We start from the raw sequence: 44,771 nt of genomic DNA, 5'->3' as shown, positions 1-44,771 counted from the left end.
GCCTGTCTAACCGCTTGGATTCACGAAGTGAATCCTTTGCCACCAGAGTTATGCAACAACGCCGAAGCGATATCAAAATGATAGCCGCGAATGACATGGGCATGCCGCCCCCGGCATAGGCCACCCGCCCCATCACGAAACCCGCCAGCGCCCCGAGAAGCGGACCGGCGCAGACCGCAAGGATCGCGCCCCGGAAGCCCGCCTTCTGGAAGACGATGACATAAAGGACGCTCGCCAGTATCGGCCCGAGGAAGGATAGCCCCATCATGCCGCCTGCCCCCCGCAATTGCGGCTGCGCCACAGTTTCGCTTCCTTGAGATATGTCCAGCCGAAGGCATGGTCGCTGTCGCCATGGGCGCGCAGGTGGTCGAGGCGTTCGAGCGCCTCGTCAAGCGTCGGCTTGTGGCCTTCGGGCACCCACCACATGACGAAATGCATGCTTCCCAGGACCTCGAACCACTCCTGCCGCCGTTCGTAGAACTGGCGGTGGACGGTGTTCCAGACGAAATTCTCAAGCGTCTCGACGCTTTCCCAGACCGTCAGGTTCGAGACATACTGCGAATCGCCGCCGATCTTGGTTTCGGTATTGCCCTTGCCCGGCTCACCCGAGCCTTCCATCATCCAGACGAAGCCCGGCATGCGTTTGCCCAGCCCGTTCACCCGGTCAAGCGCCGCCATGAACTCCGCCACGCGCGGGTCGTCGGTCGGGGCGAGAAGACGCCCGACGTTCAGTTCGGCGAGGTGGAGATCAGTTGGCCGCATCATTTCGCACCAACTTCTTTCGAATTGCAGCCGCCTGCCAAAAGTTCACGCCGGCTAACCAACAGAAACAGATTAAGCCCACCAAAGGGGTCTGCTCCACCCCAATTGCCGTAGTGACGAAAAACGATCCGTACAACACAATCAGCGGCGAGGCCGCCCACAGGGTTGCCTTAAGGCGTGATCGTCCGTTGGCTGCGGCAAGAAGCCAAGTGGAGCTCACCACCAGCGCGACGGCGCAAACCGAGAAAAATGCGAACGCCAAATTCATTCCGCCGCCATCGCGCCCATCTTGCCAAGCTTCTTGGCCTTGATCCGGTCCTCGATTTCATCCCGGAACTGGCGGATCAGGCCCTGGATCGGCCAGGCGGCGGCATCGCCGAGGGCGCAGATCGTGTGGCCCTCGACCTGCTTCGTCACCGACAGAAGCATGTCGATCTCCTCGATCTCCGCCTCGCCCCGCACCAGCCGTTCCATCACCCGCATCATCCAGCCGGTACCTTCGCGGCAGGGCGTGCACTGGCCGCAGCTTTCATGCTTGTAGAATTTCGACAGCCGCCAGATCGCCTTGATCACGTCGGTCGACTGGTCCATCACGATGACCGCCGCCGTCCCGAGGCCGGAACGGGCCTCGCGCAGCCAGTCGAAATCCATGATCGCCTCGTCGCACTGCGCCGCGTTCAGCATCGGCACCGACGAGCCGCCGGGGATGACGGCCTTGAGGTTCTTCCATCCGCCCCGGACGCCGCCGCAGTGACGCTCCAGCAGCTCCTTCAGGGTGATCGACATTTCCTCCTCGACCACGCAGGGATTGTTCACATGGCCCGAGATGCCGAAAAGCTTGGTGCCGGTGTTGTTCGGCCGCCCGAAGCCCGCGAACCACGACGCGCCCCGCCGCAGGATCGTCGGCACCACCGCAATCGATTCCACATTGTTCACCGTCGTCGGGCAGCCATAAAGGCCCGAGCCCGCCGGGAAGGGCGGCTTCATCCGCGGCATGCCCTTCTTGCCCTCAAGGCTTTCCAGAAGCGCCGTTTCCTCGCCGCAGATATAGGCCCCTGCCCCGTGATGCAGGTAAAGGTCGAAATCATAGCCCGACTTGCAGGCGTTCTTGCCGATCAGGCCCGCGTCATAGGCCTCGTCGATGGCGGCCTGCAGGCATTCGCGTTCGCGGATATATTCGCCGCGGATGTAGATGTAGCAGGCGTTCGCCCCCATCGCGAACGAGGCGATCAGGCAACCTTCGATCAGCGTGTGCGGATCATGCCGCATGATCTCGCGGTCCTTGCAGGTGCCGGGCTCGGATTCGTCGGCGTTCACCACAAGGTAGGACGGCCGCCCGTCCGATTGCTTGGGCATGAACGACCACTTCAGACCGGTCGGAAAACCCGCGCCACCCCGGCCCCTCAGCCCCGAATCCTTGACCTGCTGGACGATCGCATCCCGCCCCATGGCAAGGATCTTCGCCGTCCCGTCCCAGTGGCCACGCTTCATCGCGCCCTTCAGGCTGCGGTCATGCATCCCGTAGAGGTTGGTGAAAATCCGGTCCTTGTCACTCAGCATTCCCGTATCCCCGGTTGGCGGCGCCTAGCGGCCCGCCCGTTTTTGCCGCTGCCAGAGCCCGTAGAGCACGACAAGCGACCAGAAAAGCGCGGCGAGCGCCGCAAGATCGAAAAGGAAGGCGAAAGACGGGTGCAGCCCGATCCGCGCGCCTGCCCATTGCGCCGCCATCCACAGGATCATGGTCAGGGCGATCACCAGCGCCACGAGGCGCCCGGTCTTCGCGATCCCGTCCTGTTGCGGTGCAGCCATCCTCACGCCTCCCCGCCCTTGCGGGCGAGCGCGCGGGCCTGCTTGACCCATTCGTCGCGGGTGATGCGGCCCTTGAAGGTCTTCAGCTTCGCATCGACGAAGGCGATGTCCTTGGCCTTCCAGCTGGCAATCTGGTCGAAATGCCAGACGCCAACCTCGTTCAGCAGCTTCTCAAGTGCCGGGCCGACGCCGGAGATCAGCTTAAGATCGTCCGCCTTGCCATCGCGCGGCGCCAGAAGCAGAAGCGGTTCGGCCACAGCCACCGCCTCTTCATGGGTGCGGCCCATCGCGGCTTCGATCCCCTTTGCCACAGAGGCCTTCTTCGCGCGTGGCTTTGCCGCTTTCGGCTCCGCCGTCCCGGCGAGAATGCCGCGCTTCGCCTCTGCCTCTTCGGTGCCGAGGACTTGCCAGTCGTATTTATGCGCCTCGGCCTTCGGCGCTTCCGGTGCGGGCGGCGGTTCGGCGGCGAGCGGCGTTGGTAGCGGCGCAACGGTCGGCGCCTTCGGCGGAGCCCCCGCACCCGAACAGAAGGCCCAGGACAGAAGCGCACCGAGCGCAAGCGCGATCAGGCCGCCGATAAGGACGGCGGTGAAGACCGGAAAGAGGGCTACGAGGGTCAGAAGCGCAGCGGCGACCACGCCGGCGCCCGTCGCGACCAGCCAGCAGGTCCGCTGGCATCCGGCTTGGGCGGCACTATCGCTCTGCATCCGTCCCTACTCCCTTGCCTGTCAGCCCTTGGCGGCCAGTGCCCTGGCCTGAGCGATCCAGTCCTCGCGGCTGGCGCGGCCCTTGAAGCCTTCGAGATTGTCGTCGACCCAGGCAAGCTCCGCCTCGGTCCAGGCAGCGACCTGATCGAAATGGAAGAAGCCCAGCGAATGCAGAAGTGCCTCGAGCTTCGGCCCGACGCCCTTGATCAGCTTCAGGTCATCCGCGCCGCCCTTGCGCGGTGCCTTCAGCGCGCGGGGCTTCTTGGCCTTTGCCGGTGCGGCCGCCGCCGTGGCGGGCTTTGCCGCCGGTTTCGGCGTTGCCTTCGGCGCGGGTGCCTCCACCTTCGCCGCTTTCACGGGCTTTTCCGCCTTGGCCTTGCCAAGCCACGGCGTCAGCAGCGGCACCTCGGTCCCGTCGATCCGCTTGACCCCGTCGCCGATATCGACGGCTCGCTGGACGGAGCCGTTGTATTTGGTTTTGCCGCTTTCGAATTCGGTCAGGCTGGTGAGGCCCGACAAGGGCTCGGCGGCATACCGGCCATTATGCGGCCCGGGCACCGGGTTCCGGCCATTGTCGAGGTCGACGAGGATCTGTTCCAGGCTCTGCGCCGTCAGATCCTCGTAATAATCCTTGCCGATCTGGGCCATCGGCGCGTTGGTGCAGGCGCCGAGGCATTCGACCTCTTCCCAAGAGAACTTGCCATCCGCCGACAGCATGTGGGGCTTCGGTGCAATCTTGTCCTTGCAGACCTTGATCAGCTCGTCCGCGCCGCAGATCAGGCAGGATGTCGTGCCGCAGATCTGGATATGGGCAACCGAACCAACGGGTTGCAGCTGGAACATGAAGTAGAAGGTCGCAACCTCCAGCGCGCGGATATAGGCCATGCCCAGCATGTCGGCGATATGTTCGATCGCAGGCCGGGTCAGCCAGCCCTCCTGCTCCTGCGCGCGCCACAGAAGCGGGATGATGGCGCTGGCCTGACGGCCCTCGGGATATTTGCTGATCTGCCCCTTCGCCCAGGCGAGGTTCGCGGGCGTGAAGGCGAAGGAAGCGGGTTGGTCGTGGTGAAGGCGGCGGAGCATGGTTCAGAAATATCCCCTGGCAATAGTCAGGATTGCAGCGGTGACGGCACCGACGATGGCACCCATTAAGAGACGATTGCCCGTCCGGGCACCGAGAACGGCGGCAAGACCCGAAGCCGCGCCAAGGATCAGCGTCCAGAGATTGATCGTCACGTCGGGCATCAGCGGTCCACCTCGCCGAACACAATATCCATCGTCCCGATGATTGCAGCGACGTCGGCCAGCTGGTGGCCCTTGGCCATCCAGTCGATCGACTGCAGATGCGGATAGCCCGGGGCGCGGATCTTTGCGCGGTAGGGTTTGTTGGTGCCGTCGGCCACCAGATAGACGCCGAACTCGCCCTTCGGCGCCTCGACGGCGGCATAGACCTCGCCCGCGGGCACGTGGAAGCCTTCGGTGTAAAGCTTGAAGTGATGGATCAGCGCTTCCATCGAGGTCTTCATGTCACGCCGCGATGGGGGCGTGATCTTGCCGCGCGCGAGGATGTCGCCCCGCTCGACGCGCAGCTTGGTGATCGCCTGGCGGATGATCGACAGGCTTTCGCGCATCTCGGCCATGCGGCAGAGATAACGGTCATAGCAGTCGCCGTTCTTGCCCACCGGGATCTTGAAGTCGAACTCGTCGTAGCACTCATAGGGCTGGGCGCGACGCAGGTCCCAGGCCATGCCCGAGCCGCGCACCATCACGCCCGAATAACCCCAGGTCAGCGCATCCTCTTCGGTCACGATGCCGATGAGCGCGTTCCTTTGCTTGAAGATGCGGTTCTCGGTCAGAAGGCCGTCGAGATCGTCGAGGACCTTCGGGAAGGTCTCGGTCCAGGCCTCGATATCGTTCAAAAGCGCGTCCGGCAGATCCTGATGCACGCCGCCCGGGCGGAAATAGGCGGCATGAAGCCGCGCCCCGCAGGCGCGCTCATAAAAGACCATCAGCTTTTCGCGTTCCTCGAAGCCCCACAATGGCGGGGTCAGGGCGCCGACATCCAGCGCCTGCGTGGTGACGTTCAGAAGATGGTTGAGGATGCGGCCGATTTCGGAATAAAGAACGCGGATGAGGCTCGCGCGGCGGGGGACCTGCACGCCGGTCAGCCTCTCGATCGCCAGGCACCAGGCATGTTCCTGGTTCATCGGCGCCACATAATCCAGCCGGTCGAAATAGGGCAGGTTCTGCAGATAGGTCCGGCTTTCCATCAGCTTTTCGGTGCCGCGATGCAACAAGCCGATATGCGGATCACAGCGCTCGACGATCTCGCCGTCCAGCTCCAGCACCAGCCGCAAGACGCCATGCGCCGCAGGATGTTGCGGCCCGAAGTTGATGTTGAAATTGCGGATGCGCTGCTCGCCCGTCTCGAAGTCGGTCGAGCCGTCGTCATAGGCGTTGGTGCGGATATCGCCGTCCATGGATCAGGCCCCCTTCTTCTCGTCGCCGGGAAGGATATATTGCGCGCCCTCCCAGGGGCTCATGAAGTCGAACTGGCGGTAATCCTGCACCAGTTTTACCGGTTCGTAGACCACGCGCTTTTCGCCTTCGTCGTAGCGCACCTCGGTATAGCCGGTGGTCGGGAAATCCTTGCGCAAGGGATAGCCGCGAAAGCCGTAGTCGGTGAGGATGCGGCGCATGTCGGGGTGGCCCGAAAAGATGATGCCGAACATGTCGAAGACTTCACGCTCGAACCAGTTCGCCGTCGGGTGGATCACCGTCAGCGTCGGCACCATCTGACCTTCGGCCACCGCCGCCTTCACCCGGATGCGGGCGTTCGTGTACATCGACAGGAAGTGATAGACGACGTCGAACCGCTCTGGCCGTTCGGGGTGATCGACGGCCGTGATGTCGATCAGCGTCGAGAATTTGCAGGCCGGATCGAGCCTGAGCCAGTCGATAAAGTTGACCAGCGCTTCCAGCTTCACCGTCACCGTCAGCTCGCCAAAGGCAATGGTGCTGTCCAGCACATCGACGGCACGGGCAGCGGTAATCTTGGCGGAAAGGTCTTCCAAAGTCATCGCGCCCTCCTCAGCGAACGAGCGTGCCGGTGCGGCGGATGCGGCGCTGCAATTGCAGGATGCCGTACATCAGCGCCTCGGCGGTGGGCGGGCAGCCGGGGACATAGATATCCACCGGAACGATCCGGTCGCAGCCGCGCACGACCGAGTAGCTGTAATGGTAATAGCCCCCGCCATTGGCGCAGGAGCCCATCGAGATCACATAGCGCGGCTCGGGCATCTGGTCGTAGACCTTGCGCAGCGCCGGGGCCATCTTGTTCGTCAGCGTCCCCGCGACGATCATCACGTCCGACTGGCGGGGCGAGGCACGGGGGGCGAAGCCGTAGCGTTCCACGTCATAGCGCGGCATCGCGGTGTGCATCATCTCGACCGCGCAGCAGGCAAGCCCGAAGGTCATCCAGTGGAGCGAGCCGGTCCGCGCCCAGTTGATGATGTCCTCGGTCGAGGTCAGGAGAAACCCCTTGTCCTGCAATTCGCGATTCAGGGCCTGGGTCGCGACCTCCGGGTCGTGCCCGGCGGTGTTCGCGCCCGTCTGAACCTTTCCAGCCATCACTGCCATTCCAGCGCGCCTTTCTTCCATTCATAGCAGAAGCCGACGGTGAGGACGGCGAGGAATATCATCATCGACCAGAACCCGAGCATCGAGATGTCCTTGAACGCCACCGCCCACGGGAAAAGGAAGGCGACCTCAAGGTCGAAGATGATGAAGAGGATCGAGACGAGGTAGAAGCGCACGTCGAATTTCATGCGCGCGTCGTCGAAGGCGTTGAAGCCGCATTCATAGGCCGAGACCTTCTCGGGGTCGGGGTTGCGCACCGCGAGCACGGCGGCGGCGAGGATCAGGATCAGACCGAGGCCGACGGCCATGGCAAGGAAGACGAGAATCGGGAAATAGTCGCGCGCGAGGAATTCCACCCGTTGGCTCCTTCTGTGCATGCGGGGACGGACCCGGCCCCGGCCATGCGGTTCGTGGCTTCAGGTTCGTTTACTCTCAGCCCATGGCGGGGTCAACTCGGGGCGGGCCCGCAAGGCGAATTCATCGCGGCCCGGCCTTGAAAATCATGGATTTGCGAGCAGGCGAGGGTTCGCCGCCGCGATCGCTCAGCCTTTGGCCCATGCGGGCGGACGCTTTTCGAAGAAGGCGCCAATCCCCTCGCCGGATTCGGGGTCCTGCCAGCGGTCGACCAGAAGGCCGATGGTGCGGTCGATCAGCGCCTCGTCGGGTCCGGGCGCGACGGTGCGGATCAGCGCCTTGGCGTCGGCGATTGCGCCGGGTGCGCAGGCAAGGAAAGGCTCGACCTCGGCCATCACCGCCTGATCGAGCGTTTCCGGGGTCGCGAGCGACGAAAGAAGGCCGATCCGGTGCGCCTCTTCGGCATCGAAGAGCCGCGAGGCCAGGAAATGGCGCCGGGCGGCGGCCACGCCCATCCGCGCGACCACATAGGGGCTGATCGTGGCGGGTATCAGGCCGAGCTTGGTTTCCGTCAGGCCGAACTTCGGGCCGCTGACGCCCACGGTCAGATCGCAGACCGACATCATGCCGACCCCGCCGCCGAAGGCCTGACCATGAATGCGCCCGATCAGCGGCTTCGGCATCAGGTCGAGCGCGCGCAGCATCATCGCAAGCGCCCTGGCACCCGCCCCACGGCTTCCGGCATCGCCCGCGATCTGCGCCTTCATCCAGTCGAGATCGCCCCCCGCGCAAAAGCTTGTCCCCCGCCCGCCAAGGATCACCACCCGCACCGCCGGGTCGGCGCCCAGCCGGGCCGCCGCCTCGGTCAGTTCCTCGATCATCCGGCCCGAGAGCGTATTGTGCTTGTCCGGCCGGTTCAGCCACAGGCGCGCGATGCCGCGGCCATCCAATTCGATCTCGATCGTCTCGAACATTGCCAGTCCTTTCCGCCAAAATCCTTCGAAGGATTTTGGCAAGAGTTTTCGAAAACTCTTGCCTCACCCGACCCTGAGACCGCGCGCGAACACCGCCGCCGCCGCCAGAAGCGCCGCATCCAGTCCCGTACGATATCCCAGTTCCTCAAGCCGCGCTGCCACCTCTTCGGTCGCCACGTTCCCCGCCGCCCCCGGCGCATAGGGGCAGCCACCGAGCCCCCCGGCCGAGGCGTCGAAGACCCTCAACCCACGCGTGAGCGAAACCTCGATATTCGCAAGCGCCCTGCCCCCGGTATCGTGGTAATGCCCGGCAAGCCGCGCGGGCGGCAGTTCTTGAAGCACCGCGCCCAGCATCCGGTCGATCGTCTCGGGCACGCCCTTGCCCACCGTATCGCCGAGGCTGACCTCGTGACAGCCGAGATCGCGCAGCGCCGCGACGACCCATGCGACCGCGCTTGGCATAACCGGCCCGTCGAACGGGCAGTCGGTGACCATCGAGACATAGCCCCTGACCGGAATGCCATCGGCCCGCGCCGCCTCCGCCACCGGGCGGAAGCGCTCGATGCTTTCGGCGATGGTGCAATTCAGGTTCGCCCGGCTGAAGCCTTCGGAGGCCGAGGCGAAGATCGCCACCTCGTCGGCCTTGGCCGCCCGCGCGCCTTCGTAGCCTTTCAGGTTCGGGGTCAGGGCGGCGTAGCGCACGCCCGGCACGCGCCTGATCCCAGCGAGCACCTCATCGCTGCCCGCCATCTGCGGCACCCATTTCGGCGAGACGAAGCTTGCGACCTCGATCCGGCGGAAGCCGACCTCGCTCAAGAGGTCGATGAGGCGGACCTTGTCGGCAACCGGGATCGGGCGCTTTTCGTTCTGCAGCCCGTCGCGCGGGCTCATCTCGACGATCTCGACGAATTCAGCCATCCGCCACCTCGTAGAAGTCCTGCGCGTAGAACTTCTGCACACCATCGAGCGCCCTCGCCCGCTGCCAGCCGGGCCGGGCGGCGATCCTGTCCCTATAGGCGCGGATCGCCGGGAATGGCGCCAGCCGAACGAAATGCGGCGCGGCGAGAAGGGTGTAGCCAAACATCGTATCTGCGGCGGAAAAGCCCGAGGGCAGGAGATAGTCCTGCCCCGCAAGCGCCCGTTCGACCGCGGAAAGCGTTATCGCCAGCCGCTTCGCCTCCATCTTCAGAAGCGTGGGCGAGCGCATGGCGGGATCGCGCAGGAAGACCCATTGCAGGTTCAGGTTGGCGATCAGATGGGCCTGCGTTTCGGCGAAATGCAGCCATTCCAGGTAGGCTGCGCGCTCGGGGTGGCTGGGCGGACGCCCGAAGCCGTGATCGGGGCGCGTCTCGCACAGATATTCGGTGATCGCCCCGCTTTCGAAGAGCGTCAGCCCGTCGATCTCGAGCGCTGGAACCCGTCCGGCGGGCGATTTCGCCAAATAGTCTGGCGCCCGCAGCGAACCATCGGTGATCGAGTGAACAACGATCTCGGGCTCGATCCCCATCTCGCTCAGAAGCCACAGGACCCGGAAGGACCGCGACAGCGCCACATGGTGAAGGCGGATCACGTCCCGGCCTCCGGCTGCCAGAGCGTGGCCCGCGCACTTTCGCGGGCAGCGAATGCCGCGTGCCAACGCGCAAGCCGGGGCCGCAGAGAAAGAAGGTCCGACCCATCGGGAACGGTCTGAAAAGCATCGATCATGGGAAAAAGATGCCAGTCGGCGGGGTTCGTGTCACTCGCGCTGTCGTGCCCTGCCAGCACCCGGCCCTCCTCCGCGATCGCGTCGAGTGCGTCGAGAACCGGCGAGGCGGCGGCGAGGCCGTGCGCGATCCGGCCCGGGTCTGCGGGCTCCCCCATCGCCGGCCGGAAGAAGCCGTGGGAGTAGACATCGCGGACAAGCGGCCAATAGCCGTGAGAATCGGCGATACCCTGCACCTGCGCGATCCGGGCGGCGCTGAGGGCATCGGTCTGGGTCCGCCCGAAGGTCGCCGAGAGATAGGCCAGGATAGCACGCGTCTCGTAGATGGTCACAGCGCCATTGGTCGCGTCGCCGCACTCAAGGATCGGCACTCGTCCGAACGGGTTGAGGGGAAGGAGCCCGCGTCGGCCCTCCTCCTCGAATGGGTCGCACGCACGCCAGTCGTAAGGGCATAGGAGTTCATGAAGGGCTATCCTGACCGCGCGCGTATAGACGCTCGGGCCGTAGCCGGTCAGACGCATAGGCCTCATTCCTCCTCCAGCCGGATCAGCGCCGCATGCGCCTCGACCTGAGCGCCCGGGGTGACCAGCACCTCGGCTACCCGGCCTGCGCGGGCGGCAGTCAGCGTATGCTCCATCTTCATCGCTTCCAGGATAGCCAGCCGGTCGCCCGCCGCGACCTCCTGCCCCGCGCTCACGAAGACCGCCTTCACCTGCCCCGGCATCGGCGACAGGGTCAGGTCGCTCGCCGCATGGTCGGACGCGCGGTCGAGCGGATCGTGCAGACGCCAGCGGAAGGTGTCAGGGCCGAAGACCGCCACTTCGTCGCCGGTCAGGACGACGCGCGCGGGCCATTTGGCCTCGCCCAGGCGCCAGCCGTCGCCAGCCCAGGTGATCACGCCGCTGTCGCCCGCGATGGCCACCCGGCGGGCGTGCGACGAGAGGACCTCGACCACCGCCGTGAAATCCTCCACCTGCACCGTCCGTCTGAGCGCCTGCCAGAGGGTGAAACCCTGCGCAGTCTCCCCCGGTAAGGCAAGCCCCGCCGCGCCGAGTGCGGCGAGCGCGCGGGCGATGAAGGGCACGGGCGGGGCGGCGGTCAGCGCCTCGATGTCGCGCGCGATGAGGCCGGTGTCGACCGCGCCCGCCCGGAAGCCCTCATGCCGCGCAAGCGCGCCGAGGAACGCGAGGTTCGTCACCGTACCTGCGACCTCGGTCGCGGCAAGTGCGCGTTCCAGCCGATTGAGCGCGGCAAGGCGGGTGGGACCGTGCGTGACGATCTTGGCGATCATCGGATCGTACCAGGGGCTGATCCTGTCGCCCTGCCGCACCCCGGTCTCGGACCGGGCGCCTTGCGGGAACTTGAGATGCGTCAGCGTGCCGGTCGCGGGCAGGAAACCCGCGGGGACATCCTCGGCATAAAGCCGCGCCTCGAACGCATGGCCGGTGATTTCAAGATCTTCCTGCCGGGCGGGCAGGCTTTCGCCCGAGGCCACGCGCAACTGCCATTCCACCAGATCGACGCCGGTGATCGCCTCGGTCACCGGATGTTCGACCTGGAGGCGGGTGTTCATCTCCATGAACCAGAACCGGTCGGGGCGCAGGCCCTCCGATCCGTCGACAATGAATTCGATCGTGCCCGCGCCCGCATAGCCAATCGCCTCGGCCGCCCTTACCGCCGCCTGACCCATGGCGGCCCGCATCTCTTCCGTCATGCCGGGCGCGGGCGCTTCCTCGATAACCTTCTGATGGCGGCGCTGCAGCGAGCAGTCGCGCTCGAAGAGATGGACGGCGCGGGTGCCATCGCCGAAGACCTGTACCTCGATATGACGGGGCTTCTGGACATATTTCTCGATGAGGACGGCGGGGTTGCCGAAGGCGGTCAGGGCTTCTCCTCGGGCGCTTTGCAGCTTCTCGTCGAAGTCGCCTGGCGCCTCGACCAGCCGCATCCCCTTGCCGCCGCCCCCGGCAACCGCCTTGATGAGGACCGGGTAGCCGATGGCGTCGGCCGCCTGGGCCAAATGGCGGTCATCCTGATTGTCGCCGTGACAGCCGGGCACGACCGGCACACCCGCCTTTTCCATCAGCGCCTTGGCGGCATCCTTCAGTCCCATGGCACGGATCGCCGCCGCCGAGGGGCCGATGAAGGTGAGCTCCGCCTGTTCGACCGCATCGACGAAATCGGGGTTTTCCGAGAGGAAGCCGTACCCCGGATGAATGGCCTCGGCGCCGGTCGCCTTGGCCGCCGCGATGATAGCGTCGCCCTTGAGGTAGCTGTCCTTCGGCGCCGGGCCGCCGATATGCGCCGCCTCGTGCGCCATCGCCACATGGCGCGCGTCGCGGTCCGCGTCGGAATAGACGGCGACGGTTGCGACACCCAGGCGGCGGCAGGTATCGATCACGCGGCAGGCGATCTCTCCCCGGTTGGCGATCAGGATCTTGCGAAACATGTTCTGTCCTTCGTCAACGGCGGGGGCTCTGCCCCCGTGCCCCCGGGATATTTGGACCATAGTGAATAGGCATCGCTTTCATTCTGGTCGAAATATCCCCGCGCGGAGCGCATTGAAGTTACATACGGAAGAGCCCGAACCGAGTGGGCTCAATGGGGGCGTTCAGGGCGGCGGAGAGGGAGAGGGCGAGCACAGCCCGCGTCTTCCTCGGGTCGATGATCCCGTCGTCCCAGAGGCGCGCCGAGGCATAGAGCGGGTGGGATTGTTCGTCGAACATCTCGATCGTGGGGCGTTTGAACTCGGCCTCTTCCCCGGCCGACCAGCTGCCGCCTGCCCGCTCGATCCCGTCGCGTTTCACCGTGGCGAGGACCCCCGCCGCCTGTTCGCCGCCCATCACACTGATCCGGCTGTTGGGCCAGGCCCAGAGGAAGCGCGGCCCGAAGGCGCGGCCCGCCATGCCGTAATTGCCCGCGCCGAACGAGCCGCCGACAAGGCAGGTGATCTTCGGGACCGAAGTCGTGGCGACCGCGGTCACCATCTTCGCCCCATGGCGCGCGATGCCTTCGTTTTCATACTTCCGGCCGACCATGAAGCCGGTGATGTTCTGCAGGAAGATCAGGGGTATCGAGCGTTGCGAGCAAAGCTCGATGAAATGCGCGCCCTTGATCGCCGCCTCGCTGAAAAGGACGCCGTTGTTCGCCACGATGCCGACCGGGCAGCCCTCGATATGGGCGAAACCGGTGACCAGCGTCTCGCCGAAGCGGGCCTTGAACTCGTCGAGGCGCGATCCGTCGACCACCCGGGCGATCACCTCGCGGATGTCGTATGGCGTGCGGAGGTCGGCGGGCACGATGCCGAGGATTTCCTCGGGGTCATAGGCGGGCGCTTCCGGGCTTTGCCACTGGACGGTCGCGGGTTTCGCCCGGTTGAGGTTGCCCACCGCCCGGCGGGCGAGCGCCAGGGCATGGGCGTCATCCTCGGCCAGATAGTCGGCCACACCCGAAAGGCGGGTATGGACATCGCCGCCGCCCAGGTCTTCGGCCGTCACGACCTCGCCGGTCGCGGCCTTCACGAGCGGCGGCCCGGCCAGGAAGATCGTGCCCTGATCCCTGACGATGATGGTCACGTCGGACATGGCGGGGACATAGGCGCCGCCCGCCGTGCAGGAGCCCATCACGACCGCGATCTGGGGGATGCCCTTCGCGCTCATATTGGCCTGATTGAAGAAGATGCGGCCGAAATGGTCGCGGTCGGGGAAGACCTCGTCCTGGTTGGGCAGGTTGGCGCCGCCGCTGTCGACGAGGTAGACGCAGGCCAGATGGTTCTGTTCGGCGATCTCCTGCGCGCGCAGGTGTTTCTTGACGGTCAGCGGATAGTAAGTGCCGCCCTTCACGGTCGCGTCATTGGCGACGACCATCACCTCCTGCCCCATCACCCGGCCGATCCCGGCGATCACCCCCGCCCCCGGCGCATCGCCCCCATACATGCCATGGGCCGCCGTGGCGCCCACCTCGAGGAAGGGCGAGCCCGGATCGAGCAAGTTCGCCACCCGGTCTCGCGGCGCCATCTTGCCGCGCGCGGTGTGGCGGGCGAGTGCCTGCGCGCCGCCGCCAAGGGCGGCCAGCGCCGCGGCCTCGCGGGCAGTTTCGAGAAGCGCGAGATGCGCCGCCCGGTTGGCGCGGAAGGCGTCGGAGGTGGGGAGGGCAGAGGAGGTCAGGCGCATGGTTGACGCTAAGCCCCTTTTGGAATGATTGTGATCGTACCGGCATTCACGCCAGCAACAACAGAATTGAACTTTTCCAAGAGAAGATGTGGTCGCGGCGGGTGAAATTCTATTATTCGCAGGAAGAGCTTTCTCGCCTCACGTTCCATTCGTCTAGATTTTTCCCTTAGCCTCCACTTTGCATCAAAATAGTGTCCACGTATATCTGCAAAGCCTTCAGGTAAATCCAACTTTTCGCCCATGCTGCGAAACTCCTGAAACAGTTCAATCATTGAAAATAGATCAATGTCCTCTGTTCTCACATTCCAACTATGAACGGTATTTCCGCGATCGGCGATAGCCTTGCCAAGTTCAATTTCCACAACTCTAAGTTCTGGCTTTAGCCAAGTAGGTTGCTCGACATCCAAGAAGCGAGCTGCATCCTTTTGTGCATTATAACACAACTTCAGCTTTTCCTTGAAAGAATAGCAGAGGTTTTGAAACAAGAACCAATGAAGTTCCAAATGCTTGGTTTTCGTTATTGGCGTTCCATGCCATGGGTATCGACGCAGCATTTTTTCAACGATTTCCATGTCCTCAACGACACCTCCAAGCTGCGTAAGCGCTGACAAAAACGTGCTGGTGCGCGATACTAGATATTCACCTAGCTCACGCGTTTTCTCGTCGACACTCATGTCAAAAACACTTCCAGTTACGCTCTTGACTACAGTACCGCTTACCCGAAAGATGTTTTGATAGGATTGGTTGTCTCGTAGCATGACCAATTTTGAATTACCTACCAGCCCCCATCAGCTCCCGACCGATCAGCATCCGGCGGATCTCGCTCGTTCCCGCTCCGATCTCCATCAGTTTCGCGTCGCGGAAGAGGCGCGACACGGTGCTGTCGTTCAAGAACCCCGCCCCCCCCAGCGCCTGCACGGCCTGATGGGCCTGCACCATCGCCTGTTCGGAGCAGTAAAGCACGCAGGCCGCCGCGTCCTGGCGGGTGACCTCGCCCCGGTCGCAGGCACCTGCGACCGCGTAAAGGTAGGCGCGCGCGGTGCCGAGCGCGGTGTACATGTCGGCCACCTTGCCCTGCATCAGCTGGAAATTCCCGATCGGCTGGCCGAACTGCTTCCTTTCGCGGATATAGGGCATGACCTCGTCCAGACAGGCCGCCATGATCCCGGTGCCGATGCCGGACAGGACCACGCGCTCGAAATCGAGGCCGGACATCAGGACGCGGACGCCGCGGCCCTCCTCGCCCAGCACATTCTCGAACGGCACTTCGCAATTCTCGAAGATAAGTTCGCCGGTGTTCGATCCCCGCATCCCCATCTTGTCGAAATGGGGGCCTTGCGTGAAGCCCTTCCAGCCCTTCTCGACCAGGAAGGCGGTCATGCCCTTCGATCCGGCCTCGGGGTCGGTCTTGGCATAGACGACGAGCGTATCGGCGTCCGGCCCGTTGGTGATCCAGTATTTCGAGCCGTTCAGCAGGTAATAGCCGTTGCGCCTTTCCGCCTTCAGCTTCATGCCGACGACATCCGATCCCGCGCCAGCCTCGGACATGGCGAGCGCGCCGACATGGTCACCCGAGATGAGGCGCGGCAGGTATTTGCGCTTCTGTTCCTCCGATCCGTTCAGCTTGATCTGGTTGACGCAAAGGTTCGAATGCGCGCCGTAGGACAGCGAGACCGAGGCCGAGGCGCGGGCGATCTCCTCGATCGCGACGGCATGGGCGAGGTAGCCCATGCCCGATCCGCCATATTCCTCGGAAACCGTGATCCCCAGAAGGCCAAGCTCCCCAAGCTCGCGCCAGAGCGCGGCAGGAAAGACATTGGTCCGGTCGACCTCTGCCGCCAGCGGTTTCACCCGCTCCTGCGCCCAGCGGTGAACCATCTCGCGCAGCGCGGCAATGTCATCGCCCAGATCAAAGCTCATCGCAGCGGTGAACATCGGCAGCCCCCATAAATGAACATGTGTTCATTTCATGCGCCGAATCCCCCTGTCGCGTCAAGGAAAAGCTTCCGCGTGCCCACGGCGGGCGCACCGACGAGCGGCCGAAGGACGACGAGGAGGATCAGTCGGCGGAGCGGGTGATCACCGGCGCTTCCGCACCGCTCTGGGCGACCGTCAGGACCTCGGCGCGGAGGATGCGCGCGATCAGCGCCACATCCTCGGGCGTGAAGGTCAGGGGCAGGCGCATGTCGATCAGTCCCGCGAGGATGCGGTCGGTCTGCGGCAGGCTTTGGGCAGGCGCATAGCGCCAGCTGTCATGGCGCGAGGTGAAGCCCTGTGGCTCGGCCGCACCGAACCATTTGAGTTCCACGCCACGCGCCGCCGCTCGCGCCAGAAAGGTCTCAACCGCGCAGGCCTGCCAGTCGGGCAACAGGAACTGGAAGGAGGAGCCGACAATCGCCTCTGCCGCCGGCCGGACGGTCAGCTGAAGGCCGGGCGTGTCCTGAAGCCCCGCCTCCATCGTCCGGTAGAGCGCGTTCCAGCGCTCGATCTGCCGGGGCAGCGCTGCAAGCTGTGGGCGCAGGATCGCGGCGCGCAGATTGTCCATCCGCCCGGAAACGTTCGGCGTCTCATAGCGGACCCGCTCGAATGCTTCTGGCGGGGGCGCGGCGCGGTGGCGGGCATAAAGCATGTAGCTGCCCGACAAGAGGATCGCCCTTGCCATCACCTGCGGGTCATCTGAGACAAGAAGCCCGCCCTCGCCGGAATTCATGTGCTTGTAGGTCTGGGTCGAGTAGCACCCCACCAACCCATGCCGCCCCGACGGCACGCCGCGCCAGGCGCCACCCATCGTATGGGCACAATCCTCGATCACCGGGATGCCCGCCGCATCGCAGATCGCCATCAGCCGGTCCATGTCGCAGATATGGCCGCGCATGTGGCTGAGGAGAAGCGCCTTCGCCCCCTGCCCCACCTTCCGTGCCAGATCGTCGAGATCGACGGTCAGGTTGTCCGTCACCTCAACGAAGCCCGGCTCGGCCCCGATGGCGGCGATCGCCCCCGGCACCGGCGCCAGCGTGAAGCCGTTGGTCAATACCCGATCCCCCGGCCCGACGCCCGCCGCGCGCAGCGCGCAGCCGAGCGCGTAACCGCCCGAGGCCACCGCGAGACAATAGCGCGCGCCGGTGAAGGCCGCGAACTCCTCCTCCAGAAGCGCTGTCTCGGCCACCTCGTCGCCAAGCGTATTGTAGCGATGAAGCCGCCCGTGGCGCAGAACCTCAAGGGCCGCCGCGATCCCCTCCTCCGGGATCGGTTCCTGCTGGGTGAAGGGTTTGGTGAAGCGCTCCATCAGGTCTTGCCTCCGTCATGGCCCACAACCCACAGGAACAGGCCGAGCGTCATCACCATTCCGACAGCGGCGATATGATAGGCCATGTTCGGATCGGCGCGCGGCCCTTCCAGGAAATGGCCGAAGACCTGCGCGAAGAAGAGCGTTCCGAACAGCATCGCGATGTTGGTCAGCGCCGAGATGCCGCCCTGCAGCTCGCCTTGCGCATTCTCCGGCACCCGCCCCGACATCAGGGCCGTCAGCATCGGATGGACGAACCCTTCCGGCCCGTGGACAATCATCAGCGCGACAACGACCGCGAGGCCCGGCGCGAACCCGTATCCGGTGGCGGCGAGCGTGGCGGCGACAAGACCGATCAGCACCGTCCGGAACTCGCCGAACATCTTGACCGCCGGGCCGGTCAGCGCGCCCTGAAAGACCGCCATCACGACGCCGAAGGCCGCGAGCGTCAGGCCGACCGTCGCCTCGGACCAGCCAAACTGCGCCTTGCCCCAGAAGGGCCAGACCGCCGGATAGACCGAGGAAAAGAAGAAGAAGGATGTGAGGACGGCGCACATCGGCAGGACGCCCTGATAGGTCCGAAAGACCTTGAAGGCGCCGAACGGGTTCGCGCGGCGGAGTTCGAACGACCGACGCTTTTCGGGCGGCAGGCTTTCGGGAAGGACGAAATAGCCGAAGATGAAATTCAGGCCGGAGATGGCCGCGGCCGCATAGAAGGGCACACGCGGCCCATATTCGCCCAGAAGTCCGCCAATGGCCGGGCCGATGACAAAACCCAGACCAAAGGCCGCCCCCATCAGGCCGAAGGCCTTGCCGCGCCCCTCTGGCGGGGTGATGTCAGCCAGGAAAGCGTTCGCGATCACCCAGGAGGCGCCGCAGAGGCCGGCGAAGACCCGGCCCACGAACAGCCAGCCGACCGTCGGCGCCAGCGCATGCAACAGGAAATCGACCCCAAGCCCGAAGATCGCGATGAGCAGAAGCGGCCGCCGCCCGAACCGGTCGGAGAGGTTGCCCATCAGCGGGCCGGACAGGAACTGTGTCAGCGAATAGGCCGCACCCATCCAGCCGCCGATGATCGCGGCCTGCCCGAGCGTGACATGGCCGACATCGCCGATCAGCGCGGGCAGAACCGGGAAGATGATGCCGAACCCGACCATGTCGAGAAACACGGTCGCGAGGATGAAGAGGATCGCGCGCGACGATACGGCTGGCGCGGCCGGGGAGGCTGTGGCGGTCATGACCTGGTTCCTTGACCGGCTTCTTGTCTCAGGGAAGCAGCCGCTTGGCAAGCGCGGGGAGTTCGTCGAAATGACCCATCAGCGCCTCGGGCTCATAGCGGGACACGCCCGCACCTTCCGGCCCGAAAGTGACAAGCGCCACCGGCACGCCCGCCGCCCGCGCGGTCTTCCTGTCGGTGTCGGTATCGCCCACGAGGAACGAGCGGCTAAGCGTTCCTCCCGCCGTCTCGACCGCAAGACGGTAAGGTGCGGGATCGGGCTTGCGCACCGGCAAGGTGTCGCCCCCCACGAGCGACTGGAACAGATCACGGATCCCCAGCCGGGCCAGCAATATCTCGGCCAACCGCGCGGGCTTGTTGGTACAGATGCCGACCCTGTGACCCGACGCCCTCAGCGCCTCGACCGCCGCAACCGCGCCGGGATAGAGCTTGGTCTCTCGCTCGATCCCGTCTTCATAGGCCTGCAAGAGCACCGGATAATGTGCGTCAACTTCAGCGTCGTCCGCGCGCCCCAGCCGCCCGAACCCGAGGCGAAGCATCGCCCGCCCGCCGTGAAAGGCGGTCAGCGCATCCGCGACCGGATCGAGAAGATCGCCCTCGCCCATCTCGCGGAAGCAATGGTTGGCAGCGGCAATCAGATCGGCGGACGTATCGGCGAGCGTGCCGTCGAGATCGAATATCACCGTGCGCATAGAACCTGCCGCCTGACCCGAATGTTTCGCTGTAACCTGCCGAAAGGCTTCGTGAAGCGCCCCGGACTTGCGCGGCACCGGGGCATCGGTAAAACGGGCGCGATCCGAAGGAAAGGCCATTCATGCCCATCGCCCTCATCATCCTCGCCGCCGGTCAGGGCACGCGGATGAATTCCGACCTGCCCAAGGTCCTGCACAAGGTGGCGGGCGCGCCGCTTCTTCACCATGCGATGCGCACGGGTGCAGCGCTTGATCCCGAATGCACGATCATCGTCACCGGCCATGGCGCCGAGGAGGTCGCGCGCGCGGCGCGCGACTACGACGAGGCTGCCCTCATTGCCCATCAGGCGGAACAGAAAGGCACGGGCCACGCGGTCGCGCAGGCCCTGCCCGGGCTCCAGGGTTTCGACGGCAAGGTCGTGGTCCTCTACGGCGACACGCCCTTCGTCCGGCCCGAGACCCTTCAGGCGATGCTGGAAAGCCCCGCCGATGTGGTGATCCTCGGGTTTCAATCCCGACCCGAAACCCGCTACGGGCGTCTCGTCCTGCGCGAGGGCGACCTCCTCGACCGGATCGTCGAATGGAAGGATGCGAGCGCGGAGGAACGCGCGATCACCCTGATGAACTCGGGCGTCCTCGCCGCTGACGCGATGCTCCTCGCCGATCTCGTCGCGGGCCTGAAGAACGACAACAAGGCCGGTGAATATTACCTGACCGATGTGGTGGGGGCGGCCGTGGCGCGCGGCCTGACCGCCCGCGTCGTCACCTGCCCGGAGGCGGAAACACTGGGCGTCAATTCACGGGCCGATCTTGCCGCCGCCGAAGCCGCCTTCCAATCGACCGCCCGGGCCGAGGCGATGGAGAACGGCGTCACGCTGACCGCGCCCGAAACCGTCTTCTTCGGCTTCGACACGGTGATCGGCCGCGACAGCATCGTCGGCCCGAACGTCATCTTCGGACCCGGCGTCACGGTGGAATCGGAGGCCGAGATCAAGGGTTTCTGCCATCTCGAAGGCTGCCACATCTCGCGCGGCGCCTCGGTCGGCCCCTTCGCCAGGCTCCGCCCCGGCGCGGAACTGGCCGAAGATGTCCACGTGGGCAATTTCGTCGAGATCAAGAACGCCATCCTGGATGAAGGCGTGAAGGTCGGTCACCTGACCTATCTCGGCGACGCCCATGTGGGCGAGCATACCAACATCGGCGCGGGCACCGTCACCTGCAATTACGACGGGGTAATGAAGCATCGCACCGAGATAGGCAAACGCGCCTTCATCGGATCGGACACGATGCTGGTGGCGCCGGTCCGCATCGGCGACGGGGCATTCACTGCCACCGGCTCGGTCATCACCGAGGATGTTCCCGACGGCGCGCTGGCGATCGCCCGCGCCAAGCAGGAAACAAAGGCAGGCCTTGCGGTGCGATTGTTCGAAAAGTTAAAACAGATAAAGGCCGCGAAGGCAAAAGGGGCAGAGTAATGTGCGGAATTGTCGGGGTTCTCGGCAGCCATGAGGTTGCGCCGCTTCTGGTCGAGGCGCTGAAGCGGCTCGAATATCGCGGCTATGACAGTGCGGGGATCGCGACGGTTAACGGCGGACGGCTCGACCGGCGCCGGGCGGTAGGCAAGCTCGTGAACCTCTCCGATCTTCTTGTCCATAAGCCGCTTCCGGGCAAGGCGGGCATCGGCCACACCCGTTGGGCGACGCACGGGCCCGCGACCGAACGCAACGCGCACCCGCACCGCTCGGGCAGCGTCTCGGTCGTCCATAACGGCATCATCGAGAATTTCCGCGAGCTTCGCGAAAAGCTCGCCGCCGAAGGCCTGACACCGGAAACCGACACTGACACCGAAACTGTGGTCATGCTGACGCGCCACCATCTTGACCGGGGCCTTTCGCCGCACGCGGCGGTCCGCGCCACGCTGGCCGAGCTCGACGGCGCCTTCGCGCTTCTGTTCCTCTTCGACGGCGAGGAGGATCTGATGATCGCCGCCCGCAAGGGCTCGCCGCTTGCTGTGGGATACGGCGATGGCGAGATGTTCGTGGGCTCAGACGCCATCGCGCTTGCCCCGATGACCGACCGGATCTGCTATCTGGAGGAGGGCGACCATGCGGTGATAACCCGCGCTGGCGCCGAAATCTATGATGCCGGGGGGCGGCCTGCGAACCGCGAGGTCCAGAAGATCAACCTCGACCAGACGCGGATCGAAAAGGGCGGCTACAAGCATTTCATGGCGAAGGAAATCGCCCAGCAGCCCGCCGTCCTCGGCGATGCGCTCGCCCATTATGTGAAGGGGGCCGCGCTGAACCTGCCCCAGGGCCTCGACTTCGCCGGGCTCGACCGGCTGACGCTTGTGGCCTGCGGCACCGCCTCCTACGCCTGCCTGACCGCGAAATACTGGTTCGAGCAGATCGCGGGCCTCTCTTGCGAGGTCGATATCGCCTCGGAATTCCGCTACCGCGAACCGCCGCTTCCGGCGAAAAGTTTCGCGCTCTTCGTCAGCCAGTCCGGCGAAACCGCCGATACGCTCGCCGCCTTGCGTTACGCGCAGGGCAAGGTCGAGAAGATCGTCGCGGTCATTAACGTTCCCACATCTTCCATCGCGCGCGAAAGCGATGTCGTGCTGCCGATCCTCGCGGGCGTCGAGGTCGGCGTCGCCTCGACCAAGGCCTTCACCTGCCAGCTGCTGGTGCTGTTCCTTCTGGCGCTGAAGGCCGGCCGCGACCGGGGCCGGTTAACCGAGGCAGACCTGAAGGCCCACCTCGCCGACCTTGCCACGTTGCCCGGCCTGATGAACCAGGCACTGGCGCGCGAGGGCGAGATCGCGGCCCTGTCCGAGGCGATCGCCGAGGCGCAGGACGTCCTGTTCCTTGGGCGCGGCGCCATGTTCCCTCTGGCCCTGGAGGGAGCGCTTAAACTGAAAGAAATCAGCTACATACACGCCGAAGGTTATGCATCAGGCGAACTGAAACACGGCCCCATCGCGCTCATTGACAAGGCGGTTCCGGTCATTGTCATGGCACCGCGCGACGCGCTGTTCGAAAAGACCGTGTCGAACATGCAGGAAGTGATGGCGCGGCACGGCAAGGTGCTGTTGATCACCGATGCAAGGGGCGAGAACGAGGCGGGCGACGGCGCCTGGAAGGTGCTGACGCTGCCCACCGTACCGCCGGTCCTCGCGCCGATCCTCTATGCCGTCCCCGCTCAGCTCCTCGCCTATCACACGGCCTGCGCCAAGGGCACCGATGTCGACCAGCCGCGCAACCTGGCGAAATCCGTGACGGTCGAATGACAAAGTCCCGCCGCCTGAGAGAGGATCAGACCCCCGATAGCAAAGGTCGGGACCATCTGGAAACAATTGGTGCCACCATTCAGGAAGATGGAGCCGTCAGGATTTCAGGCGCGTTCATGGGAGCAGCGGTCGAAGAGTTCTTCGGCGATTTCGATCATGAGTTCGGGCTGACCATCCCGGCGGAGAAGGTCGCCGAAGCCTTGGTTGAGATACTTGCGCTTCTGTTTGCCAATCCTGAATTCCACTTCTCCGACTTGGCAAAGCGCCTGGAAGAGGCAGGCTGCGCCAAGGATCGATGGGTTTGGACATGACTCTCGACGAGGCAATTGCCGCCCTGCAGGCCGGGGCGGAACCGGACCGCGCGGAAGGGATGGCGGCCTATCACAAGCAAAGCCGCCCGGTCATCGGCGTGTCGAACCCGGTGCTGAACGATCTCGCCAAGGGCTGGCGGCAGGCACTTTCGGTCGAGGAGCGCGTCACGCTTGCCGATCAGCTGTGGCGAACCGACGTTTTCGAGGCCCGCATTGTCGCCGCGAAACTCCTGACCCAGGCGCGCATCCGGCCCGATGAACAGGTCTGGCGCCTCATCGCCTCATGGGTGCCCGGGTTCGACAGCTGGGCCATCGCCGACCACGCCTGCGACGCGGGCGAGCGGCGGCTCGTCGCAGACCCCTCGCGCATCAACGAGGTCGAAGGCTGGACGCGGCATGAAAGCTTCTGGGTCCGGCGCGCCGCGCTGGTCATCACCCTGCCCTGGACCAAGCAGAACCACCCGACGCAAGAAGACCTCGCGATCCGCGACCGGGTTCTGGGCTGGGCCGCCGCGATGGCCGGTGATCCAGAGTGGTTCATCCAGAAAGCCATCGCCTGGTGGCTGCGCGACCTCTCGAAGCACGACGCCCCCCGCGTCCGCGCTTTCCTCCAAACCCACGGCGGCCGCTTGAAGCGTTTCGCCCGGAAGGAAGCCGGGAAATATCTCTGATCCGGTCGCCCGGCGCCCCTCCTCTTTCACTTTGGTGCAAATATCCCCGCCGGAGGCCCTCCGAGACGGGCGCCGAGGCGCCCGGCGAGAGATAGGCGTGCCGCGGCCATCGGCCGCGGCTCCGCTGGAACCGCCTCCGACCAGAGCACACTTGTGGCCCCCCGCGCCCGGGCCTAAACTCTGCCCATGGCACCGCTCATCGACCCGTTCCAGCGTCCGATCTCCTACCTGCGCGTCTCGGTCACCGACCGCTGCGATTTCCGCTGCACCTATTGCATGGCGGAACATATGCAGTTCCTGCCGAAGAAAGACCTTCTGACGCTCGAGGAGCTTGACCGGCTCTGTTCGACCTTCATCCGGCTTGGCGTCGAGAAACTCAGGATCACCGGCGGCGAGCCGCTGGTGCGCCGTGACATCCTGACCTTCTTCCAGTCGATGTCGCGGCATCTGAAGTCCGGGGCACTCCGCGAACTCACACTCACCACCAACGGCTCGCAGCTTGCCCGGTTCGCGGGCGAGCTGGCGGCTGCAGGCGTCGGCCGCGTGAATGTCTCGCTCGACACGCTCGACGAGGCGAAGTTCGCCGAGATCACCCGCTGGGGTCGCCTGCCGCAGGTGCTCGACGGGATCGCGGCCGCAACGGCGGCGGGCCTGAAGGTCAAGATCAACGCGGTGGCGCTCAAGGGCTTCAACGAGGGCGAGCTTTTCCCGCTTCTCGACTGGTGCGCTGCACAGGGCCATGACCTCACCTTCATCGAGGTCATGCCGATGGGCGAGATGGGCGAGGAGATGCGGCTCGACCAATATTGGCCGCTGAAGGACCTGCGCGCGCGGTTGGCCGAGCGCTTCACGCTTACCGACCTCACCGAGCGCACCGGCGGCCCCGCGCGGTATGTACGGATCGAGGAAACCGGCCAGAAGGTCGGCTTCATCACCCCGCTCACCCATAATTTCTGCGAAAGCTGCAACCGCGTCCGGGTAACCTGCACGGGCGAGCTGTTCATGTGCCTCGGCCAGGAAGACAAGGCCGACCTACGCGCGCCCCTGCGCGCCAGCCCCGACGATGCCGCGCTGGAACAGGCGATCCGCGCCGCGATTGCGGGCAAACCCAGGGGCCATGACTTCGATTATTCCCGCCAGCATGTCGCGGGCCAGATGTCCCGCCACATGAGTCATACCGGCGGGTGATCACGCCGATTAGAACCGCGCGCGCCCCGAGATATCGAGACCGACTTTGCTGTTCTTTCCAGCCTTAGCGCCGGTGTCACGGCAGGTTGCCTTGGCGGCGGAGAGATCGGCATTGCTCTTCAGTTGCGTGAAGAAGGTAAGGTCCTTCAGGATCGGCTTTCCATCCAGCGTCACCTTTGCCTTGCGCATCAGGTCGCGTGTCTGCGTCTTGTTCGAAACGTTGACATATTTGCCTGCACCGCACACGGCGAGTTGGCCATCGTGCTCGATGACGAGCCACCGGAATTCGTAGCCCTTGCCCTGCGTCTGCCAACCGACCTCGTCCACCCAGAAGTCACCGTCGACCGGTATGGCAAAATCCGCAGCCGCGGCGGTCGACGCAAAGGCCATAGCCAGGGCGGTACCAAGAAACAGAAGACGCATCAGTATTACCCCAAAGTTGATTCTCAAAGCGGCGGAAGCAACTTGAGGTAAGCACGCAATGCGCGCGATGTCACGCCGCAGGCATCCGTGTTTCCACCATGCCCGCATACCAGCTCGATCCGAACGGAATGACGTCATCGTCGAAATTATAGGCCGGGTGGTGGACCATCGCCGTATCGCCGTTGCCGACGAATATATAGGCGCCGGGGCGTTCGAGAAGCATGAAGGAAAAATCCTCGGCCCCCATCAGGGGCGCGGTGTCGGTATCGACATGGCCGGAAACCGCCTTGGCGACCTCGGCGGCATAGTCGGTATTCTCGGGTGTGTTCATCGTCACCGGATAGCCGCGGACATAGTTCACCTCGGCTTTCGCACCCAATGCGAGCGCGGTGCCTTCGGCGATCTCGCCGACCCGGCGTTCGACAAAATCCTGAACGGCCGGGTCCATGGTACGGACGGTGCCCTTCAGCTTCACCACCTGCGGGATGACGTTGTGCGCGGTCGAATCCGTCTCGACCGTGCAGATGGACACCACGACCTGCTTCATCGGATCGACATTGCGCGCGGCGATCGTCTGCATGGCCACGATGATATGGGCGGCAACCACGGTCGTATCGATACAGTCATGGGGCTTGGCCGCATGGCCGCCCTTGCCCGTCACGGTAATGTCGAACTGGTCGGCCGAGGCCATCATCGCGCCGGGGCGGATGGCGAAGTGCCCGACCGGGATGCCGGGCATGTTGTGCATCCCGTAGACCTCCTGAATGCCCCAGCGGTCCATCATCCCGTCGGCGCACATCTCGCGCCCGCCGCCGCCGCCCTCTTCGGCTGGCTGGAAGATCACCACGGCGGTGCCATCGAAGTTGCGGGTCTCGGCGAGGTACTTGGCAGCACCCAGCAGCATTGCCGTATGGCCGTCATGCCCGCAGGCATGCATCTTGCCGGGCACTTTCGAGGCATAGGGCAAGCCGGTCTGCTCCTTGATCGGCAGCGCATCCATGTCGGCACGCAAGCCGATGACCCGACCGTTGTTGTCGGTCTTGCCCTTGATCACACCAACGACCCCGGTGCGGCCGATCCCCTCGACAACCTCGTCGCAGCCGAAGTCGCGCAGAAGCCCCGCGACCTTGGCCGCCGTCCGGTGGACGTCGAACAGAAGTTCGGGATTTTCGTGGATGTCGCGGCGCCATCCGGTGATTTCGGGCAGAAGCTCTGCGAAACGGTTCTTGACGGGCATGGGTGATCTCCTCTCGCGCCGGAGGTTCTGCCGTTTCGCGGCCGCGTTCAAGGCTCAGAGTGACGGGCCGAGGGTGATTTTTGATCCGGCGGTAAAGCGCGAGAGGCGGAAGCGCGACAGGTCGTGGCCCGGGTCGCGGCCCATCACGAGGTCCGCCGTCACCCGGCCGACACCGGGGCCGATGCCGAAGCCATGGCCGGAGAGGCCGCACAGCACCGTGAGGCCCGGTAGCGCCGCCACATGGTCGATGACCGGCACGACATCGGGCATGAGGTCGATCATGCCCGCCCAGGCGGCAGCGATGGCGGGTTTGCCGATCGTCGGGAACGCAGCGGCGAACCGGGTGCGAACATTCTCGATGAAGCGCGGATTGGGCGCGGGGCTAAGGATGCGCATCCGCTCGAACGGGCTTTCGCTGCCCGCGTCCCAGCGGCGCGGCGTCAGCCAGTGATCCGGGTAGTGGCGCGGCAAAGCGGCATGGAGCCGGGTTGAGCGCCAGTCTTTCCTAAGCACCTGAAGATATGCGCCAAGATGGCGGAAGGCGTCAGGCCCCAGCGCGAAATCATGCATGGCCCCGGGGGTCAGCGTCAGCCCGCCGTCCTGCCGCTTGCGGAAGGCGAAATGGCTGTCGGCGCTTGCCGTCTCCTGCGGGAAGTCCAGGGGTACGGTCGCCGTCACGGTGGCACGCACCGCCAGTTGCGGCAGGCTGACGCCATGGGCGCGAAGGAAGAGCGAAGACCAGGCGCCGCCCGCCAGCACAACGCGGTCGGCCCGCACCCTGCCCTTCTCGGTCACCACGCCCGCGACCTGTCCGCCCTTAAGATCGAGCGCGCGTACCGCGCAATTCTCGTGCAGCGACAAGCCGCGCGCCGCCAGCATCGACGCGAGCACAGGCACCGCGACCCAGGGCTCGGCGCGCGCGTCTGACGGAGTGAGAAGCCCGCCGACCCAACCGGCGGCGTTCGGCAGATGCGCATCCAGCTCTGCCTTCGTCAGAAGCCGCGTGTCGAGGCCATGGGCACGGGCATGCGCCATCCAGTCCTCGAAATCCGTCATATCCTCGGGCCGGTTGGCGATATAGAGCACACCTGCCTGACGGAAACCCAGATCGGCGCCTGCCTCTGCCTCAAGCCCGCGCCAGATACGCTCGGCCTCGATCATGATCGGCAGTTCCGCCGGATCACGGCCCTGTTTGCGGATCCAGCCCCAGTTGCGCGACGACTGCTCGCCCGCGATCCGGCCCTTCTCGCACAGGACGACCCTCTGCCCGGCCTTTTGCAGAAACCATGCGGTCATCACGCCCGCGATGCCGCCGCCGATCACCACCACATCGGCAGCCTCCGGCAGGAGGCCGGTGAAGCGGGCGGGCTGGTCGAGCGAGATCGGAAAGGCTCTCATGCCGCAAGCTGCGCAACGAGCCGCTCGATGAAGGCAAGCCCGGCCTGAAACTCGCTTGTCTCGATATATTCGTCGGGCTGATGGGCCTGCGCGATATCCCCCGGCCCGCAGACCACCGCCGAATAGCCCGCATTCTGGAAATGGCCCGCCTCCGTCCCGTAGCTGACCACATGCAGGCCGTTGTCGCCGGTCAGCGCCCGCGCGAGCCGCTCGGCGGCGCCGTCCGCTTCGGGCACCAGGGGCGGCACCTCGAAATAGCGCTGAAGCGAGATAGCGGACTCGCGCCGGACCGCCTGCATGTCCGCCGCGATACCGGCGGCGGCGGCTTCGAAGGCCGAAAGATGGTCCGCGATCCGCTCGCCCGGCACCACGCGGACATCGACGCCCAGACGGCAATCGGCAGCGGTGATGTTATGGGCGGTCCCGCCCGCGATCTGCCCGACATGCCAGCTGGTCCAGGGCGGATCGAAGGGTGCAGCGACTGGTCCGGGCGCCGCCGCGCTTGCCTGCGCGTTTCGCGCATTCACCCATTCGATCAGCCGCCCCGCCTCCAATATGGCGCTGACACCGCGATGCATGATCGAGGAATGCACCTCGAACCCCTTCACATGCACATGATAGCCCGCGCCGCCCTTGTGGCCGGTCACGACCTTCATCCGCGTCGGCTCTCCCACGATGACGGCGGCAGCGCGGGGCAGGACCTTGGCCATCTCCTCGACCATGCCGACACAGCCGGTGCAGCCCCGCTCCTCGTCGTACGAGATCGCGAGTTGCAGGGGGCGGCGAACCCCGGCCGCGGTCGCCATCGGCACCGCCGCGAGCATGAGCGCGACGAAGCCCTTCATGTCGCAGGTGCCGCGACCGTAAAGGCGCCCGTCGCGTTCGCTTACTGTCCAGGGGTCGGTGGTCCAGCGCTGGCCATCGACCGGCACGACATCGGAATGGCCCGACAGCACGACACCGCCCGCGACCTCCGGCCCGACCGACGCATAGAGGTTCGCTTTCGTCCGATCTTCATTCCAGACGCGGTGCGCGCGGATGCCATGGTCCGCGAGATAGGCCTCCACCCAGTCGATCAGCGCCAGATTGCTGTCGCGGCTCACGGTGGGAAAGGCGACCAGCCGTTCCAGAATCGATCTTGCCTGATCCGGTTGCGTCATCATGCCCTTCCTGTCTTTTCTTGCAGCTTAGCGCGCGCATCGCGCGCCGAAACCAGTCATCATGCAGCAAATGATCGTCACTTTGCCCGGAATCCCTTTGCGGAACCATGCAACTTTTGGCTGTTGCCCCTTGGCGGAAAATGGCTAACACTTCGACACAGACCGGAAAAAACCGGCGCACAAAGTCCGACTGGGGAGTCGTCCATGCCCGACGGGGCCGAGCCTGTCCTTGACGTCAAGGGCCTGAGAACTGTTTTCCAGACCCGCAGCGGCGAAATCCATGCCGTGAATGACGTGAGCTTCGATCTGAAGCCCGGCGAACTGCTGGGAGTGGTGGGCGAAAGCGGATCGGGCAAGTCGGTCACGATGATGTCGCTGCTTGGCCTTCTGCCCTCGCCGCCTGCGGACATCCGCGGCGGAGAGGTGCTTTTCGCAGGCTCGGACCTTCTGAAATGCGCGCCGGACCATCTGCAAGCGGTGCGCGGCGCCGGGATCGGCTTCATCTTTCAGGATCCGATGACCTCGCTCAATCCGGTCTTCACAGTGGGCTACCAGATCATGGAGCCCTTGCGCCGCCATATGGGCATGGACAAGGCGCAAGCCCGCCAGAGAGCACAGGAACTGCTTGAACTCGTTGGCATTCCCGATGCCGCTCGGCGATTGAAGGACTTTCCCCACCAGTTCTCCGGCGGGATGCGGCAGCGGGTGATGATCGCCATCGCGCTTGCCTGCGACCCCAAGGTGCTGATCGCCGACGAACCGACGACCGCGCTCGACGTGACGATCCAGGCGCAGATCCTCGAACTGGTGCGCGATCTGCGCCAGAAGCTCGGGATGGCCATCGTCTGGATCACCCATGACCTGGGCGTCATCGCCGGGATCGCCGACCGGGTTCTGGTGATGTACGGCGGCCAGATCGTCGAACAGGGGCCGGTGGGCGCGGTGTTCCGCGATCCGCAGCATCCCTATACGCGCGCGCTGCTGACGACGGTTCCGGCCATTCGCGGCGAACGGACGGCGAAGCTCAATGTCATCGAAGGCCAGCCGCCGATCATGAAGGCCGTACCCGCCGCCTGTGCCTTCCGCGACCGCTGCACCATGGCCTTCGACCGCTGCGGCCGGGAAAATCCGCGCCGTATCGCCGTGTCGCCCGGCCATGATGTCGCCTGCTTCTGGGACCCCAAGACCGGAGGCGCCCGCCATGTTTGACGCTGCGCCGCGCAAGCTGGTGGAGGTCAAGGGCCTCAAGATGTATTTCCCGATCACCGCCGGGATCTTCCGTCGCAAGGTGGGCGACGTGAAGGCGGTGGATGATGTGAGCTTTGATATCCTTGAGGGCGAGACCCTGGGCCTCGTCGGCGAAAGCGGCTGCGGGAAATCGACCTGCGGGCGCGCGATCCTCAGGCTTTACGATCCGACCGAGGGCGAGGTCTGGATCGGCGGCGAGAATATCGCCATGGCCGAAGCGGCCGACCTGCGCCGCCTCAGGCCCGCGATGCAGATGGTCTTTCAGGACCCGCAGGCGAGCCTCAATCCGCGTATGACGGTGGCCGACATCATCGGCGAGCCGCTTGAGGAACATACGAAACTGACGCGCGACGAGAAACTGGCCCGGGTCTACGAACTGATGGACGCCGTGGGTCTGAACCGCGCCTTCGCCAACCGCTATCCGCACGCCTTCTCGGGCGGTCAGCGCCAGCGGATCGGCATCGCGCGGGCGCTGGCGCTGAACCCCAAGTTCATCGTCTGCGACGAACCGATCGCCGCGCTGGACGTCTCGATCCAGGCGCAGGTGGTCAACCTCTTGGAGGAATTGCAGGACAAGTTCGGGCTGACCTACCTTTTCATCAGCCACGACCTGTCCATGGTCCGCCATATCGCCGACCGGGTGGCGGTGATGTATCTCGGCCGGATCGTCGAGCTGGCGCCGCGCGATCAGCTTTTCGACAGGCCGCTGCATCCCTATACTGAGGCGCTTCTTTCCGCAGTGCCCGAGGCCGATCCCGAAACCGAGGCGAACCGTCAGCGGATCATCCTCAAGGGCGATGTGCCCTCGCCCGCGAACCCGCCCAAGGGCTGCAATTTCTGCACGCGCTGTCCGAAGGTCTTTGACCTCTGCCAGCGCGTGAAACCCGTGCTGCGAGAAATCGAGCCGGGCCGCCATGTGGCCTGCCACCTCTACGAGACACAGAAAGAGACCGCCCGCGCCGGGGCGGCACCCGAGGCCAGAAAGAGCACCCAACAAGGAGAGCAACATGAAACTTAGATCAGCCCTGATGGGCGCCGCCGCCTTCACCGCCCTGGCTTCGGCCGCCTGGGCGGAACGCGGTGCCGATGGCCATGTCAACGTTCTTTACTGGCAGGCGCCGTCGATCCTGAACCCCTATCTGTCCTCCGGCACCAAGGACGTCGAGAGCGCCTCGCTGATCCTCGAAGGGATGGCGGGCTTCAACGAGAAGGGCGAAGTGTTCGCGCGCCTCGCCGAAAGCGTGCCGACGGTGGAAAATGGCGGCGTCTCTGCCGACCTGACCCAGATCACCTGGAAGCTGAAGTCCGGACTTCTCTGGTCGGACGGTACGCCTGTGACCTCGGCCGACGCGGCCTTCACCTACGAATATTGCAAGCATCCCGAAGGCGGCTGCGCCCAGGCGGCGCGCTATGAGGGGATCAAGTCGATCGAGACGCCCGACGATCTGACCGTCATCATCACCTTCGATGCGCCGAAGCCTAATCCTTACCAGGCGTTCGTCGGCGGCACGTCGCCCATCATCCAGAAAGCGCAGTTCCAGAACTGCCTCGGCGCGGCGGCCTCGACCTGCACCGACCAGAACTTCGGCCCGATCGGCACCGGCCCGTTCCGCGTGACAGAGTTCAAGACCAACGACACCGTGTCGCTGGAAGCCAACCCCAACTACCGTGATGCGACCAAGCCCGCCTTCGCCACGATGACCATCAAGGGCGGCGGCGACGCGGAAGCGGCGGCGCGCGCGGTGATGGAGACCGGCGAGTTCGACTATGCCTGGAACACCCAGATCAACCCGGACCTGCAGGCGCAGATGATCGCGGCCGGCAAGGGTACGCTTCTGAACGGTTTCGGCACGCTCGTCGAGCGGATCGAGATGAACATGACCGATCCCTCGCCCGACCTGCCCGAGGGCGAGCGTTCGACCCCCAAGCATCCGCATCCGTTCCTGAGCGACATCCGGGTTCGCAAGGCGCTGTCGATGGCAATCGACCGGCAGGTGCTGGTTGATGTGGGTTACGGCAATGCCGGTCGCGCGACCTGCAACCTCGTTCCTGCACCGGAACTCTATGCTTCCGACAATACCGACTGCCTCCAGCAGGACATGGAAGGCGCCAAGGCGCTGCTCGATGAAGCAGGTTGGACCGACAGCGACGGCGACGGCGTCCGTGACAAGGACGGCAAGAAACTCTCGGTCCTCTACCAGACCTCGACGAACCCGGTCCGCCAGGACTTCCAGGCGCTGATCAAGGGCTGGTGGAACGAGGTTGGCGTGGAAGTGGAACTGAAGAACATCGACGCCTCTGTGTACTTCGGCGGCGATGCCGGTTCGCCTGACACGTTCCAGAAGTTCTATGCCGACGTCGAAATGTACGCCAACAACTTCGACGGCACCGACCCCGAGCCCTATCTGGCGCAGTATCTCTGCGACAAGATCCCCGGCCCGGACAACCAGTGGCAGGGCGAGAACATCAACCGCTTCTGCGACCCGGCCTATGACGCGCTGGTGAAGGAGCTCGCGACCACGGCCGACATGGCCAAGCGCGGCGAGATCGCCAAGAAGCTGAACGACATGCTGACCAAGGACAGCTACACCGTTGTCGCGCTCGTCGACCGCGGCCGTCTGTCGGCAGCGTCGAACACGCTGGGCGGCGTGGTTCTCAACACCTGGGACACCGAACTGTGGAATGCCCAGGACTGGTTCCGCGTGAAGTGATCTGATCCCGCGCGGCCCCGGCACCCGTCCGGGGCCGCGCCCCTTTCCAGACTGCTGATCAAAGGCGTCCTCAGATGCTCACCTACATCATCAGGCGACTTCTCCTCGCCATTCCGACGCTTCTGCTCATCAGTCTCGTCATCTTCTTTCTTGTCGATCTCGCGCCCGGCAGCCCGGCCTCGGAAATTCCGCTGACGGTCCCGGCCGAAGTGCGCGCCAAGATCCTCGAAAGCATGGGGGTGAACGACCCGGTCTATGTGCGTTATCTTCTGTGGCTGAAACAGTTCGTCTGGGTCGAACCGCTGAACCTTTTCGACCACTGGTTCGGCACCACCTATGCTGAGGGCCAGCAGCGCATCATCAGCTACCAGACCCGCGGGCCGGTCTTTGATATCATAGGCCAGCGCATTCCCCAGACGCTGACGGTGATCGGTACCGCCTATCTGGTCGGCGTCCTGATCGCCATTCCGATCGGCATCTATTCCGCCTACCGGCAATATTCCTGGTTCGACCAGGCCGGGACTTTCGTGGCCATGGTCGGCTTTTCGGTGCCGACCTTCTTCACCGGTGTCCTCTTGATCGTGATCTTCGCGGTGAAGCTGCAATGGTTCCCCTCGATCTACGACACAACGCTGAAAGTCACCGACTGGGCGAGCTTCATGAAACAGGTCAAGCAGATGGTGATGCCGGTTACGGTGCTGGCGCTCTTCAATGCTGCAACGCTCAGCCGCTACATGCGCTCGTCGATGCTGGAAAACCTCGGGCAGGATTACGTCCGCACCGCGCGCGCCAAGGGCATGTCGGAGCGGACGGTCGTGCTGCGCCACGTCCTGCGTAATTCGCTTATCCCGGTCGTCACCGTGATCGCGCTTGGCATTCCCGGCATCTTCGGCGGCGCGATCATCACCGAGCAGGTCTTCAAGATCAACGGACTCGGTGCCGCACTGATCGGCGCGATCCATGCCAATGACCTGCCGACGGTGCAGACGCTCGCCTTCATCTTCGCGGTGCTGATCGTCACCTTCAACCTGATCGCCGATGCTCTGTACGGCCTTCTCGACCCGAGGATCCGCTATGCGTGACACGGCAGGAACCCAAGCGAAACCCGTCCGGATGGAGCGGCCCCGCAGCCAGTGGCGCGATGTCTGGGATCAGTTCAAGACCCACAAGGGCGCGCTGGTCGGCATGACGGTACTGGCCCTTCTCGTGGCCTTCGTGGTCATCGGGCCCTTCGTCTGGCACGAAGAGAAACTGACGACCACACAGACCTATCTCAACAAGAACAAGCCACCGTCGCTGACCTATCCGCTCGGCACCGATCACCTCGGGCGCGATTTCTTCCTGCGCATGATGGAGGGCGGCCGGGTCTCGATCGCTGTCGGGCTTGTCGCGATGACGATCTCGATCTTCATCGGCACCACCGTCGGCATGCTTTCAGGTTTCTTCAAGCGGCTCGACGGGCCGCTGATGCGGCTGACCGACCTCTTCCTCTCTCTGCCGCTCTTGCCGCTGCTCCTCGTCATGGTGATGCTCTTCCGCGATGCGCTGGCGCGGATCTTCGGGCCCGAGCTTGGTACGTTCGTCCTGATCGTGATCGCGATCGGCGTCACGAGCTGGATGCCTGCCGCACGCATCGTGCGCGGCGAGGTGCTGGCGCTCAAGGAGCGGGAGTTCGTTCTGGCCGCCCGGTCTCTGGGCACGCCGAACCGGCGGCTGATCCTGCGCCATGTGCTGCCGAATGTCGTCTCGCCGGTCATGGTGGCCGCGACCCTCGACATTGCCAGCGCGATCATCACGGAAAGCGCGCTCTCCTTCCTCGGCCTCGGCTTTCCACCTGATTTCCCGACCTGGGGGCGGCTGCTTTTCGACGGGCTGAGCTATATGCAGCAATATCCCGAGCGGGTGATCTGGCCGGGCCTTGCGATCTCGCTCACCGTGCTCGCCGTGAATTATATCGGCGACGGCCTGAGGGACGCGCTCGATCCCCGTATCCGCGGACGGTAATTTCGTCCGGGCTACGCCCGGCCGACCCGTGCGAGAGGGGCGCTGCCCCTCTCGCGCTCTCCCCGGGATATTTGAAAACGAAAGAGATCAGTGCATGCCCCGCCGGATGCGGCGGATCAGGAGCCAGACCGCGCCGAGTATGACCGGTACGAGGGCGGCGGTGAGTGCGCTCTTTGGCCAATGCAGCGCGTCTGCCAGCGGCAGAAGCGCATAGGTGGCCAGACTGACCGCATAATAGCTGATCGCCACGACTGACAGCCCCTCGACAGTATGCTGGAGCCTGAGAGCCAGATCGGCGCGGCGGTCCATGCTTTCGAGAAGCTTCTGGTTCTGGGCCGAGCGTTCGACATCGACGCGGGTCGACAGAAGCTCGCCCGCCCGTTCGGCGCGCTCGGCCATCTGTTCCAGCCGATGCTCGGCCGACTTCACCGTCCGCATCGCCGGGTCGTAGCGGCGGCGCATGAATTCGCCGAAGGTCTGGCGGCCCATGAAACGTGTCTCGCGCAGGACGTCGATGCGCTGGTTGACGATCGCCTCATAGGCCCCGGTCGCGCCGAAGCGGAAAGAGTGGCGGGTGGCGAGGCTTTCCAGTTCCGCCGACAGTTCGAGAAGCTCGTGCAAGGTCGCCTCCGCCGCCCGGTGATCGTCGGGGAGCGCCGCAACGACGGACGAAAGTTGCGGATCGAGCGCGTTCAGCCGTCCGGTCAGCTCGCGCGCCCGGCCAAGGCCGAGCATCGACATGGCGCGGTAGGTCTCGATCTCGCACAGGCGCTGGACGATCCGGCCCACGCGGCGCGCGCCGGTGCCGGGCCGCACGAAGACCGCAAAGCGCATGAGCCCGGCCGGGTCGATCTGGAAGTCGCCCGCGATGATCGCGGCCTCGTCGAGCACCCAGGAGGCGGCGAGGCTTTCGGGGACGAACCAGTCCTCGAGCTTCGCCACCGCCTGTTCCATATCCTCGGGCAGTGGCTCGACCCGCACCAGAACAGCGGCGATGCGCTTTCCCGGCGCGGCACGAAGCCAGTCAGGCGGAAAGACCTCCGCATCGCGCGGATCGAAGGGCCGGTCGCCGAGGCCAGGCTCGAAGGCGGAATAGGTCACGAACTCGGTATGGCTTTCCCATTTCAGCACATGCCGTCCGATCTCGGCCGAATGATGGGTGGCACCGGGCGCCGGATGGGCGGCGCCATGGCGCGCGAGAAGCGCGCGGAGATGGCCGAGATCGCGGTCGCGGTCGCGATTCGCGGCCTCGATGGGCTCCTTCACCGCGAGATAGACCGCCTGGCAGGGCACGGTCAGCGAGGGAAAGGGCCGCGCATGCAGCTCGTTCACAAGGGCGTAGCGCTGTGGGTGGTCGTCGATCATCGCATGTTTCTCCCGCGCGGCGACAATAGCGCGGGCGCCGGGGATTTCAGCAGCGCGATGGGCACACCGCCGTATACTTGCAAAGCTGCAACGGGTGAGCGCTATCGCGGCGCGAGGAGCAGCGCGAGGAGCGCCCCGCTACCCGCGACCGCGAAGGTCGCGGCCGGGCCGGCCTGGTACCAGAGAGCTCCGGCTGCCGCATTTGCGACAAGCGTCGCGAGCCCGCCCGCGAGATTGAAGAGGCCGAAGGCGGTGCCGCGCATCTCCGGCGGGGCGCTGCGGGCGACGAGCGCCGCGAGCAGCCCCTGGCTCAGCCCCATATGCAGCCCCCAGAGCGCGACACCGAGAAAGACCGCGGGAAGGCCGCCACCAAAGGCGAAGAGGCTGTGTGCCCCCGCCAGCGTCAGGATCGACAGTCTGAGAAGACCGGAGGCCCCGATCCGGTCCGAGACTAAGCCCACCGGCCAGGCTGTGGCGCCATGGACAAGCTTCAGCACCCCAAAGACCGCGGGCGCCCAAAGCGCCGCAAGCCCCGCATCCGCCGCCTTCAGGATCAGGAACGCGTCGGATATCCGCGCAAGGGCCAGCACCGCACCGAAGAGCGTCACGCGGAGGAAGGCCGGGCGGAGCGCCCGCAGTTCCGCCCGACCGAACCGAGGCGGCGTGGGCGCTTGCGCCGCAGGGCGGGCTGGCTCTCGCACGAAGACCCACAGGATCGCTACCGCGACGAGCGCGGAGAGCGCCGCTGCCCAGAACACGCGACGAATATCCCCCTGCCAGAGCCACATGAGGCCGATCGCCAGAAGCGGCCCGGCGAAGGCGCCCACCGTATCCATCGACGGGCGCAGGCCATAGGCTTCGCCCCGGCGCTCCTCTGGCAAGAGGTCGGCCACCAGCGCGTCCCGGGCGGGCGCCGCGGGTCCCGTTGCCGACCCGATCGGCAAGGCGCGCGCCCAGTACAATGCCTGCGCCGGTCGCCAATGCGAAGACGGGCTTCGTCAGCATCGCCAGCCCGTAACCGGCGATGAGCAGCGGCTTCCGCCGCCCCATCCTGTCGGACCAGGCGCCCGAAAGGACCTTCACGGCCTGCGCGAGCCCCTCGCCCGCCTCCTCGATCATCCCGACCGCAAGGGCGGTCGCGCCGAGTGTGCCGGTGAGGAACAAGGGCAGAAGCGCATGGATCATCTCGGACGAGATATCCATGAAGAGGCTCACGAACCCCAGCGCCAGCACCCCGCCCGGCAACCTCGCCCGGATCCGTTCCCCCTGCCCGCGCGCTCGCACAGAACCATATCGGCGCGGCGCGGTCGACCAGAGAGTTTGCGGCTCAGCTCAGGTTCGTCGCGAAGAAATCGAGCGTGCGCGACCAGGCAAGCTCCGCCGCCGCCTGATCGTAGCGCGGCGTCGTGTCGTTGTGGAACCCGTGATTCACGCCCTCATAGATATGGGCGGTGTAACGCTTGCCGCTGGCCTTCAATGCCGCCTCATAGTCCGGCCAGCCTGCGTTGATGCGTTCATCAAGACCCGCGTAATGCAAAAGGAGCGGCGCTTCTATCTTCGGCACGTCGGCTGTCGCGGGCTGGCGGCCATAGAAGGGGACCGAAGCCGCGAGGTCGGCATAGGCGACGGCCAGCGCATTGCAGACGCCGCCGCCGTAGCAGAAGCCCACCGCGCCGACCTTGCCGGTCGAACCGTCATGACCGCGCAGAAACTCGAAGGCGGCGAAGAAGTCGGCCATCAGCTTCGCCGGGTCGAGCGTCGATTGCATCTCGCGCCCCTGATCGTCAGTGCCGGGATAGCCGCCGAGCGGCGAGAGCCCGTCGGGGCCGAAAGCGAGATAGCCCGCCTTGGCAGTGCGACGCACAACATCCTCGATATAGGGATTTAGGCCGCGGTTCTCGTGCACGACCAGCACGGCGGGCAGCCTGCCCGCGGCGCCCGCGGGTTTCGCCATCAGCCCGCTGATCCGGCCGTTGCCCTCGGGGCTGTCATAGGCGACGCGGGCCGTCTCGATCGCCGGATCGTCAGGGGCGACCTGCGCCGCCAAAGCATAGTTGGGCTGCAGCTGGGCGAGGATCGCCGCCCCGGTGACCCCGGCGGCGGCATATTTGCCCGCCTGTTCGATGAAGGCGCGTTTGGTCATGCGGCCATGCACATAGCCGTCGAAAATCTCAAGGATACGCGGGTCGAAATCCTTGGCGCTCTTGCGGGCGCCCGGGTGGTCCGGTCGGTTCATGACATCCTCCCTTGGCTGCGAAGCCGGAAGGATAGCGCAGAACCGGGATGGGGTCGCACACAAAAAAGTGACCCCGCCACATAGGGCGGGGTCTCGCTTGTTTCGCCCGGAATGCCGGTCAGTCGATCATCGGCAGCAGGCCGTCGAGGCTCTTCTTCGCGTCGCCGTAGAACATCCGCGTGTTTTCCTTGTAGAAGAGCGGGTTCTCGATCCCGGAATAGCCGGTCCCCTGCCCGCGCTTCGAGACGAACACCTGCTTGGCCTTCCAGCATTCCAGCACCGGCATGCCGGCGATGGGCGAGTTCGGGTCTTCCTGCGCCGCGGGGTTCACGATGTCGTTCGAGCCGATGACGATGGCCACGTCGGTTTGGGGGAAGTCCTCGTTGATCTCGTCCATCTCCAGCACGATGTCGTAGGGCACCTTCGCTTCGGCCAGAAGCACGTTCATGTGGCCGGGAAGACGGCCCGCGACCGGATGGATGGCGAAGCGGACGTTCTTGCCCTTGGCGCGGAGCTTCCGGGTCAGCTCGCTGACCGACTGCTGTGCCTGCGCCACCGCCATCCCGTAGCCCGGGATGATGATGACGCTGTCTGCCTCGTTCAGCGCCGCCGCCACGCCCTCGGCGTCGATGGCGATCTGTTCGCCCGTCACTTCCATCTGCGGACCGGCGGTATTGCCGAAGCCGCCGAGGATCACGCTGATGAAGGACCGGTTCATCGCCTTGCACATGATGTAGCTGAGGATCGCACCCGACGAACCCACCAGCGCGCCGACGACGATCAGCAGATCGTTCGAGAGCGAGAAACCGATCGCCGCCGCCGCCCAGCCCGAATAGCTGTTCAGCATCGAGACGACGACCGGCATGTCCGCCCCGCCGATCCCCATGATCAGGTGATAGCCGATGAAGAGCGCGGCGAGCGTCATCAGGACGAGCGGCAGGAGGCCACCGGTGCTGAAGTACCAGATGAGGCAGACGACGGAGAGGACCGCCGCCGCGATGTTCAGAAGGTGACCCCCCGGCAGTTTTTTCGCCTTGCCGTCCACCTTGCCCGCCAGCTTGCCATAGGCAATGACCGAGCCGGTGAAGGTCACCGCCCCGATGAAGATTCCAAGGAACAGTTCCACGCGCAGGATCGACAGCTCGACCGGGGCCTTGTGCGCCAGAACCGCGCCAAAGCCGGTCAGCGCGGCGCGCGCCGCCTCGTCCAGTCCGCCGACATGGGCGGCCTCGATATGCGCATTGTAGCCGATGAAGACGGCGGCAAGACCGACGAGCGAGTGCATCGCCGCGACAAGCTGCGGCATCTCGGTCATCTGGACGCGCTGCGCGACGATCCAGCCGAGGACACCGCCGCCCGCGACAAGGATCAGCGAAAGCCACCAGAGGCCCGCGCCGGGGCCATAAAGTGTGGCGAGAACCGCGAGCGCCATGCCCGCGATCCCGTACCAGACCGCGCGCTTGGCGCTTTCCTGTCCCGACAGCCCGCCGAGCGAGAGGATGAAGAGCACCGCCGCGACGACATAGGCGGAAGTGGTGAAACCATAGTCCATTGCTGATCCCGCCCCTTACGATTTCTGGAACATGGCGAGCATGCGCCGTGTGACCATGAAGCCACCGAAGATGTTGATCCCGGCCATGAAGACCGAGAGCGCGGCCAGCACGATCACAAGGGACGATCCCGACCCGATCTGCATCAGCGCGCCGAGGATGATGATCGAAGAGATCGCGTTCGTCACCGCCATCAGCGGCGTGTGCAGCGAATGCGAGACATTCCAGATGACCTGGAAGCCCACAAAGACGGAAAGCACGAACACGATGAAGTGCGACATGAAGCTTGCGGGCGCGTACAGCCCTGCGAGCAGCATCAGCGCCCCGCCGACGGCCAGAAGCGTCACCTGGCTGCGGGTCTGGGCCTTGAAGGCGGCCACTTCCTGTGCGCGGCGTTCTTCTGGCGTCAGTTCCTTTGCCTTCTCCTTCGGCTTCTGCGCGGCGATCGCCTGGATCTTCGGCGGCGGCGGCGGGAAGGTGATGGCGCCCTTGTGCGTCACCGTTGCGCCGCGGATCACGTCGTCGTCCATATTGTGGTTGACGACGCCGTCCTTGGCCGGCGTGAGGTCGGTCATCATATGGCGGATGTTGGTGGAATAGAGCGTCGAGGCCTGCGCGGCCATGCGGCTGGGGAAATCGGTATAGCCGACGATGGTGACGCCATTGGGCGTCACGATCTTTTCGTCCTTCACCGTCAACTCGCAATTGCCGCCACGCTCGGCGGCAAGGTCGACGATGACGGAACCCGGCTTCATCGCCTCGACCATGTCCCTGGTCCACAGGACCGGCGCGTCGCGGCCCGGGATGAGCGCGGTCGAGATCACGATGTCCATCTCTGGCGCCAGTTCGCGGAACTTCTTCAGCTGCGCTTCGCGGAACTCGGGCGACGAGGGCGCGGCATAGCCACCGGTCGCAGCACCATCCTGGGTCTGGTCGGCGAAGTCGAGATAGACGAATTCCGCACCCATCGATTCGATCTGTTCGGCCACTTCCGGACGCACGTCGAAGGCATAGGTGATGGCGCCAAGGCTCGTGGACGTGCCGATCGCGGCAAGCCCCGCCACGCCGGCGCCAATGATCAGGACCTTGGCAGGCGGCACCTTGCCCGCCGCCGTCACCTGGCCGGTGAAGAAGCGGCCAAAGTTGTTGCCCGCCTCGATCACCGCGCGGTAGCCTGCGATGTTGGCCATCGACGACAGAGCATCCATCTTCTGCGCCCGGCTGATGCGCGGCACCATATCCATGGCGATGACGGTTGCGCCCTGCTTGTTGGCAAGTTCCAGCAATTCCTTGCTTTGCGCCGGATAGAAGAAGGAGATGAGCGTTTGCCCCTCGGTCAGCCGCTTGGTCTCCGCCTCGGTCGGCGGGCGGACCTTTGCGACCACATCGACCGACTTGAAGAGCGCAGCCGCGGTCTTGACCACATTCACCCCGGCCGCCTCATAGGCCGCGTCCGAGAAACCGGCGGCCTGCCCGGCGCCGGTCTCGACATAGCATTCGTGACCAAGCTTCTTCAGTTGCAAGGCAGAATCGGGCGTCATCGCCACCCGGTTCTCGCCCGCGAAAATCTCTTTCGGTGCGCCGATCTTCACCCCGTCCCTCCCGTATTATTTTACCATTTGGTAAAAATATGCGCGACTACGCATGGCAAAGCAAGAATCTTTCCCGCCTCGCTGCGTTGCGGCAATATACGGGAACCTGCGCCTAAATCCAGCGCCGGGTTGCCTCCTGATAGCGGAAATAATCCTCGCCGAAGACGCGCGCCAGCCGCGCCTCCTCGGGTTCGATGAAACGCCGTGATATCAAGCGCATGAAGGACGGCACCAGCGGCAGCGCGATCCAGGCGCCCCAGCTGACGAAGAGGCCGGTCAGAAAGATCGCATCTGCCAGATAGATCGGATTGCGGCTCAGGCTGAACAGACCGCGCGTCACGAGGCGGGTCGGGTTGCGGTGGGGAATCACCGTCGTTCCGGCCTGCATCATCTGCAGCGCGGCCAGCGTGAGCATCGCGAGCGCAACGATGACGATCAGCGCACCGAACTGCGGCGCGAACGGCAGTTGCAGCGGCAGGACAGAGCCAAGCGCGCCGCCGAGCATGGCGAAGCCCGCAAGCCAGACAGGCGGATAATCAACTTCACGAAAAACCATTCAAGCACTCCGGTGCGCACGACAACTCTGCCGCGAGATTCCGGCAAGTCCTTGACGCAGGCAAGGAAAAAGCTGGAAAACGAACGCGGGATATTTTAAACATGAAATAAATCACGACAGGACCGCACAGAACCGCCATGCCCACAGATTTCACTGCCACGCGCGCCGCCTTCGCCCTGCCGGAAGGCATGATCTACCTCGACGGCAATTCGCTCGGCCCCCTGCCGCGCGCCGCTGCCGCGCGCCTGACCCATGCGGTCGAGAAGGAATGGGGCGAGATGCTGATCACCGGCTGGAACAAGGCCGGATGGATGGACCTTCCGCAAGCGCTCGGCGACCGGATCGGGCGGCTGATCGGGGCGCCAGATGGCACGGTCGTTCTGGGCGACACTTTGTCGATCAAGGTCTATCAGGCGCTCGCCTCGGCGCTGGAACTGAACCCGGGGCGAAAGATCATCCTCTCGGACACCGGCAACTTCCCCTCCGATCTCTACATGGCAGACGGGCTCGCCCGCACGCTCGGTCAGGGATACGCGCTGCGGACCGTGGCGCCGGAAGAGGTCGAGGCGGCGATCACCTCCGATGTCGCGGTCCTGATGCTGACGGAAGTCGATTACCGCACGGGCCGCAAGCACGATATGGCCCGCCTGATCGCCAAGGCCCATGCGGCGGGCGCGCTTGTGGTCTGGGACCTTGCCCATTCGGCGGGTGCGATCCCGGTCGACGTGACCGGCGCGGATGCCGATTTCGCGGTGGGCTGCACCTACAAATATCTCAATTCCGGCCCCGGCGGCCCAGCCTTCATCTATGTGGCGCCCCGGCTCGCCGACGGGGTGCGCCCGGCGCTGTCGGGCTGGCTGGGGCACGAGGCGCCCTTCGCCTTCGATCTCGATTACCGGCCCGGATCGGGGATCGAGCGGATGCGCGTCGGCACGCCGCCAATCCTGCAGATGCGGGCGCTGGAAGCGTCGATGGACATCTGGGACCAGGTCGAGATGGCCGACGTGCGGGCGCGTTCGATCGAACTGACCGAGGCCTTCATCGAAGGGGTCGAGGGCACCTGCCCCGACCTGACGCTCGCCTCACCGCGCAATCCCGAAGAGCGCGGTAGCCAGGTCAGCTTCCGCCACCCGGAAGGCTATGCGATCATGCAGGCCCTGATCGCGCGGGGCGTCATCGGCGATTTCCGCGCGCCCGACATCCTGCGTTTCGGCTTCACCCCGCTCTACACGACGATGGAGGATGTGGAGGGCGCGGTGGCGATCCTGTCCGAGATCATGGCGACCGCTGCCTGGGACCGGCCCGAATTCCGCCAGCGGGCGAAAGTGACATGACGATAGAGGTCCGCCACTACCGCCCCGAGGATCGCCCCGCCTGCTGGCATGTCTTCTATCGGGCGGTGCGCGAGGGCGCGGCGGGCCATTATTCTGAAGGACAACGCGCGGCATGGGCGCCGACGCCCCTGCCCGCGCTCGACGGATACGACAAGCTGGGCGATCAGATCTGTTTCGTCGCTGTCCGCGACGGCACAGCCGTCGGCTTCATGTCGCTCGAACGGACCGGCTATCTGGATATGGCCTTCGTCCTTCCCGGGGAAATGGGCAAGGGCACGGCCACCGCTCTCTACCGGGCCCTTGTCGCGGAAGCCCGGCAGCTTGGTCTGACGCGCCTCACCGTCCATGCCAGCCACCTTGCGCGGCGCTTCTTCCTCAAGCAAGGTTGGCGCGTTGTCTGGATGGAAAACCATGCGGCGGATGGCGAGGTGTTCGAACGATTCCTCATGGCACTCGACCTTGAGCCGCAGGGAGCGGACTGTGGAGAACGAACATGAAGATAGCAGAACAAATACTTTTAATATCATGATTTTTCGATCTTATGATACCCTGCGCGCATATCAGCACACGCGCCCCGAACCCCGGCTTTCCCGCCCCGGCGCCTGGGCAAGCCTGTGGCGCCGCATGGGCGTGAAGGCCGCCATTGCCGCCCGTCTGCACTGAGCTGAAGCCCGGGCGGTGACGCCCGTTTCACCTTTGCAACGGAGACCATGATGACCTCGACCTACGACCCCTCCTCCGAAGGCGCGCAGATGTCCTTCGACGGCCGCATGTCCTATGGCGACTACCTTTCGCTTGACCGCATCCTGACCGCGCAGCAGCCGCTGAGTGCCGCGCATGACGAGATGCTTTTCATCGTCCAGCACCAGACATCGGAACTGTGGATGAAGCTCGCGCTGCACGAGATCGGTGCGGCGCGCGCCGCGATCCTGTCTGGCACGCTGGAACCTGCCTTCAAGATGCTCGCCCGCGTCGCGCGGATCATGGAACAGCTCAATTCCGCCTGGGACGTGCTCAGGACCATGACGCCGTCTGACTACACGACCTTCCGCGAAAGCCTCGGCCAGTCCTCGGGCTTCCAGTCCTGGCAATACCGGCTGATCGAATTCGCCGCCGGGAACCGCAATCCGGCGATGCTGCAGCCCCACGCCCACCGCGCCGACG

47 protein-coding genes (1 of these 47 only partly in view) are annotated in these 44,771 nt (G+C 65.0%); 14 read left to right on the top strand and 33 right to left on the bottom strand.

Annotated features, from left to right (window positions below):
- The 23 genes from P0645_RS10215 to P0645_RS10105 form a co-directional block, all read right to left on the bottom strand.
- Nucleotides 1-268, bottom strand: a 268-nt coding sequence (locus tag P0645_RS10215) for a hypothetical protein (protein ID WP_284164463.1), incomplete at its 3' end; no start/stop codon positions are given.
- Nucleotides 265-765 (bottom strand): DUF3291 domain-containing protein, encoded by a 501-nt coding sequence (locus P0645_RS10210; RefSeq protein ID WP_284164462.1) that lies wholly within the window; start codon nt 763-765, stop codon nt 265-267. The genes P0645_RS10210 and P0645_RS10215, both read right to left, overlap by 4 nt.
- Nucleotides 749-1,030 (bottom strand): hypothetical protein, encoded by a 282-nt coding sequence (locus P0645_RS10205; protein ID WP_284164461.1) that lies wholly within the window; start codon nt 1,028-1,030, stop codon nt 749-751. Before P0645_RS10205 ends, P0645_RS10210 begins: the two co-directional genes overlap by 17 nt.
- Nucleotides 1,027-2,322, bottom strand: a complete 1,296-nt coding sequence (gene nuoF, locus P0645_RS10200) for an NADH-quinone oxidoreductase subunit NuoF (protein WP_284164460.1) — start codon at nt 2,320-2,322, stop codon at nt 1,027-1,029. The genes P0645_RS10205 and nuoF overlap by 4 nt, the downstream gene beginning before the upstream one ends.
- Before the next feature lie 24 nt (nt 2,323-2,346).
- Nucleotides 2,347-2,571 carry a DUF5337 family protein gene (locus P0645_RS10195; protein WP_284164459.1) on the bottom strand — a complete coding sequence of 75 codons (225 nt, stop codon included), beginning with the start codon at nt 2,569-2,571 and terminating at the stop codon, nt 2,347-2,349.
- Between the two features lie 2 nt (nt 2,572-2,573).
- Nucleotides 2,574-3,278 (bottom strand): helix-hairpin-helix domain-containing protein, encoded by a 705-nt coding sequence (locus P0645_RS10190; protein ID WP_284164458.1) that lies wholly within the window; start codon nt 3,276-3,278, stop codon nt 2,574-2,576.
- 21 nt (nt 3,279-3,299) lie between these two features.
- Complete coding sequence (gene nuoE / locus P0645_RS10185; RefSeq protein ID WP_284164457.1) at nt 3,300-4,361, bottom strand: NADH-quinone oxidoreductase subunit NuoE; 1,062 nt, start codon at nt 4,359-4,361, stop codon at nt 3,300-3,302.
- Between the two features lie 3 nt (nt 4,362-4,364).
- Nucleotides 4,365-4,523, bottom strand: a complete 159-nt coding sequence (locus P0645_RS10180) for a hypothetical protein (protein WP_284164456.1) — start codon at nt 4,521-4,523, stop codon at nt 4,365-4,367.
- The gene (locus tag P0645_RS10175; protein ID WP_284164455.1) at nt 4,523-5,758 is read right to left on the bottom strand and encodes an NADH-quinone oxidoreductase subunit D; all 1,236 of its coding nucleotides are present in this window, start codon (nt 5,756-5,758) and stop codon (nt 4,523-4,525) included. Before P0645_RS10175 ends, P0645_RS10180 begins: the two co-directional genes overlap by 1 nt.
- A gap of 3 nt (nt 5,759-5,761) precedes the next feature.
- Complete coding sequence (locus P0645_RS10170) at nt 5,762-6,358, bottom strand: NADH-quinone oxidoreductase subunit C (RefSeq protein WP_284164454.1); 597 nt, start codon at nt 6,356-6,358, stop codon at nt 5,762-5,764.
- Nucleotides 6,359-6,368: 10 nt separating this feature from the next.
- Nucleotides 6,369-6,908, bottom strand: coding sequence for a NuoB/complex I 20 kDa subunit family protein (locus P0645_RS10165; protein WP_502854254.1), 540 nt, complete (start codon nt 6,906-6,908; stop codon nt 6,369-6,371).
- The gene (locus P0645_RS10160) at nt 6,908-7,294 is read right to left on the bottom strand and encodes an NADH-quinone oxidoreductase subunit A (RefSeq protein ID WP_502866309.1); all 387 of its coding nucleotides are present in this window, start codon (nt 7,292-7,294) and stop codon (nt 6,908-6,910) included. Before P0645_RS10160 ends, P0645_RS10165 begins: the two co-directional genes overlap by 1 nt.
- Before the next feature lie 165 nt (nt 7,295-7,459).
- Nucleotides 7,460-8,245 (bottom strand): crotonase/enoyl-CoA hydratase family protein, encoded by a 786-nt coding sequence (locus P0645_RS10155; protein ID WP_284164451.1) that lies wholly within the window; start codon nt 8,243-8,245, stop codon nt 7,460-7,462.
- 63 nt (nt 8,246-8,308) lie between these two features.
- Nucleotides 8,309-9,163, bottom strand: a complete 855-nt coding sequence (locus P0645_RS10150) for a hydroxymethylglutaryl-CoA lyase (RefSeq protein ID WP_284164450.1) — start codon at nt 9,161-9,163, stop codon at nt 8,309-8,311.
- Nucleotides 9,156-9,815: a glutathione S-transferase family protein gene (locus P0645_RS10145; protein WP_284164449.1), complete on the bottom strand. Its 660-nt coding sequence runs from the start codon at nt 9,813-9,815 to the stop codon at nt 9,156-9,158. The genes P0645_RS10150 and P0645_RS10145 overlap by 8 nt, the downstream gene beginning before the upstream one ends.
- A complete protein-coding gene (locus P0645_RS10140; protein ID WP_284164448.1) occupies nt 9,812-10,477 on the bottom strand; it encodes a glutathione S-transferase family protein in 666 nt (221 codons plus the stop codon). The genes P0645_RS10145 and P0645_RS10140 overlap by 4 nt, the downstream gene beginning before the upstream one ends.
- The gene (locus tag P0645_RS10135) at nt 10,474-12,396 is read right to left on the bottom strand and encodes an acetyl/propionyl/methylcrotonyl-CoA carboxylase subunit alpha (RefSeq protein ID WP_284164447.1); all 1,923 of its coding nucleotides are present in this window, start codon (nt 12,394-12,396) and stop codon (nt 10,474-10,476) included. Before P0645_RS10135 ends, P0645_RS10140 begins: the two co-directional genes overlap by 4 nt.
- A 118-nt stretch (nt 12,397-12,514) precedes the next feature.
- On the bottom strand, nt 12,515-14,119 hold the full coding sequence (locus P0645_RS10130; RefSeq protein ID WP_284164446.1) for a carboxyl transferase domain-containing protein: 1,605 nt from the start codon (nt 14,117-14,119) through the stop codon (nt 12,515-12,517).
- An 8-nt stretch (nt 14,120-14,127) separates the two neighbouring features.
- Nucleotides 14,128-14,793 (bottom strand): hypothetical protein, encoded by a 666-nt coding sequence (locus P0645_RS10125; protein ID WP_284164445.1) that lies wholly within the window; start codon nt 14,791-14,793, stop codon nt 14,128-14,130.
- A 97-nt stretch (nt 14,794-14,890) separates the two neighbouring features.
- The gene (locus P0645_RS10120) at nt 14,891-16,054 is read right to left on the bottom strand and encodes an isovaleryl-CoA dehydrogenase (RefSeq protein WP_284164444.1); all 1,164 of its coding nucleotides are present in this window, start codon (nt 16,052-16,054) and stop codon (nt 14,891-14,893) included.
- A gap of 124 nt (nt 16,055-16,178) precedes the next feature.
- Nucleotides 16,179-17,408, bottom strand: coding sequence for a DegT/DnrJ/EryC1/StrS family aminotransferase (locus P0645_RS10115; RefSeq protein WP_284164478.1), 1,230 nt, complete (start codon nt 17,406-17,408; stop codon nt 16,179-16,181).
- Nucleotides 17,405-18,643, bottom strand: coding sequence for a TCR/Tet family MFS transporter (locus P0645_RS10110; RefSeq protein WP_284164443.1), 1,239 nt, complete (start codon nt 18,641-18,643; stop codon nt 17,405-17,407). Before P0645_RS10110 ends, P0645_RS10115 begins: the two co-directional genes overlap by 4 nt.
- Nucleotides 18,644-18,671: 28 nt before the next feature.
- Nucleotides 18,672-19,334, bottom strand: coding sequence for an HAD-IA family hydrolase (locus P0645_RS10105; RefSeq protein WP_284164442.1), 663 nt, complete (start codon nt 19,332-19,334; stop codon nt 18,672-18,674).
- A 122-nt stretch (nt 19,335-19,456) separates the two neighbouring features.
- Here P0645_RS10105 and glmU point away from each other — a divergent pair, with 122 nt between their 5' ends.
- From glmU to moaA, 5 genes are all read left to right on the top strand, one after another.
- A complete protein-coding gene (gene glmU, locus P0645_RS10100; protein WP_284164441.1) occupies nt 19,457-20,809 on the top strand; it encodes a bifunctional UDP-N-acetylglucosamine diphosphorylase/glucosamine-1-phosphate N-acetyltransferase GlmU in 1,353 nt (450 codons plus the stop codon).
- Nucleotides 20,809-22,623 (top strand): glutamine--fructose-6-phosphate transaminase (isomerizing), encoded by a 1,815-nt coding sequence (glmS, locus tag P0645_RS10095; protein WP_284164440.1) that lies wholly within the window; start codon nt 20,809-20,811, stop codon nt 22,621-22,623. Before glmU ends, glmS begins: the two co-directional genes overlap by 1 nt.
- Nucleotides 22,620-22,934 (top strand): hypothetical protein, encoded by a 315-nt coding sequence (locus tag P0645_RS10090; protein WP_284164439.1) that lies wholly within the window; start codon nt 22,620-22,622, stop codon nt 22,932-22,934. Before glmS ends, P0645_RS10090 begins: the two co-directional genes overlap by 4 nt.
- A complete protein-coding gene (locus tag P0645_RS10085) occupies nt 22,931-23,605 on the top strand; it encodes a DNA alkylation repair protein (protein WP_284164477.1) in 675 nt (224 codons plus the stop codon). The genes P0645_RS10090 and P0645_RS10085 overlap by 4 nt, the downstream gene beginning before the upstream one ends.
- 186 nt (nt 23,606-23,791) lie before the next feature.
- On the top strand, nt 23,792-24,793 hold the full coding sequence (moaA, locus tag P0645_RS10080) for a GTP 3',8-cyclase MoaA (RefSeq protein WP_284164438.1): 1,002 nt from the start codon (nt 23,792-23,794) through the stop codon (nt 24,791-24,793).
- Nucleotides 24,794-24,802: 9 nt separating this feature from the next.
- Here the strand turns inward: moaA and P0645_RS10075 are convergent, their stop codons facing one another.
- The 4 genes from P0645_RS10075 to argE form a co-directional block, all read right to left on the bottom strand.
- Nucleotides 24,803-25,216, bottom strand: coding sequence for a hypothetical protein (locus tag P0645_RS10075; protein ID WP_284164437.1), 414 nt, complete (start codon nt 25,214-25,216; stop codon nt 24,803-24,805).
- Nucleotides 25,217-25,286: 70 nt separating this feature from the next.
- Complete coding sequence (locus P0645_RS10070; protein WP_284164436.1) at nt 25,287-26,453, bottom strand: M20 aminoacylase family protein; 1,167 nt, start codon at nt 26,451-26,453, stop codon at nt 25,287-25,289.
- 54 nt (nt 26,454-26,507) lie between these two features.
- The gene (locus tag P0645_RS10065) at nt 26,508-27,851 is read right to left on the bottom strand and encodes an NAD(P)/FAD-dependent oxidoreductase (RefSeq protein ID WP_284164435.1); all 1,344 of its coding nucleotides are present in this window, start codon (nt 27,849-27,851) and stop codon (nt 26,508-26,510) included.
- Complete coding sequence (argE, locus tag P0645_RS10060; protein WP_284164434.1) at nt 27,848-29,011, bottom strand: acetylornithine deacetylase; 1,164 nt, start codon at nt 29,009-29,011, stop codon at nt 27,848-27,850. The genes P0645_RS10065 and argE overlap by 4 nt, the downstream gene beginning before the upstream one ends.
- A gap of 204 nt (nt 29,012-29,215) precedes the next feature.
- On the opposite strand from argE, the gene P0645_RS10055 reads away from it, so the two are divergent.
- The 5 genes from P0645_RS10055 to P0645_RS10035 all read left to right on the top strand — a co-directional run bounded on the left by P0645_RS10055 (nt 29,216) and on the right by P0645_RS10035 (nt 34,974).
- Nucleotides 29,216-30,220, top strand: a complete 1,005-nt coding sequence (locus P0645_RS10055; RefSeq protein ID WP_284164433.1) for an ABC transporter ATP-binding protein — start codon at nt 29,216-29,218, stop codon at nt 30,218-30,220.
- Nucleotides 30,213-31,277: an ABC transporter ATP-binding protein gene (locus P0645_RS10050; protein WP_284164432.1), complete on the top strand. Its 1,065-nt coding sequence runs from the start codon at nt 30,213-30,215 to the stop codon at nt 31,275-31,277. The genes P0645_RS10055 and P0645_RS10050 overlap by 8 nt, the downstream gene beginning before the upstream one ends.
- The gene (locus P0645_RS10045) at nt 31,267-32,970 is read left to right on the top strand and encodes a peptide ABC transporter substrate-binding protein (protein ID WP_284164431.1); all 1,704 of its coding nucleotides are present in this window, start codon (nt 31,267-31,269) and stop codon (nt 32,968-32,970) included. Before P0645_RS10050 ends, P0645_RS10045 begins: the two co-directional genes overlap by 11 nt.
- A gap of 74 nt (nt 32,971-33,044) precedes the next feature.
- Nucleotides 33,045-34,052, top strand: a complete 1,008-nt coding sequence (locus P0645_RS10040; protein ID WP_284164430.1) for an ABC transporter permease — start codon at nt 33,045-33,047, stop codon at nt 34,050-34,052.
- Nucleotides 34,045-34,974, top strand: coding sequence for an ABC transporter permease (locus tag P0645_RS10035; RefSeq protein WP_284164429.1), 930 nt, complete (start codon nt 34,045-34,047; stop codon nt 34,972-34,974). The genes P0645_RS10040 and P0645_RS10035 overlap by 8 nt, the downstream gene beginning before the upstream one ends.
- Nucleotides 34,975-35,061: 87 nt before the next feature.
- On the opposite strand, the gene P0645_RS10030 is transcribed toward P0645_RS10035, so the two are convergent.
- The 6 genes from P0645_RS10030 to P0645_RS10005 form a co-directional block, all read right to left on the bottom strand.
- On the bottom strand, nt 35,062-36,339 hold the full coding sequence (locus tag P0645_RS10030; RefSeq protein ID WP_284164428.1) for a DUF3422 family protein: 1,278 nt from the start codon (nt 36,337-36,339) through the stop codon (nt 35,062-35,064).
- Nucleotides 36,340-36,440: 101 nt separating this feature from the next.
- Nucleotides 36,441-37,283 carry an MFS transporter gene (locus tag P0645_RS10025; RefSeq protein WP_284164476.1) on the bottom strand — a complete coding sequence of 281 codons (843 nt, stop codon included), beginning with the start codon at nt 37,281-37,283 and terminating at the stop codon, nt 36,441-36,443.
- 383 nt (nt 37,284-37,666) lie between these two features.
- A complete protein-coding gene (gene yghX / locus P0645_RS10020; protein ID WP_284164427.1) occupies nt 37,667-38,575 on the bottom strand; it encodes a YghX family hydrolase in 909 nt (302 codons plus the stop codon).
- Nucleotides 38,576-38,693: 118 nt separating this feature from the next.
- Nucleotides 38,694-40,127, bottom strand: a complete 1,434-nt coding sequence (locus P0645_RS10015; RefSeq protein WP_284164426.1) for an NAD(P)(+) transhydrogenase (Re/Si-specific) subunit beta — start codon at nt 40,125-40,127, stop codon at nt 38,694-38,696.
- Between the two features lie 15 nt (nt 40,128-40,142).
- Nucleotides 40,143-41,717, bottom strand: coding sequence for a Re/Si-specific NAD(P)(+) transhydrogenase subunit alpha (locus P0645_RS10010; RefSeq protein ID WP_284164425.1), 1,575 nt, complete (start codon nt 41,715-41,717; stop codon nt 40,143-40,145).
- Between the two features lie 112 nt (nt 41,718-41,829).
- Nucleotides 41,830-42,273, bottom strand: coding sequence for a methyltransferase family protein (locus tag P0645_RS10005; protein ID WP_284164424.1), 444 nt, complete (start codon nt 42,271-42,273; stop codon nt 41,830-41,832).
- A 137-nt stretch (nt 42,274-42,410) separates the two neighbouring features.
- Here P0645_RS10005 and kynU point away from each other — a divergent pair, with 137 nt between their 5' ends.
- The 4 genes in view from kynU to kynA are tightly spaced (at most 50 nt apart) and all read left to right on the top strand, a layout consistent with a single transcriptional unit that may run on beyond the window.
- The gene (gene kynU, locus P0645_RS10000) at nt 42,411-43,607 is read left to right on the top strand and encodes a kynureninase (protein ID WP_284164423.1); all 1,197 of its coding nucleotides are present in this window, start codon (nt 42,411-42,413) and stop codon (nt 43,605-43,607) included.
- Nucleotides 43,604-44,104: a GNAT family N-acetyltransferase gene (locus P0645_RS09995; protein ID WP_284164422.1), complete on the top strand. Its 501-nt coding sequence runs from the start codon at nt 43,604-43,606 to the stop codon at nt 44,102-44,104. Before kynU ends, P0645_RS09995 begins: the two co-directional genes overlap by 4 nt.
- The gene (locus P0645_RS09990; protein WP_284164421.1) at nt 44,088-44,270 is read left to right on the top strand and encodes a hypothetical protein; all 183 of its coding nucleotides are present in this window, start codon (nt 44,088-44,090) and stop codon (nt 44,268-44,270) included. Before P0645_RS09995 ends, P0645_RS09990 begins: the two co-directional genes overlap by 17 nt.
- Before the next feature lie 50 nt (nt 44,271-44,320).
- Nucleotides 44,321-44,771: the 5' portion of a tryptophan 2,3-dioxygenase gene (gene kynA / locus P0645_RS09985; protein WP_284164420.1), read on the top strand. The gene runs 386 nt beyond the window's last position; the window shows 451 of its 837 coding nt (coding positions 1-451); the start codon lies at nt 44,321-44,323; the stop codon falls past the right edge of the window.

It is taken from the genome of Frigidibacter sp. SD6-1 (genome assembly GCF_030143255.1).
GTDB lineage: Bacteria > Pseudomonadota > Alphaproteobacteria > Rhodobacterales > Rhodobacteraceae > TMP-24.
Note: the sequence above shows the minus strand (reverse complement) of the source record. Positions and strands in the feature narration are given on the sequence as shown.

Bases quoted from the DNA above. Each gene is read 5' to 3' on its own strand.
- P0645_RS10210 (WP_284164462.1), bottom strand. From the start codon at position 765: ATGATGCGGCCAACTGATCTCCACCTCGCCGAACTGAACGTCGGGCGT.
- P0645_RS10205 (WP_284164461.1), bottom strand. From the start codon at position 1,030: ATGAATTTGGCGTTCGCATTTTTCTCGGTTTGCGCCGTCGCGCTGGTG.
- nuoF (WP_284164460.1), bottom strand. From the start codon at position 2,322: ATGCTGAGTGACAAGGACCGGATTTTCACCAACCTCTACGGGATGCAT.
- P0645_RS10195 (WP_284164459.1), bottom strand. From the start codon at position 2,571: ATGGCTGCACCGCAACAGGACGGGATCGCGAAGACCGGGCGCCTCGTG.
- P0645_RS10190 (WP_284164458.1), bottom strand. From the start codon at position 3,278: ATGCAGAGCGATAGTGCCGCCCAAGCCGGATGCCAGCGGACCTGCTGG.
- nuoE (WP_284164457.1), bottom strand. From the start codon at position 4,361: ATGCTCCGCCGCCTTCACCACGACCAACCCGCTTCCTTCGCCTTCACG.
- P0645_RS10180 (WP_284164456.1), bottom strand. From the start codon at position 4,523: ATGCCCGACGTGACGATCAATCTCTGGACGCTGATCCTTGGCGCGGCT.
- P0645_RS10175 (WP_284164455.1), bottom strand. From the start codon at position 5,758: ATGGACGGCGATATCCGCACCAACGCCTATGACGACGGCTCGACCGAC.
- P0645_RS10170 (WP_284164454.1), bottom strand. From the start codon at position 6,358: ATGACTTTGGAAGACCTTTCCGCCAAGATTACCGCTGCCCGTGCCGTC.
- P0645_RS10165 (WP_502854254.1), bottom strand. From the start codon at position 6,908: ATGGCTGGAAAGGTTCAGACGGGCGCGAACACCGCCGGGCACGACCCG.
- P0645_RS10160 (WP_502866309.1), bottom strand. From the start codon at position 7,294: ATGCACAGAAGGAGCCAACGGGTGGAATTCCTCGCGCGCGACTATTTC.
- P0645_RS10155 (WP_284164451.1), bottom strand. From the start codon at position 8,245: ATGTTCGAGACGATCGAGATCGAATTGGATGGCCGCGGCATCGCGCGC.
- P0645_RS10150 (WP_284164450.1), bottom strand. From the start codon at position 9,163: ATGGCTGAATTCGTCGAGATCGTCGAGATGAGCCCGCGCGACGGGCTG.
- P0645_RS10140 (WP_284164448.1), bottom strand. From the start codon at position 10,477: ATGAGGCCTATGCGTCTGACCGGCTACGGCCCGAGCGTCTATACGCGC.
- P0645_RS10135 (WP_284164447.1), bottom strand. From the start codon at position 12,396: ATGTTTCGCAAGATCCTGATCGCCAACCGGGGAGAGATCGCCTGCCGC.
- P0645_RS10130 (WP_284164446.1), bottom strand. From the start codon at position 14,119: ATGCGCCTGACCTCCTCTGCCCTCCCCACCTCCGACGCCTTCCGCGCC.
- P0645_RS10125 (WP_284164445.1), bottom strand. From the start codon at position 14,793: ATGAGTGTCGACGAGAAAACGCGTGAGCTAGGTGAATATCTAGTATCG.
- P0645_RS10120 (WP_284164444.1), bottom strand. From the start codon at position 16,054: ATGTTCACCGCTGCGATGAGCTTTGATCTGGGCGATGACATTGCCGCG.
- P0645_RS10110 (WP_284164443.1), bottom strand. From the start codon at position 18,643: ATGACCGCCACAGCCTCCCCGGCCGCGCCAGCCGTATCGTCGCGCGCG.
- P0645_RS10105 (WP_284164442.1), bottom strand. From the start codon at position 19,334: ATGCGCACGGTGATATTCGATCTCGACGGCACGCTCGCCGATACGTCC.
- glmU (WP_284164441.1), top strand. From the start codon at position 19,457: ATGCCCATCGCCCTCATCATCCTCGCCGCCGGTCAGGGCACGCGGATG.
- glmS (WP_284164440.1), top strand. From the start codon at position 20,809: ATGTGCGGAATTGTCGGGGTTCTCGGCAGCCATGAGGTTGCGCCGCTT.
- P0645_RS10090 (WP_284164439.1), top strand. From the start codon at position 22,620: ATGACAAAGTCCCGCCGCCTGAGAGAGGATCAGACCCCCGATAGCAAA.
- P0645_RS10085 (WP_284164477.1), top strand. From the start codon at position 22,931: ATGACTCTCGACGAGGCAATTGCCGCCCTGCAGGCCGGGGCGGAACCG.
- moaA (WP_284164438.1), top strand. From the start codon at position 23,792: ATGGCACCGCTCATCGACCCGTTCCAGCGTCCGATCTCCTACCTGCGC.
- P0645_RS10075 (WP_284164437.1), bottom strand. From the start codon at position 25,216: ATGCGTCTTCTGTTTCTTGGTACCGCCCTGGCTATGGCCTTTGCGTCG.
- P0645_RS10070 (WP_284164436.1), bottom strand. From the start codon at position 26,453: ATGCCCGTCAAGAACCGTTTCGCAGAGCTTCTGCCCGAAATCACCGGA.
- P0645_RS10065 (WP_284164435.1), bottom strand. From the start codon at position 27,851: ATGAGAGCCTTTCCGATCTCGCTCGACCAGCCCGCCCGCTTCACCGGC.
- argE (WP_284164434.1), bottom strand. From the start codon at position 29,011: ATGACGCAACCGGATCAGGCAAGATCGATTCTGGAACGGCTGGTCGCC.
- P0645_RS10055 (WP_284164433.1), top strand. From the start codon at position 29,216: ATGCCCGACGGGGCCGAGCCTGTCCTTGACGTCAAGGGCCTGAGAACT.
- P0645_RS10050 (WP_284164432.1), top strand. From the start codon at position 30,213: ATGTTTGACGCTGCGCCGCGCAAGCTGGTGGAGGTCAAGGGCCTCAAG.
- P0645_RS10045 (WP_284164431.1), top strand. From the start codon at position 31,267: ATGAAACTTAGATCAGCCCTGATGGGCGCCGCCGCCTTCACCGCCCTG.
- P0645_RS10040 (WP_284164430.1), top strand. From the start codon at position 33,045: ATGCTCACCTACATCATCAGGCGACTTCTCCTCGCCATTCCGACGCTT.
- P0645_RS10035 (WP_284164429.1), top strand. From the start codon at position 34,045: ATGCGTGACACGGCAGGAACCCAAGCGAAACCCGTCCGGATGGAGCGG.
- P0645_RS10030 (WP_284164428.1), bottom strand. From the start codon at position 36,339: ATGATCGACGACCACCCACAGCGCTACGCCCTTGTGAACGAGCTGCAT.
- yghX (WP_284164427.1), bottom strand. From the start codon at position 38,575: ATGAACCGACCGGACCACCCGGGCGCCCGCAAGAGCGCCAAGGATTTC.
- P0645_RS10015 (WP_284164426.1), bottom strand. From the start codon at position 40,127: ATGGACTATGGTTTCACCACTTCCGCCTATGTCGTCGCGGCGGTGCTC.
- P0645_RS10005 (WP_284164424.1), bottom strand. From the start codon at position 42,273: ATGGTTTTTCGTGAAGTTGATTATCCGCCTGTCTGGCTTGCGGGCTTC.
- kynU (WP_284164423.1), top strand. From the start codon at position 42,411: ATGCCCACAGATTTCACTGCCACGCGCGCCGCCTTCGCCCTGCCGGAA.
- P0645_RS09995 (WP_284164422.1), top strand. From the start codon at position 43,604: ATGACGATAGAGGTCCGCCACTACCGCCCCGAGGATCGCCCCGCCTGC.